This window comes from Trabulsiella guamensis ATCC 49490, from assembly GCF_000734965.1.
GTDB lineage: Bacteria > Pseudomonadota > Gammaproteobacteria > Enterobacterales > Enterobacteriaceae > Trabulsiella > Trabulsiella guamensis.
Genome location: NZ_JMTB01000058.1, coordinates 1 through 42,665, shown reverse-complemented (window position 1 = coordinate 42,665; position 42,665 = coordinate 1). Strand labels below are relative to the sequence as shown.

The following is a 42,665-nucleotide window of genomic DNA, read 5'->3' as shown; positions in this document are numbered from 1 at the left end:
GCAATGGCAGTCGCTTCCATCTCTACGGCAATCGCCTGCGGGAAGTTGTGGCGAATTTTTGCTAGGCCGACAGAGCCGTTGATAAAGGCATCGCCGCTGACGATAAGCCCGCGCACCGCGTGCAGGTTCAGCGCGCTGATGCAGCTTTCTGCGGCGGCGATCAGTTTTTCATCCGCTTTAAAACCTGCCGGGCAGCCCGGCAACTGACCGTATTCGTAACCAAAGGCGGTGACGTCGGCGTCGTGATAACGCGCTTCGTCAGAAACTACGATGTCGCCCACTTTCAGCGTCGGGGCAAGACCGCCAGCGGAACCGGTGTTAATAATCACATCGGGTTTGCAATGCTCGAGCAGCAGGGTTGCGCCCATCGCCGCCGCCACTTTACCGATCCCGGATTTGAGCAATGCGATCTCTGTGCCATTCAGCGTACCGGTGTAAATTTCGCTTCCGCCGAGTGTGAGCGTTTTGCGGTTCTCGATTTTGTCACGCAGCAGCGTAACTTCTTCTTCCATTGCACCAATAATGCCGATTTTCATAGATTTACTCGCGATAAGTCATAATTAAAGGCATAGTTTATCATGCGCTCAGAAGATGCGCATTTCCGGACCGGGAGCGGGTATGGCTAAGATCGACTTTCGCAACAAAATAAACTGGCGTCGGCGTTATCGTTCTCCGCAGGGCGAGAAGACCGAACATGAGATCCTGCGCATTTTCGAAAGCGACCGCGGGCGCATCATCAATTCGCCAGCGATTCGTCGGTTGCAGCAAAAAACCCAGGTCTTTCCGCTGGAGCGCAATGCCGCGGTGCGCACGCGTCTTACCCATTCGCTGGAGGTTCAGCAGGTCGGGCGTTATATCGCAAAAGAAGTACTGACACGCCTGAAAGAACAAAAGCTGCTGACGGTTTACGGATTGGACGAACTCACCGGGCCGTTTGAGAGCATTGTCGAGATGGCCTGCCTGATGCACGATATTGGCAATCCGCCCTTTGGCCATTTTGGCGAAGCGGCGATTAACGACTGGTTCCGTCAGCGACTGTTCCCGAGCGATGCGGCCAGCCAGCCGCTGAGCGATGATCGCTGCGTGGTGCAGGGGTTACAGCTACGGGAAGGGGAAGAGTCACTGAACGAGCAACGGCGCAAAGTGCGCCAGGATCTGTGTCAGTTTGAAGGCAACGCGCAGGGGATTCGTCTGGTGCACACGCTGATGCGTATGAATCTTACCTGGGCGCAGGTGGGGTGCATTCTGAAATATACCCGCCCGGCATGGTGGGTGGGGCCGCCGCCCCAGACTCATAGCTATTTGATGAAAAAACCGGGTTATTATCTGTCAGAAGAACCTTACATTGCGCGGCTGCGTAAAGAACTTTCACTGGCGCCTTACAGTCGTTTCCCTCTGACCTGGATAATGGAAGCTGCGGATGACATTTCTTATTGCGTGGCAGATCTTGAAGATGCGGTTGAAAAACGCATCTTTAGCGTTGAGCAGTTATATCAGCATCTGCATGACGCCTGGGGTCATCATGAAAAAGGATCGCTGTTTTCTCAGGTGGTCGAGAATGCGTGGGATAAATCGCGTTCAAATTCCCTGAGCCGTAGCACAGAAGATCAGTTCTTTATGTATTTGCGGGTCAATACGCTGAATAAGCTGGTGCCTTATGCGGCGCAACGCTTTATTGATAATATCGCGCAGATTTTTGACGGTGAATTTAACCATGCGCTACTGGAAGATGACAGCGACTTTAGCCAACTGCTTGATCTTTATAAAAAGGTGGCAATGAAGCATGTGTTCTGTCACCCGGATGTTGAACAGCTGGAATTGCAGGGATACCGTGTTATTAGTGGCCTGCTGGAGATCTACAAGCCATTGCTGGAATTATCGGAGCACGATTTTAGCGAACTGGTCACAAAAGAACGGCTGCGTCATTTACCGATTGAATCGCGGCTGTTTCAAAAACTGTCGACCCGTCATCGACTGGCCTATATCGAAGCGGTTAATAAAATTCCGCGTGATTCAACCGCGTTCGTAGTGATGGAATATTATTATCGTTGCCGCCTGATTCAGGACTATATCAGCGGCATGACTGATCTCTACGCCTGGGATGAATACCGTCGTCTGATGGCGGTGGAATAAGCGGTGAGTTTTGTAAAGATGGACAATATTTTTTTACTTTTTCCATAAACTTAATTCCGGAACTTCCCGCTATAAAGTGAATCTGATAGTGACGTACACAGCGTTTTGTCCTATTTGAAAATTGGAATTGAGATTGAGAAACATGAAAAAAACCACGTTAGCAATGAGTGCACTGGCTCTGAGTTTAAGCTTAGCGTTATCGCCACTGTCGGCGACGGCGGCGGAAACGGCCTCAGCGGCAGCTACAGCGCAGCCGATGCCGAGCCTTGCGCCGATGCTTGAAAAAGTCATGCCTTCAGTGGTTAGTATTAACGTAGAGGGTAGCACTACTGTTAATACACCGCGGATGCCGCGTAACTTCCAGCAGTTCTTTGGTGATGACTCCCCGTTCTGCCAGGATGGCTCTCCGTTCCAGAGCTCCCCGTTCTGTCAGGGTGGTCCTGGCGCAGGCGGTAACGGCGGCGGTCAGCAGCAAAAATTCATGGCGCTGGGCTCCGGTGTGATTATTGATGCCGCGAAAGGGTATGTGGTGACTAACAACCACGTGGTCGACAACGCGACGTCCATTAAAGTGCAACTGAGTGATGGTCGCAAATTAGACGCCAAAGTCGTCGGTAAAGATCCGCGCTCCGACATCGCTCTGATTCAGGTTCAGGATCCGAAAAACCTGACGGCGATTAAACTCGCTGACTCCGATGCGCTGCGTGTGGGTGATTACACGGTGGCAATTGGTAACCCGTTTGGTCTCGGCGAAACCGTCACCTCCGGGATTGTCTCCGCACTGGGCCGTAGCGGCCTGAACGTGGAAAACTACGAAAACTTTATCCAGACCGATGCGGCGATTAACCGCGGGAACTCCGGCGGCGCGCTGGTTAACCTGAATGGTGAACTGATCGGTATCAACACCGCGATCCTCGCACCAGACGGCGGCAACATCGGCATCGGCTTTGCGATTCCGAGCAATATGGTGAAAAACCTGACCGAGCAGATGGTCAAGTACGGCCAGGTGAAACGCGGCGAGCTTGGCATTATGGGTACCGAACTAAACTCTGAGCTGGCGAAAGCGATGAAAGTCGATGCCCAGCGTGGGGCCTTCGTCAGCCAGGTCATGCCGAACTCCTCCGCTGCTAAAGCCGGTGTTAAAGCGGGCGATGTCATTACTTCGCTGGACGGTAAACCGATCAGTAGCTTCGCGGCGCTGCGTGCGCAGGTGGGCTCAATGCCGGTCGGCAGCAAAGTCAGCCTGGGTCTGCTGCGTGACGGCAAACCGATGACCGTGTCGCTGGAGTTGCAACAGAGCAGCCAGACGCAGGTGGAATCCAGCTCTATCTTCAATGGCATTGAAGGCGCTGAGATGAGCAACAAAGGCCAGGACAAAGGTGTGGTGGTAAATGCCGTGAAAGCCGCTTCTCCGGCCGCGCAGATTGGTCTGAAGAAAGGCGATATTATCGTCGGCGCTAACCAGCAGCCTGTGAAAAATATCGCGGATCTGCGTAAGATCCTCGACAGCAAACCGTCGGTTCTGGCGCTGAATATTCAGCGTGGTGACAGCACCATCTACCTGCTGATGCAGTAATCCCCATGGCCTCTCCCGTCCGGGAGGGGCCGCTTTCTTTCCAATTTGTGATTATTCCCACATCTCCATAGATCTCACTGCTGGTTTGTGCATCTGCACAATGTGATAGCGTAGTATCTTCACTAATCTGTTGCTCTGCTGACAGGAGGGGATATGGCTGGCTGGCATCTTGATACCAAAATGGCGCAGGATATCGTGGCGCGAACCATGCGCATCATCGATACCAATATCAACGTAATGGATGCCCGCGGGCGAATTATCGGTAGCGGCGATCGTGAGCGCATTGGGGAATTGCACGAAGGCGCGTTACTGGTGCTGTCACAGGGCCGGGTTGTGGACATCGATCACGCCGTCGCCCGCCATCTGCATGGCGTTCGGGAAGGGATCAACCTGCCGTTGCGCCTGGAAGGGGAGATCGTCGGCGTTATTGGTCTGACGGGCGAACCGGAATCCCTGCGCAAATACGGCGAACTGGTGTGTATGACCGCCGAAATGATGCTGGAACAATCCCGTCTGATGCACTTGCTGGCGCAGGACAGCCGCCTGCGTGAAGAGCTGGTGATGAACCTGATTCAGGCAGAAGAGAATACCCCGGCGCTGACGGAGTGGGCGCAGCGGCTGGGCATCGATCTTAATCAGCCGCGTGTTGCGGCAGTGGTGGAAGTCGACAGCGGGCAGCTCGGCGTAGACAGCGCGATGGCGGAGCTGCAACAGTTGCAGACGGCGCTGACCACCCCCGAACGCAATAACCTGATCGCAATTGTGTCGCTAACCGAAATGGTGGTGCTGAAACCAGCGCTGAACGCCTTTGGTCGCTGGGACGCGGATGATCATCGCCGCCGTGTGGAACAGCTGATCTCCCGCATGAAAGAGAACGGTCAGCTACGGTTTCGCGTGGCGCTGGGCAACTACTTTACCGGGCCGGGCAGTATTGCGCGTTCCTGGCGCACGGCGCGAACAACGATGATGGTTGGCAAACAACGAATGCCCGACAGCCGCAGCTATTTTTATCAGGATTTGATGTTACCCGTGCTGCTCGACAGTCTGCGCGGCGGCTGGCAGGCGAATGAACTGGCCCGCCCACTGGTGCGGCTGAAAGCGATGGACAACAACGGGCTGTTGCGCCGCACGTTGCAGGCCTGGTTTCGCCACAACGTCCAGCCGCTGGCGACGTCAAAAGCACTCTTTATTCATCGCAATACGCTCGAGTATCGCCTGAACCGCATTTCAGAACTGACCGGGCTGGATTTGGGGAATTTTGACGACCGGCTGCTGCTCTATATTGCGCTGCAGCTGGATGAACAGCGGTGAAGTGATTGCCGGGTAAGGCGTCACCGCCACCCGGCAATAAACTACTTATTTGGTGCGGGTCAGCTTTTCAAGATCCGCTTCGATTTCATTGATCTTGTTAGTGACCACGCTTTCCAGATGACGAAGGTCGTCGAGGATCTTACGCTTCAGATCAACTTCAGTGCGATCGCGCAGGCAGATTTGATCTAATTCATCGATCACATAGCGCAGATTCGGGCTGATTTCCTGCACTTCTTTGTAGCCCTGCCCCACACCGTCCGCCACGACGGTCTTACGCTGGCGCGGATATTTGAATTTCACGCTCTTAGCGAAAAACTCGCCTTTATCCTTCTGGAAATAGATTTTCAGGATATCGTTATTGGCTTCCTGCCGGAGGCTGTAACGATCGATTTCATCAGGATTGGTAATGCCCAGACTTTTCAGATTGTCGTACATAGCGGTACCCCTAATTTCAATATAACTATTGAATAATTAATGAAAAAATCCATTTCCGCCAGCGCAACGTGTAAAAAAAGCGGGGCAAACCCGCTTTTCAATCCCGATATTAATCGATGGTGCGTAACAGCTCGTTAATACCGACTTTGCCGCGCGTTTTGGCGTCGACTTTTTTGACAATAACTGCACAGTACAGGCTGTATTTGCCGTCTTTTGACGGCAGGTTGCCGGAAACGACGACGGAGCCGGCCGGGACGCGGCCGTAATGGACTTCGCCGGTTTCGCGATCGTAAATTTTGGTGCTCTGGCCGATGTACACACCCATGGAGATCACCGCGCCTTCTTCGACGATCACCCCCTCAACGATTTCAGAACGTGCGCCGATGAAGCAGTTATCTTCAATGATAGTCGGGTTAGCCTGCAGCGGTTCCAGTACACCGCCGATGCCAACGCCGCCGGAGAGGTGAACGTTTTTACCAATCTGTGCGCAGGAGCCGACGGTTGCCCAGGTATCGACCATCGAACCTTCGTCAACATACGCGCCGATGTTGACATAAGACGGCATCAGCACGGTGTTGCGGGCGATGAATGCACCCTGACGCACCGCAGCGGGTGGCACAACGCGGAAACCTTCTTTCTGGAAACGCGCCTGATCGTAATCCGCGAATTTCATCGGCACTTTATCGAAGTAGCGGCTTTCTGCACCATCAATGACCTGATTATCGTTAATACGGAAAGAGAGCAGTACCGCTTTCTTCAGCCACTGATGGGTCACCCATTGACCCTCGATTTTTTCGGCAACACGCAAGGCACCGGAATCAAGCAGGGAAATGACCTGGTTAACCGCTTCGCGGGTAACAGTATCTACGTTTGCCGGGGTGATCTCGGCACGACGTTCAAAAGCGGACTCAATAACGTTCTGTAACTGCTGCATTGTTTCTCTTTCCATTTACTAAAAAAATAACGTTACCCTTTATCGTTTGGATTGAGGGCTGCTGTCAACCGCTGTTGCACTTCTTGTTGCAGCGCATTATTAAGGGCACGCCGGTCGGCGGTAGCGATTATAAATAAATCTTCTACTCGCTCGCCAATCGTGGTGATCCTCGCCCCGTGGAGCGAAATGCCGAGATCGGCAAATACCTGGCCGACACGCGCCAGCAAACCGGGCTGATCGAGGGCGATCAGCTCAAGGAAGGATTTTCTGTCGGTATGCGTCGGCAGGAAACTGACTTCGGTATCGACGGTAAAATGACGCAGTTTTGCCGGTTTACGGCGCGGTGTTGGCGGCTGCCACGCGCGCTGGGTAATGGCCTGCTCCAGACCATGGCGGATTACCTCATGGCGATCCGCTGAAAGCGGGCTGCCGTCGGGCTCCAGCACGATAAAGGTATCCATCGCCATGCCATCGCGGGTGGTGAAAATCTGCGCGTCATGAACGCTGAGATTACGCCTGTCGAGTTCCGCACAGACGGCGGCGAAGAGGTAAGGGCGGTCAGGGCTCCAGATGAAAATCTCCGTGCCACCGCGTGTCGCCTGTGGGCTGAGCAGAATCAACGGCTGCTTAAGATCGTGCTGCAACAGATGGCGCGCATGCCAGGCGAGTTGGTTTGGCGTGTGGCGCACAAAATAGTTAGCGCGACAGCGCGCCCAAATCTGATGCAACGCCTCTTCGTCAATGTTATCCATCCGCAGCAGCGCCAGCGCCTGCAACTGATGATGACGCACGCGTTCGCGCATATCCGGCATGCTCTGGATGCCTCGGCGGAGCTGTTTCTCCGTCGCGAAATAGAGTTCACGCAGCAGGCTCTGTTTCCAGCTGTTCCACAGCGTTTCGTTGGTGGCGCAGATATCGGCGACGGTCAGGCAGACCAGAAAGCGCAAGCGGTTTTCGGTCTGCACGGCTTCGGCAAATTGTTTAATGACTTCAGGATCCTGAATATCGCGGCGTTGCGCAGTGACCGACATCAACAGGTGATGGCGCACCAGCCAGGCGACAAGCTGGGTTTCGCGGGAGTTGAGACCGTGCAATTCGGCAAATTTCAGCACATCCTGCGCGCCGAGCACGGAATGGTCACCGCCACGCCCTTTGGCGATATCATGGAATAGCGCGGCGATGAGGATCAGTTCCGGGTGATTCAGCCGCGGCCAGAGCTCAACGCACAGTGGGTGCTGCGGACGGGTCTCTTCATGAGCAAAACTTTCCAGTTTCAGCAGGACGCGAATGGTGTGCTCATCGACCGTGTAGGCATGAAACAGATCGAACTGCATTTGTCCGACGATGTGCGACCACTGCGGCATATAGGCCCACAACACGCTGTGGCGGTGCATGGGCAGCAGACCGCGGCGAACCGCGCCGGGGTGACGCAGCATGCTGAGGAAAATCGACCGCGCCTCCGGAATATAACACAGCGGCTGCGCCAGATGACGGCGGGCATGGCGTAAATGGCGCAGTGTGGTGGAGTAGATCCCGGTGATGGTACTGTTACGCACCATGATGTAGAACATGCGTAGGATCGCCTGTGGCTCGCGCATGAACAGCGTTTCGTCACGGAGATCAATGAGCGTGCCACGTAACTGGAAATCGTCATCCAGCGGGCGCGGTTTTTCGTCTTCGGTCAGCGCCAGAATGGCTTCGTCAAACAGCTGGAGCAACATCTGGTTCAGCTCGCCGACGCGACGGGTGACGCGGTAAAAGTCCTTCATCATCTGCTCAACCGGCTCATTGCCTTCGCCATGGTAGTTGAGGCGTTGCGCGACGCTCAACTGGCGGTCAAACAGCAGACGGTTATCGTAGCGATTAAGTTCCAGATGGAGCGCAAAACGAATACGCCACAGCAGATGCAGGCACTCATTCAGTTCGTTGCGTTCGGCCTCTGTCAGAAAGCCGAAACCGACCATTTCATCGAGCGAGGTGGCGCCAAAGTGACGGCGGGCGACCCACTGCAGGGTGTGAATATCCCGTAAGCCGCCAGGGCTGCTTTTGATATCCGGCTCAAGATTATAGCTGGTGCCGTGGTAGCGCTGATGGCGATCATTTTGTTCTTCCACTTTGGCGGCAAAGAATTTCTCAGAGGGCCAGAACCCCTCGCTGAAAATGTGCTTTTGTAGTTCGAGAAACAGCGCGACGTCGCCAATAAGCAGGCGGGTTTCTATCAGATTGGTGGCGACAGTGAGATCGGAAAGCCCTTCCAGCAGGCACTCTTCCAGCGTGCGGACGCTGTGACCGACCTCCAGCTTGACGTCCCATAACAGCGTCAGCAGTTCGCCGATTTTTTGTGCCGCGTCGTCCGGCAGTTTTTTCCGGCTGAGTATCAACAGATCGATATCTGACAACGGGTGCAGTTCGCCGCGCCCGTAGCCGCCCACCGCCACCAGCGCCACATCGCTTATCTCTCCAAAGCCGTAATGCAGCCACAGGCGTTGCAGTAGCTGATCGATAAACACGGTGCGGGCGTTAATCAGTTGTTCGGCGGAAATTCCGCTGTCGAAGGCATCGCCGAGCCAGCGCTGGAAAGTTTCCAGCTGCACTTTGATTGTCGTGCAGTCGAGGAATGTTTCCGGCCACGAAACCGGGTTCGCGGGTTGATCGGGCAAAACAGGCAGTGTGGTGTCAGGTAAAGAAATGTTCATCGCGCCACCCATAAGAGAAAGCTATCACCCATAAAAAAGCCGGCTTTCGCCGGCTCTTCATCATTCGTTGTGCGAGATTATCGCCGGGATGGTGTCATCCTTGCGTAGCGTCAGAATTTCGCAGCCGTTGTCCGTCACCACAATAGTATGCTCATATTGCGCAGACAAGCTTCTGTCTTTGGTTTTCACCGTCCAGCCGTCTTTCATGGTACGGATGCGGTAGTCACCGGCGTTGACCATCGGCTCAATGGTGAAGGTCATGCCCTGTTTCAGTACCACGCCGCCGTCATCAGCGTCATAGTGCAGCACCTGCGGTTCTTCGTGGAAACCGCGGCCAATGCCGTGACCACAGTATTCGCGCACGACGGAGAAACCTTCCGCTTCAACAAATTTCTGAATCGCAGCACCAAGGGAACGCAGGCGAATGCCTGGTTTCACCATTTTCAGCGCGAGATACAGGCTTTCCTGAGTGATACGGCACAGGCGTTCGCCCAAAATCGTCGGCTTACCGACAATAAACATTTTTGAGGTATCGCCGTGGTACTCGTCTTTAATAACGGTCACGTCGATGTTGACGATATCACCATCTTTTAATAGTTTTTCGTCATCCGGAATGCCGTGGCACACCACTTCATTAATAGAAATACACACGGATTTCGGGAAGCCGTGGTAGCCGAGGCAGGCGGAGATCGCATGTTGTTCGTTAACAATATAGTCGTTGCAGATGCGATCCAGCTCGCCAGTGCTTACGCCTGGTTTGATATACGGTTCGATCATTTCCAGCACATCTGCGGCCAGTTTGCCTGCGACGCGCATTTTTTCGATTTCTTCAGGGGTCTTGATTGAGATAGCCATGAATTCTGTCCATCAGGGCCGATTTTTCGGCAATACTAGTCTAAGTGCTGCAATGGTATCAGCCTGGCGTACATCCTGCCAAATTGAGAATCCAGTACCGCACGCAGCGCCAACAATTATTGGTTTCTGACGGCGATTTGTGGTATAAAGCGCGCCGGACTTCCGATCCATTTCAGAAACACAGGCTGGACGGAAGCGATAAATCTCACTTTGTGTAACAACACACACGTATCGGCACATATTCCGGGGTGCCCTTTGGGGTCGGTAATATGGGATACGTGGAGGCATAACCCCAACTTTTATATAGAGGTTTTAAACATGGCAACTGTTTCCATGCGCGACATGCTCAAGGCTGGTGTTCACTTCGGTCACCAGACCCGTTACTGGAACCCGAAAATGAAGCCGTTCATCTTCGGTGCGCGTAACAACGTTCATATCATCAACCTTGAGAAAACTGTACCGATGTTCAATGAAGCGCTGGCTGAACTGAACAAGATCTCTTCTCGCAAAGGTAAAATCCTTTTCGTTGGTACCAAACGCGCTGCAAGCGAAGCGGTGAAAGAAGCTGCTAACAGCTGCGACCAGTTCTTCGTGAACCATCGCTGGCTGGGCGGTATGCTGACTAACTGGAAAACCGTTCGTCAGTCCATCAAACGTCTGAAAGATCTGGAAACTCAGTCTCAGGACGGTACTTTCGAAAAGCTGACCAAAAAAGAAGCGCTGATGCGCACTCGTGAGCTGGACAAGCTGGAAAACAGCCTGGGCGGTATCAAAGACATGGGCGGCCTGCCGGACGCACTGTTCGTTATCGACGCTGACCACGAGCACATCGCTATCAAAGAAGCAAACAACCTGGGTATTCCGGTATTTGCTATCGTTGATACTAACTCTGATCCGGACGGCGTTGATTTCGTTATCCCGGGTAACGACGATGCTATCCGTGCTGTCAGCCTGTACCTGGGCGCAGTTGCTGCGACCATTCGTGAAGGCCGTTCTCAGGATCTGGCTTCTCAGGCGGAAGAAAGCTTCGTAGAAGCTGAATAATAAGGTTCAAGCCCTTATTTAACCAGGTAGTACTGAGTTTGGTTAGGGGCCTTTTTACGGCCCCTTTTTCACTTTTATATCTGTTTGGCCGGGAGCCAGGCAGGTCTCAATCTCCCGAGGATTTTAGAATGGCTGAAATTACCGCTTCCCTGGTAAAAGAGCTGCGCGAACGTACTGGCGCAGGCATGATGGAATGTAAAAAAGCTCTGGTTGAAGCTAACGGCGACATCGAGCTGGCAATCGAGAACATGCGTAAATCCGGCGCTATCAAAGCGGCGAAAAAAGCAGGCAACGTGGCTGCTGACGGCGTGATCCTCACCAAAATCGAAGGCAACTACGGTGTGATTCTGGAAGTAAACTGCCAGACTGACTTCGTTGCGAAAGATGGTGGCTTCCAGGCATTTGCTAACAAAGTTCTGGACGCGGCAACTGCTGGCAAAATCACTGACGTTGAAGTTCTGAAAGCACAGTTCGAAGAAGAGCGTGTTGCCCTGGTTGCTAAAATCGGCGAGAACATCAACATCCGTCGCGTATCTTCCCTGGAAGGCAACGTGCTGGGCAGCTACCTGCACGGCGCGCGTATCGGCGTTCTGGTTGCTGCAACTGGCGCTGACGAAGAACTGGTTAAACAACTGGCAATGCACGTTGCTGCAAGCAAGCCGGAATTCGTTAAGCCGGAAGATGTGTCTGCTGACGTCGTAGAAAAAGAGTACCAGGTTCAGTTGGACATTGCCATGCAGTCTGGTAAGCCGAAAGAAATCGCAGAGAAAATGGTTGAAGGTCGCATGAAGAAATTCACCGGCGAAGTTTCTCTGACTGGTCAGCCTTTCGTTATGGATCCGAGCAAAACAGTTGGTCAGCTGCTGAAAGAGCACAATGCTGACGTGACTGGCTTCATCCGCTTTGAAGTGGGCGAAGGCATTGAGAAAGTTGAGACTGACTTCGCAGCCGAAGTTGCTGCAATGTCCAGACAGTCTTAATCGCTGTAAAAGGAGCCGCCTGAGGGCGGCTCTTCTTTGTACCCATCATGTGAAATTCAGTCAGCTCCGATTGGGTACGACTGTGAAGCAACGCATGATGTCGCCAGATTAAAACCATCCCATTCGTGACAGTCTCAGGAAAGAAACATGGCTACCAACGCAAAACCCGTCTACAAACGTATTCTGCTTAAGCTGAGTGGCGAAGCGCTGCAGGGCTCAGAAGGCTTCGGCATTGATGCAAGCATTCTCGACCGTATGGCGCAGGAAATTAAGGAACTGGTTGAACTGGGTATCCAGGTCGGAGTGGTGATTGGTGGCGGTAACTTATTCCGCGGCGCAGGGCTTGCGAAAGCGGGTATGAACCGCGTGGTGGGCGATCACATGGGTATGCTGGCGACGGTAATGAACGGTCTGGCAATGCGTGACGCACTGCATCGCGCCTATGTGAATGCTCGTCTGATGTCAGCGATTCCGCTGAATGGCGTGTGTGATAACTACAGCTGGGCGGAAGCCATCAGCCTGCTGCGCAACAACCGTGTGGTGATCCTCTCTGCAGGGACAGGCAACCCGTTCTTCACGACTGATTCCGCTGCTTGCCTGCGCGGTATCGAGATTGAAGCGGATGTAGTGCTTAAAGCCACCAAAGTGGACGGTGTCTTTTCCGCTGATCCAATGAAGGATCCGACAGCGACGCTGTACGATCAGCTCACCTATCAGGATGTGCTGGAAAAAGAATTAAAAGTCATGGATCTGGCTGCCTTTACGCTGGCTCGTGACCATAACCTGCCGATTCGCGTTTTCAACATGAACAAACCTGGCGCACTGCGTCGCGTGGTGATGGGCGAAAAAGAAGGCACTTTAATCACGGAATAATTTCCGTCGCGGCCAAATACGGGTAAGATTCCGCTTTAACATTGGCGGGTTATTTACCCGGTGGCATGATTTAAACGAGACTATACTTAGCACACTTTATTCTTCGCGGTGTGACTGTCTGGTCTGACTGAGACAAGTTTTCAAGGATTCGTAACGTGATTAGCGATATCAGAAAAGATGCTGAAGTACGCATGGAAAAATGCGTAGAAGCGTTCAAAAACCAAATCAGCAAAATTCGCACGGGCCGTGCTTCTCCCAGCCTGCTGGATGGCATTGTCGTCGAATATTACGGCACCCCAACGCCGCTGCGTCAGTTGGCCAGCGTTACCGTAGAAGATACCCGCACGCTGAAAATCAACGTGTTCGATCGTTCTATGGGGCCGGCGGTTGAGAAAGCCATCATGGCGTCCGATCTGGGTCTGAACCCAAGTTCTGCGGGTAGCGACATCCGTGTTCCACTGCCGCCGCTGACCGAAGAACGTCGTAAAGATCTGATCAAAGTCGTGCGTGGCGAAGCAGAGCAGGGCCGTGTGGCCGTGCGTAACGTGCGCCGTGATGCGAACGACAAAGTAAAAGCGCTGTTGAAAGACAAAGAGATCAGCGAAGATGATGATCGCCGTTCTCAGGATGACGTGCAGAAACTGACTGACGTGGCTATCAAGAAAATTGATACCGCGCTGGCAGAAAAAGAAGCAGAACTGATGCAGTTCTGATTTGCGCGGATAGCCGACAACGCCGTACAGGAGGCTTATAGCTTTGCTGGCGGCGTTTTGCTTTTTATACCTCTTTTAAAATTCTTCGGATCTTTCATGAAGCAATTAACCGTTCTTGGCTCCACGGGCTCAATTGGCTGTAACACACTGGATGTGGTGCGTCATAACCGTGACCGTTTCGCCGTTACCGCGCTGGTCGCCGGGAAAAACGTTGACCGGATGGTCGAGCAATGCCTGGAATTTACGCCGCGCTTTGCCGTGATGGATGATGATGAGAGTGCGAAAGCGCTGAAAATGGCATTAAGGCAGCACGGCAGCCGAACGGAAGTCATGAGCGGACAACAGGCGGCAAGCGACATCGCTGCGCTGGACGATGTCGACCAGGTGATGGCGGCGATTGTCGGCGCGGCAGGGCTGGTGCCAACGCTTGCCGCAATCCACGCCGGGAAGACGGTGCTACTGGCCAATAAAGAAGCGCTGGTCACTTGCGGGCGTTTGTTTATGGACGCCGTTAAACGCAGTGGCGCGCAGTTATTGCCGGTGGACAGTGAGCATAACGCGATTTTTCAGAGTTTGCCGGAAACAATTCAGCAGAACCTGGGATACGCTGACCTGGAGCAGAATGGCGTTTCATCGATTCTGCTTACCGGGTCTGGTGGCCCGTTTCGTGAAACTGCGCTGTCTGAACTGGCGGCAATGACGCCGGATCAGGCATGTAAACATCCGAACTGGTCGATGGGGCGAAAAATCTCCGTTGATTCGGCCACCATGATGAACAAAGGTCTGGAATATATCGAAGCCCGCTGGCTGTTTAATGCGTCAGCTGCGCAGATGGAAGTCCTGCTGCATCCGCAATCGGTGATTCACTCGATGGTGCGTTATCTGGATGGCAGCGTACTGGCACAATTGGGAGAGCCGGATATGCGTACGCCGATCGCCCACACGATGGGATGGCCCACACGCGTCGTTTCCGGTGCCAAACCGCTGGATTTCTGCTCGCTGGGAACATTAAGCTTTGCCGCGCCTGATTATGAACGCTATCCGTGCCTGAAACTGGCGATGGACGCATTTGAGAATGGTCAGGCGGCCACCACGACGCTGAACGCGGCGAATGAGGTTACCGTTGCCGCGTTTCTTGCAGGACACATTCGCTTTACCGATATCGCCGCGTTAAATTTATCGGTACTGGAGATGATGTCGATGGCAGAACCGCAAAGTATTGATGAAGTGCTTGCGGTGGATGCTGGCGCGCGTGAGATGGCGCAAAAACAAGTGATGCGTTTCGCAAGCTGATGATAATCCGCCTGTGTTGAGTCGCGGCATTTGTTAGCGCAGGGCTTCGGTGATATAGTCTGCGCCACCCTGTCGTAGCGATTTGATCGTTTGCGGGCGGGTGAGCCGTGATTTTCCACGGCTTTTTTTGCGTAAAGCTTTAGACTGTATCCCGTGTTTGACCCTGGGTCGACGCGAAGCCAGCAGCGCAGTGATGGGCTGTCAGGGGCGGGTATTCCGTAGTACCGCTAATTCCTTTTCATGGATCATTAACGCGTTATGTTGTCTGCGAATCAACCAATCAGCGAAAAATTGCCCGCGCATGGCTGTCATCATGTGGCGATAATCATGGACGGCAATGGGCGCTGGGCGAAGCGACAAGGGAAGATACGAGCCTTTGGTCATAAAGCAGGGGCGAAATCCGTTCGTCGCGCGGTCTCTTTTGCCGCAAATAATGGTATCAGCGCGTTAACGCTTTACGCATTCAGTAGCGAAAACTGGAACCGGCCAGCGCAGGAAGTCAGCGCATTGATGGAGTTGTTCGTCTGGGCGCTGGATAGCGAGGTTAAAAGTCTGAATCGCCACAATGTGCGTTTACGCATTATTGGCGATACCAGCCGCTTCAATGCGCGTTTGCAGGAGCGAATTCGTAAAGCCGAAGCATTGACGCAGAATAATACAGGGTTAACACTCAATATTGCGGCAAATTACGGCGGTCGTTGGGATATTATTCAGGGAGTTCAGCACCTGGCTGAACAGGTTCAGGAAGGCGCGTTACGCCCCGATCAAATCACTGAAGATTTGCTGAGTCAGCAAATCTGCATGCACGAGCTGGCTCCCGTAGATTTAGTTATTAGGACAGGGGGAGAACATCGCATCAGTAATTTTCTGCTCTGGCAAATTGCCTATGCGGAACTTTATTTCACCGATGTTCTTTGGCCCGATTTCGATGAACAAGACTTTGAAGGGGCGTTGCATGCCTTTGCCAATCGTGAGCGTCGTTTCGGCGGCACCGAGCCAGGTGGCGAAAATGCCTGATGGGGGTCGCTTTTGCTGAAGTATCGCCTGATTTCTGCTTTCGTTTTAATTCCCGTTGTCATCGCGGCATTGTTCCTTTTGCCGCCGTTGGGGTTCGCCATTGTCACGCTTGTCGTCTGTATGCTGGCGGCGTGGGAATGGGGTCAGTTAAGCGGTTTCACGTCTCGCACACAGCGAGTCTGGCTGGCGGTGCTTTGCGGCCTGTTGCTGGTGGTTATGCTGTTCTCGCTGCCGGAATATCATCAAAACATCCATCTGCCGTTGATTGAAGGCTCGCTCTGGGCCTCGCTCGGGTGGTGGATAGTCGCGTTGCTGCTGGTGTTGACTTACCCCGGTTCGGCGGCGGTGTGGCGCAATTCTAAAACGTTGCGTCTGATTTTTGGTTTACTGACCATCGTGCCTTTTTTCTGGGGCATGGTGGCGTTGCGCGCCTGGCACTATGAAGTGAATCACTACAGCGGCGCGCTGTGGCTCCTCTATATCATGGTGCTGGTATGGGGCGCGGATTCCGGCGCTTACATGTTCGGAAAACTGTTCGGCAAGCATAAACTGGCGCCGAAAGTCTCTCCGGGGAAAACATGGCAAGGATTTATCGGCGGGTTATTCACCGCGGCGATTATCTCCTGGGTGTATGGCATGTGGGCAAATCTGGAAGTGGCTCCGGTCACCTTGTTACTCTGTTCCGTTGTGGCGGCGTTAGCGTCCGTCCTCGGGGATCTCACCGAGAGTATGTTCAAGCGGGAAGCGGGAATCAAAGACAGCGGTCATATGATTCCAGGGCACGGCGGTATTCTGGATCGCATTGACAGCCTGACGGCGGCTGTTCCGGTCTTCGCCTGTCTGTTATTGTTAGTTTTCAGGACGATTTAACGGAAGGTTTTATGCTGAGCATTCTCTGGAATTTGGCTGCGTTTATTATTGCGCTGGGTGTGCTGATCACCGTGCATGAGTTTGGCCATTTCTGGGTTGCTCGCCGTTGCGGTATCCGTGTCGAGCGTTTTTCCATCGGTTTTGGTAAGGCGCTGTGGCGTCGTACCGATAAGCGCGGCACCGAATTTGTGGTCGCCATGATCCCGCTTGGCGGTTACGTCAAAATGCTCGATGAGCGCGTTGAACCGGTTACGCCGGAGATGCGCCATTACGCGTTCAACAATAAAACAGTGGGGCAACGCGCCGCTGTCATCGCCGCCGGACCGGTGGCAAATTTCCTCTTTGCTATTTTCGCCTACTGGCTGGTGTTCATCATTGGCGTGCCGGGTATTCGGCCTGTGGTTGGTGAAATAACGCCCAATTCGATTGCCGCAGAAGCACAAATTGCACCTGGTACGGAACTTAAAGCCGTTGACGGTATCGAAACGCCTGATTGGGATGCAGTGCGTCTGGCGCTGGTCGCAAAAATTGGTGATTCTCAGACGACAATCACGGTTGCCCCTTTCGGAAGTCCCCAGCGCCAGGATAAAATCCTTGATCTCCGGCACTGGGCTTTTGAGCCAGATAAAGAGGATCCGGTCACCGCGCTGGGTATCCATCCCCGGAGCGCGCAAATCGAGACTGTTCTGGCGGAGGTTCAGCCTGGTTCCGCGGCAAGCAAAGCAGGTTTGCAAGCGGGCGACAGGATCGTTAAAGTCGGTGGTCAGCCACTGACGCGATGGTTGACGTTTGTTACGCTGGTGCGTGACAACCCTGGTAAGCCACTGGCACTCGAGATTGAACGGCAGGGCAGTGCCTTGTCATTAACATTGATACCCGATACAAAACGCGGTAGTGATGTGGCTCAGGGGTTTGCAGGAGTGGTGCCAAAAGTCACGCCGCTGCCCGATGAGTTTAAGACAGTTCGGCAATATGGACCGTTTGACGCGATCGTTCAGGCCACGGATAAAACCTGGCAGTTGATGACGCTAACGGTTCGTATGTTAGGAAAATTGATAACCGGTGACGTAAAACTGAACAACCTCAGTGGGCCGATTTCTATCGCTCAGGGGGCTGGGATGTCAGCGGAGTTTGGGTTGATTTACTATCTGATGTTTCTTGCGCTCATCAGTGTGAATCTCGGCATTATCAACCTGTTCCCGCTGCCCGTACTCGATGGGGGTCATCTGCTCTTTTTAGCGATTGAAAAGCTAAAAGGCGGGCCGGTATCCGAGCGAGTTCAAGACTTTAGTTATCGCATTGGCTCAATTCTGCTGGTGCTGTTAATGGGGCTTGCACTTTTCAATGATTTCTCTCGGCTCTAAGAGAGATGGTTAGGAAGAACGCATAATAACGATGGCGATGAAAAAGTTGCTTATAGCGTCGCTGCTGTTTAGCAGCGCGACCGTATACGGTGCTGACGGGTTCGTAGTGAAGGACATTCATTTCGAAGGCTTGCAGCGAGTCGCCGTTGGTGCGGCCCTTCTGAGTATGCCTGTGCGACCGGGCGATACGGTGACTGATGACGACATCAGTAACACCATTCGCGCGCTGTTCGCGACCGGAAACTTTGAGGACGTACGCGTTCTGCGGGATGGTGATACGCTGCTGGTTCAGGTAAAAGAGCGTCCCACTATTGCCAGCATCACTTTCTCCGGCAACAAGTCGGTGAAAGATGACATGCTGAAGCAGAACCTGGAAGCCTCCGGTGTTCGCGTTGGCGAATCGCTGGACCGCACAACCCTTTCCGACATCGAGAAGGGGCTGGAAGACTTTTACTATAGCGTAGGTAAATACAGCGCCAGCGTTAAAGCGGTGGTCACGCCACTGCCACGCAACCGCGTTGATCTCAAGCTGGTCTTCCAGGAAGGCGTCTCCGCTACCATCCAACAGATCAACATCGTGGGTAACCACGCGTTTACCACTGACGAACTGATCTCCAGCTTCCAGCTGCGTGATGAAGTGCCGTGGTGGAACGTGGTAGGCGATCGTAAATATCAGAAACAGAAACTGGCGGGCGACCTCGAAACCCTGCGTAGTTACTATCTGGATCGCGGTTATGCGCGCTTTAACATTGATTCGACGCAGGTCAGCCTGACGCCGGACAAAAAAGGCATTTACATTACTGTCAATATCACTGAAGGCGACCAGTACAAACTGTCTGGCGTTGAAGTGAGCGGTAACCTCGCGGGGCACTCCGCCGAGATCGAAAGCCTGACCAAAGTTGAGCCGGGTGAGCTCTACAATGGGACCAAAGTGACCAAAATGGAAGATGACATCAAAAAACTTCTCGGTCGCTATGGTTACGCCTATCCGCGCGTGCAGTCTCAGCCTGAAATCAACGACGCCGACAAAACCGTTAAGCTGCATGTGAATGTCGATGCCGGCAACCGTTACTACGTGCGTAAAATCCGCTTTGAAGGGAACGACACCTCCAAAGATTCCGTTCTGCGTCGCGAAATGCGCCAGATGGAAGGCGCGTGGCTCGGCAGCGATCTCGTTGACCAGGGGAAAGAGCGTCTGAACCGTCTTGGCTACTTCGAAACTGTAGACGTGGATACCCAGCGTGTTTCAGGGAATCCGGATCAGGTCGATGTGGTTTACAAGGTGAAAGAGCGTAACACCGGTAGCTTCAACTTCGGCGTGGGTTACGGTACAGAAAGCGGTGTTAGCTTCCAGGTCGGCGTGCAGCAGGATAACTGGTTAGGTACCGGTTACTCGGTTGGTATCAACGGCACCAAGAACGATTATCAGACCTATTCCGAATTTTCTGTGACCAACCCATATTTTACGGTTGATGGTGTGAGCCTCGGTGGTCGAATCTTCTACAATGATTTTAAAGCGGATGATGCTGACCTCTCCTCATACACCAATAAGAGTTACGGTGTAGACGGAACGCTCGGCTTCCCGATTAACGAATACAACACGCTGCGCGCCGGTTTAGGCTACGTCCATAACGACCTGTCTAACATGGAACCGCAGGTGGCGATGAACCGTTATCTGACCTCTATCGGCCAGACTGCCAGCACCACGCAGGATGACAACGGTTTCTCGGCAGATGACTTCACCTTTAACTACGGTTGGACGTACAACAACCTCGACCGCGGGTTCTTCCCGACGAAAGGTAACCGCGTCAACCTGAACGGTAAAGTGACGGTCCCGGGTTCAGATAACGAGTTCTACAAAATGACGCTGGACACCGCGTCCTACTTCCCGATCGATGACGATCACAAGTGGGTGGTGTTGGGTCGTACCCGTTGGGGTTATGGTGATGGTCTGAGCGGCAAAGAGATGCCGTTCTATGAAAACTTCTATGCCGGTGGCTCCAGCACCGTTCGTGGTTTCCAGTCGAATAACATCGGCCCGAAAGCCGCGTACTATGGCGCACCAGGACTGGATGAATGTGATCAGAGCTCAGGTATTTGTAAGTCTGATGATGCAGTCGGTGGTAACGCCATGGGCGTCGCCAGTGTGGAGCTGATTGTTCCAACACCGTTTGTCAGCGATAAGTACGCGAACTCGATTCGTACTTCCTTCTTCTGGGATGCGGGCTCGGTGTGGGATACCCATTGGGAGAACACAGCGGCAACGCGTGCAGCAGGTATTCCGGATTATAGCGATCCGAGTAATATCCGTATGTCAGCCGGTATCGCATTACAATGGATGTCTCCATTGGGGCCGTTGGTCTTCTCCTACGCCCAGCCGTTCAAGAAATACGACGGAGACAAAGCAGAGCAGTTCCAGTTTAACATTGGTAAAACCTGGTAATTGTTCGGTGCAAAGGAATGCATTTGCAGTGTAGCGATGACTCAGGCGAACACTTCGGTGGTCGCCAGGCCACGCAAAAGACGGTACCTCAGGGTACATATGGGATGGTAAGGAGTTAATTGTGAAAAAGTGGTTATTAGCTGCAGGTCTCGGTTTAGCAATGGCAACTTCTGCTCAGGCAGCTGACAAAATTGCGATTGTTAACATGGGTAGTCTGTTCCAGCAGGTTGCACAGAAAACAGGCGTTTCTGCAACGCTGGAAAACGAGTTCAAAGGCCGTGCCGGCGAACTGCAGCGTCAGGAATCCGATCTGCAATCTAAAATGCAGCGTTTGCAGCGCGATGGTTCTACCATGAAGGCCAGCGACCGTAGCAAACTGGAAAAAGACATCATGTCTCAGCGTCAGACCTTCTCTCAGAAAGCGCAGGCTTTTGAGCAGGATCGTGCGCGTCGCTCTAACGAAGAGCGCGGTAAACTGGTCACCCGTATCCAGACTGCCGTGAAGAAAGTGGCTGACGATCAAAGTATCGACCTCGTTGTTGACGCGAACACCGTCGCTTACAACAGCAGCGATATCAAAGATATCACCGCTGATGTACTGAAACAGGTTAAATAAGTAATGCCTTCAATTCGACTGGCTGATTTAGCTCAGCAGTTGGATGCAGAATTACACGGTGATGGCGAGCTCGTCATCACCGGCGTTGCGTCCATGCAATCTGCTAAAGCAGGTCACATTTCGTTCATGGTGAATCCTAAATACCGTGAACACCTGGCGCTTTGCCAGGCCTCTGCGATCGTGATGACGCAGGACGATCTTCCTTTTGCCAAAAGCGCAGCGCTGGTAGTGAAGAATCCCTACCTGACCTATGCTCGTATGGCACAAATTCTTGATACCACGCCGCAACCTGCACAGAATATCGCCCCCAGTGCCGTGATCGACGCGACGGCGACGCTTGGCAACAACGTCTCAGTTGGGGCGAACGCGGTGATTGAATCCGGCGTCGTACTTGGCGATAACGTCGTCATCGGCGCGGGTTGCTTCGTGGGTAAAAACACAAAGATCGGTGCGGGTTCCCGTCTGTGGGCCAACGTTACCGTTTACCACGAGATTGAAATCGGCGAAAATTGCCTGATCCAGTCCAGCACAGTCATTGGTGCCGACGGATTCGGTTATGCCAATGATCGCGGTAACTGGGTTAAGATCCCGCAACTCGGTCGCGTCATCATCGGCGATCGCGTTGAAATTGGCGCCTGTACCACAATCGACCGTGGGGCACTGGATGACACGGTGATCGGCAACGGGGTTATCATTGATAACCAGTGCCAGATTGCACACAACGTGGTTATTGGCGACAATACCGCGGTTGCTGGTGGCGTTATCATGGCAGGCAGCCTGAAAATTGGCCGTTACTGCATGATTGGCGGCGCCAGCGTGATTAACGGGCATATGGAAATTTGCGACAAGGTTACGGTCACCGGAATGGGCATGGTGATGCGTCCGATTACCGAGCCTGGCATCTATTCCTCCGGTATTCCGTTGCAACCGAACAAAGTGTGGCGCAAAACGGCAGCCCTGGTGATGAACATTGATGATATGAATAAGCGTCTTAAGAGTATTGAGCGCAAGGTCAATCAACAAGACTAAAAATTCATCATTCAGACCTGCATTTCCCGGCCTGTCGGCATTCCTGAGATTGCGGCAGGCCGTGTTATTATTGCCATTCAGTATATTTTTGACAGGAAGAGTATTTTGACTACTGACACTCATACTCTGCACATTGAAGAGATTTTAGAGCTTCTGCCGCACCGCTACCCGTTCTTACTGGTCGATCGCGTGCTGGATTTTGAAGAAGGTCATTTTCTGCGCGCAGTGAAAAATGTTTCTGTAAACGAACCGTTTTTCCAGGGACACTTCCCTGGTAAGCCGATTTTTCCAGGCGTGCTGATCCTGGAAGCGATGGCGCAGGCCACCGGCATTCTGGCGTTCAAAAGTGTAGGCAAACTGGAACCTGGCGAGCTGTATTATTTCGCCGGTATCGATGAAGCCCGCTTTAAGCGTCCGGTTGTGCCGGGCGATCAAATGATCATGGAAGTGACCTTTGAAAAAACCCGTCGTGGCCTCACCCGCTTCAAGGGCGTTGCCCTGGTTGACGGTAAAGTGGTCTGCGAAGCGACTATGATGTGTGCGCGTAGCCGGGAGGCCTGATACGTGATTGATAAAACCGCCTTTATTCATCCAACCGCCATTGTGGAAGAGGGTGCCGTCATTGGTGCCAGTGCCCATATTGGTCCGTTTTGTATTGTTGGCCCGAATGTTGAAATCGGCGAGGGCACCGTACTGAAATCTCATGTCGTCGTTAACGGTCATACTAAGATCGGTAATGACAACGTGATCTATCAGTTCGCTTCCATCGGGGAAGTTAACCAGGATCTGAAATATGCTGGTGAACCGACGCGTGTGGAAATCGGCGACCGTAACCGCATCCGCGAAAGCGTGACCATTCATCGCGGCACAGTACAGGGCGGCGGATTGACGAAGGTGGGCAGCGATAACCTGCTGATGGTCAACGCGCATGTGGCGCATGACTGCACCGTGGGGAATCGCTGCATTCTCGCCAACAATGCCACACTGGCGGGACACGTATCGATTGATGATTTCGCGATTATCGGTGGTATGACGGCCATCCATCAGTTCTGCATCATTGGAGCGCATGTGATGGTTGGCGGCTGTTCTGGCGTTGCTCAGGATGTACCGCCGTATGTTATTGCGCAGGGCAACCACGCCACACCTTTCGGTGTCAACATCGAAGGGCTGAAGCGTCGCGGCTTTAGCCGTGAGGCGATTACGGCGATCCGTAACGCGTACAAACAGCTGTACCGTAGCGGTAAAACGCTGGAAGAAGCCAAACCAGAGATTGAAGCCCTGGCCGAACAGTATTCGGAAGTCAAAGCGTTCACTGAGTTCTTCGAACGCTCGACCCGTGGACTGATTCGTTAATGGCGGAACAGCGTCCTCTGACAATTGCCCTGGTCGCCGGAGAAACCTCCGGCGATATTCTCGGTGCAGGTCTTATCCGCGCACTGAAAGCGCGGGTTCCCAACGCACGCTTTGTCGGTGTAGCGGGTCCGTTGATGCAGGCGGAAGGTTGTGAAGCCTGGTATGAAATGGAAGAGCTGGCGGTGATGGGCGTTGTCGAGGTGCTGGGCCGTCTGCGTCGTTTGCTGCATATCCGCGCCGATCTCACTCAGCGCTTTACCGAACTCAGACCCGATGTTTTCGTAGGTATTGATGCGCCTGATTTTAACATTACCCTTGAAGGTAACCTGAAAAAGCAGGGGATCAAAACCATTCATTACGTCAGCCCGTCCGTGTGGGCCTGGCGACAAAAACGTGTTTTCAAAATCGGCAGATCCACCAACCTGGTGCTCGCTTTCCTGCCTTTCGAAAAAGCGTTTTATGACCGTTTCAATGTTCCGTGTCGGTTTATCGGCCACACCATGGCTGACGCCATGCCACTGGATCCCGATAAAAACGCGGCGCGTGATGTACTGGGTATCCCGCACGATGCCCATTGTCTCGCGTTACTGCCTGGCAGCCGCGGCGCAGAAGTGGAAATGCTCAGCGCAGATTTCCTGAAAACGGCGCAGATCTTGCGTAATCATTATCCCGATCTTGAAGTCGTGGTGCCGCTGGTTAATGCGAAGCGTCGTGAACAGTTTGAACGGATTAAAGCTGAGGTCGCCCCTGATCTCCGCGTGCATTTGCTTGACGGCAAAGGGCGCGAGGCGATGGTCGCCAGTGATGCGGCATTGCTCGCTTCCGGCACGGCGGCACTGGAATGTATGCTGGCAAAATGCCCGATGGTCGTGGGCTATCGCATGAAACCGTTTACGTTCTGGCTGGCGAAGCGTTTAGTGAAAACAGACTACGTTTCGCTGCCGAATCTGCTTGCCGGGCGTGAACTGGTGAAAGAGCTGTTGCAGGACGACTGTCAGCCGCAGGCGCTGGCCGACGCGCTGATGCCGTTGCTGGCCAACGGCAAAACCAGCCATGAAATGCATGACACTTTCCGAGAACTGCATCAGCAAATCCGCTGCAATGCGGATGAGCAGGCCGCCGATGCGGTACTGGAGTTAGCACAATGATGGAATTTATCTATCCACACACGCACCTGGTGGCGGGTGTGGATGAAGTTGGTCGTGGCCCGTTGGTGGGCGCGGTTGTGACAGCGGCGGTGATCCTTGATCCCGCGCGCCCGATCACAGGCCTCAACGACTCCAAAAAACTCTCTGAAAAGCGCCGTCTCGCGCTGTTTGACGAAATCACTGAAAAAGCTCTGTGCTGGAGTCTTGGCCGTGCAGAGCCGCATGAGATCGATGAACTGAATATTTTGCACGCCACGATGCTGGCGATGCAGCGCGCTGTCGCCGGGTTAACGATTGCACCTGAATATGTATTGATCGACGGTAACCGCTGCCCGGCGCTGTCCATGCCGTCAATGGCGGTAGTCAAAGGTGACAGCCGGGTACAGGAAATCAGCGCCGCGTCGATTCTGGCGAAAGTGACGCGTGATGCGGAAATGACGGCGCTGGATCTCAACTTTCCCCAGTATGGCTTTGCACAGCATAAAGGGTATCCTACCGCTTTCCACCTGGAGAAGCTGGCCGAACACGGTGCGACCGAGCACCATCGACGCAGTTTTGCCCCGGTAAAACGTGCGCTGGGTCTGGTGTCCTGACCGGGCGCGATTAAGCAACGCGGAATCTGAAGATGGCTGAACCACGTTTCGTACACCTGCGGGTGCACAGTGACTACTCCATGATCGATGGGCTGGCGAAGACCGGGCCGCTGGTGAAAAAGGCGGCCTCGCTCGGCATGCCTGCGCTGGCGATCACCGATTTCACCAACCTGTGCGGGCTGGTGAAGTTCTACGGAGCGGGGCACGGTGCCGGCATGAAGCCGATCGTCGGCGCTGATTTTCACGTCCAGAGTGAGCTGCTGGGCGACGAACTGACTGAACTGACGGTGCTGGCCGCCAATAACACGGGTTACCAGAACCTGACGCTACTGATTTCCCGGGCTTACCAGCGCGGTTATGGCGCGCAGGGACCGTGGATCGACCGTGACTGGCTGGTCGAGCATAACGACGGGCTGATTTTACTTTCAGGCGCGCGGATGGGCGACGTGGGTCGTAGCCTGCTGCGCGGTAATATGGTGCTGGTTGATCAGTGCGTATCGTTTTATGAAGAACACTTTCCTGATCGTTACTACCTTGAACTGATTCGCACCGGTCGTGCTGACGAAGAAAACTACCTGCACGCAGCGGTAAACCTCGCTGAAGAGCGCGGACTGCCGGTAGTGGCGACGAATGACGTACGGTTTATTGATGCCGGTGATTTTGACGCCCATGAAATTCGCGTCGCGATCCACGACGGCTTTACGCTTGACGATCCCAAACGCCCCCGCAACTACTCCGCACAACAGTACATGCGTACTGAAGAAGAGATGTGTGAGCTGTTCGCAGACATTCCTGAAGCGCTGGAAAACAGCGTTGAGATCGCTAAACGCTGCAACGTGACCGTGCGTTTAGGCGAATACTTCCTGCCGCAGTTCCCGACCGGTGAAATGACCACTGAAGATTTCCTGGTCGCCAAATCGAAAGAAGGTCTGGAAGAGCGTCTTGAATTTCTTTTCCCTGACCCGGAAGAGCGCGTAAAACGCCGTCCGGAATATGATAAGCGTCTGGATGTCGAACTCCAGGTGATCAACCAGATGGGGTTCCCCGGCTACTTCCTCATCGTGATGGAGTTTATCCAGTGGTCGAAGGATAACGGTGTGCCGGTTGGGCCAGGGCGAGGTTCTGGCGCGGGTTCGCTGGTGGCCTACGCGCTGAAAATTACCGATCTTGACCCTCTCGAGTTCGATCTGCTGTTCGAACGTTTCCTTAACCCGGAACGTGTCTCTATGCCTGACTTTGACGTCGACTTCTGCATGGAGAAACGTGACCAGGTCATCGAGCACGTGGCCGACATGTACGGCCGCGACGCGGTCTCCCAGATTATTACCTTCGGTACGATGGCGGCGAAAGCGGTTATTCGTGACGTGGGCCGTGTGCTGGGGCACCCGTATGGTTTCGTCGATCGCATCTCTAAACTGGTGCCACCCGACCCGGGCATGACGCTGGCGAAAGCGTTTGAAGCCGAGCCGCAACTGCCGGAGATCTATGAGGCAGACGAAGAGGTCAAAGCGCTGATCGACATGGCGCGTAAGCTGGAAGGTGTCACGCGTAACGCCGGTAAACACGCCGGTGGTGTGGTGATCGCGCCGACCAAAATCACCGATTTCGCCCCGTTGTACTGCGATGAAGCCGGTCAGCATCCGGTGACCCAGTTTGATAAAAATGACGTAGAGTATGCCGGGCTGGTCAAATTCGACTTCCTCGGTCTGCGTACGCTCACCATCATCAACTGGGCGCTGGAGATGATCAACGCCCGTCGTGAGAAAAACGGCGAGCCGCCGCTCGATATCGCCGCCATTCCGCTGGATGACAAGAAAAGTTTCGACATGCTGCAGCGCTCGGAAACTACAGCGGTATTCCAGCTTGAATCTCGCGGCATGAAAGACCTGATCAAGCGTCTGCAGCCTGACTGCTTCGAAGATATGATCGCGCTGGTAGCTCTGTTCCGTCCGGGACCGTTGCAGTCGGGGATGGTAGATAACTTTATCGACCGTAAGCATGGGCGCGAAGAGATATCCTACCCGGATGTTCAGTGGCAGCACGAGAGCCTGAAACCGGTGCTGGAGCCGACTTACGGCATTATCTTGTATCAGGAACAGGTAATGCAGATTGCCCAGGTGCTTTCCGGCTATACGCTGGGTGGTGCGGATATGCTGCGTCGTGCGATGGGTAAGAAGAAACCAGAAGAGATGGCTAAGCAGCGCGGCACCTTTGAAGAAGGGGCAAAGAAAAACGGCGTTGATGGCGAACTGGCGATGAAAATCTTCGACCTGGTGGAGAAATTCGCCGGTTATGGATTTAACAAATCTCACTCCGCCGCCTATGCGCTGGTCTCCTACCAGACGCTGTGGCTGAAGGCGCACTATCCGGCCGAGTTTATGGCGGCAGTTATGACCGCCGATATGGACAACACCGAGAAAGTCGTGGGGCTGGTGGATGAGTGCTGGCGGATGGGGCTTAAGATCCTGCCGCCGGATATCAACTCTGGCCTGTACCATTTCCACGTCAATGACGACGGTGAAATCGTCTATGGCATTGGGGCGATTAAAGGCGTCGGCGAAGGTCCGATCGAAGCGATCCTCGAAGCGCGTAACGAAGGCGGTTACTTCCGCGAGCTGTTTGATCTCTGCGCCCGCACCGACACCAAAAAACTCAACCGCCGTGTGCTGGAAAAACTGATCATGTCCGGGGCGTTTGACCGGCTCGGCCCGCACCGCGCGGCGTTGATGAATTCGCTCAGCGATGCGTTGAAAGCAGCTGATCAACACGCCAAAGCCGAGGCTATCGGCCAGGCGGATATGTTTGGTGTGCTGGCGGAAGAGCCTGAGCAGATTGAGCAATCCTATGCCAGTTGTCAGCCCTGGCCGGAGCAAATCGTACTGGATGGCGAGCGTGAAACGTTAGGGCTGTACCTGACAGGCCACCCGATCACCCAGTATCTGAAAGAAATTGAGCGCTATGTCGGAGGTTATCGGCTGAAAGACATGCATCCGACCGAACGTGGTAAAGTCACCACGGCGGCGGGGCTCGTGATTGCCGCGAGGGTCATGGTCACCAAACGCGGCAATCGTATCGGCATCTGTACGCTGGATGACCGTTCCGGGCGGCTTGAAGTGATGTTGTTCACGGACGCCCTGGATAAATACCAGCATTTGCTGGAAAAAGACCGCATACTTATCGTCAGCGGACAGGTCAGCTTTGATGACTTCAGCGGGGGGCTTAAAATGACCGCCCGCGAAGTGATGGACATTGACGAAGCCCGGGAAAAATATGCACGCGGGCTTGCTATCTCGCTGACGGACAGGCAAATTGATGACCAGCTTTTAAACCGTCTCCGCCAGTCTCTGGAACCCCACCGTTCGGGGACCATTCCAGTGCATCTCTACTATCAGAGAGCGGATGCACGCGCGCGGTTGCGTTTTGGCGCAACCTGGCGTGTCTCTCCGAGCGATCGTTTACTCAACGATCTGCGTGGCCTTATCGGCCCGGAGCAGGTGGAACTGGAGTTTGACTAATACAGGAATACTATGAGTCTGAATTTCCTTGATTTCGAACAGCCGATCGCCGAGCTGGAAGCGAAAATCGATTCCCTGACAGCAGTAAGCCGTCAGGATGAGAAACTGGATATTAACATCGATGAAGAAGTGCATCGTCTGCGTGAAAAAAGCGTAGAACTGACGCGCAAAATCTTCGCCGATCTTGGTGCATGGCAGGTAGCCCAGCTGGCGCGCCATCCACAACGCCCATATACCCTGGATTATGTCCGCCTAGCGTTCGACGAATTCGACGAGCTGGCCGGTGACCGCGCTTACGCCGACGACAAAGCGATTGTCGGCGGGATTGCGCGTCTGGACGGGCGTCCGGTGATGATCATTGGTCATCAGAAAGGTCGCGAAACCAAAGAGAAAATTCGTCGTAACTTTGGTATGCCGGCACCGGAAGGTTACCGTAAAGCGCTGCGCCTGATGCAAATGGCTGAACGCTTCAACATGCCGATCATCACTTTCATCGACACCCCGGGCGCTTATCCTGGTGTGGGCGCGGAAGAGCGTGGGCAGTCTGAAGCAATCGCCCGTAACCTGCGTGAAATGTCGCGCCTGAAAGTACCGACCATCTGTACCGTTATCGGTGAAGGCGGCTCCGGCGGCGCACTGGCGATTGGCGTGGGTGACAAAGTGAACATGCTGCAGTACAGCACCTACTCGGTGATCTCGCCAGAAGGCTGCGCGTCAATTCTGTGGAAAAGCGCTGACAAAGCACCGCTGGCCGCAGAAGCGATGGGCATTATCGCCCCACGTCTGAAAGAGCTGAAGCTGATCGATTCCATCATTCCGGAACCGCTGGGTGGCGCACACCGCAACCCGGAAGCGATCGCGGCGAGTCTGAAAGCGCAGCTGCTGGCTGATCTCGCTGATCTCGACGTGTTGAGCAAAGAAGACCTGCTTAACCGCCGCTATCAACGCCTGATGAGCTACGGTTACGCATAACCGACAGAGCCTTCCGAAAAGCCGCACCCCTGTGCGGCTTTTTTTATGTCTGCGATGCAGCCAGGCTATGATTAGCTAAAGGTTTTCCAGGAGGAATACGTGAATATTATTGCCATCATGGGACCTCACGGGGTCTACCACAAAGACGAGCCGATCAAAGAACTGGAAGCGGCGCTGGCGCGGCAGGGATTCAAAACCATCTGGCCGCAAAACAGCGCGGATCTGATTAAGTTTATTGAGCATAATCCACGTATTTGCGGCGTGATCTTCGACTGGGATGAATACAGCGTCGATCTGTGCAGTGAGATAAACCAACTGAATGAATATCTCCCGCTCTATGCTTTTATCGATACTCACTCGACGATGGACGTCTCGGTCCATGACATGCGCATGGCGTTGTGGTTCTTTGAGTATGCGCTGGGTCAGGCGGAAGACATCGCCACCCGCATCCGGCAGTACACTGGTGAGTATCTGGATAACATCACGCCGCCATTTACCCGCGCGCTGTTCACGTATGTGAAAGAGGGCAAATACACCTTCTGCACGCCAGGGCATATGGGCGGTACGGCCTATCAGAAAAGCCCCGTAGGCTGCCTGTTTTATGATTTTTTCGGCGGGAATACACTGAAAGCAGATGTGTCGATTTCGGTAACGGAACTGGGCTCGCTGCTTGATCACACTGGTCCGCATCTCGAAGCGGAAGAGTATATCGCCCGCACGTTCGGTGCGGAGCAGAGTTACATGGTGACCAATGGTACTTCCACCTCGAACAAGATCATCGGCATGTATGCCGCGCCGGCGGGCAGTACGCTGCTTGTCGACCGCAACTGCCACAAATCGCTGGCGCATCTGCTGATGATGAGCGATGTCGTGCCGCTGTGGTTAAAGCCCACACGCAATGCGCTGGGGATCCTGGGTGGCATTCCGCGGCGCGAATTCACCCGTGATAGCCTCGCGCAAAAAGTGGCGACCACGCCACAGGCGCAGTGGCCAGTGCATGCGGTGATCACCAATTCGACCTATGACGGCCTGTTATACAACACCACCTGGATTAAACAGACGCTGGATGTCCCTTCCATTCATTTTGATTCCGCCTGGGTGCCCTATACGCATTTTCATCCGATTTATCAGGGAAAAAGCGGGATGAGCGGTGACCGGGTGCCGGGCAAAGTGATTTATGAGACGCAATCAACGCACAAGATGCTCGCAGCGTTGTCGCAGGCTTCGCTGATTCATATCAAAGGGGATTATGACGAAGAGACGTTTAACGAAGCATTTATGATGCATACCTCAACGTCGCCGAGTTATCCCATTGTCGCCTCGATTGAAACGGCGGCGGCGATGCTGCGAGGAAACTCTGGCAAGCGGCTGATTCATCGCTCGGTCGAGCGCGCGCTGCACTTCCGTAAAGAGGTTCAGCGACTGAGAGAAGAATCAGACGGCTGGTTCTTTGATATCTGGCAGCCAGAAGCGGTCGACGAAGCGGAGTGCTGGCCGGTGGCACCTGGTGAAGACTGGCACGGTTTTGCCGATGCCGACGCTGACCATATGTTTCTCGACCCGGTAAAAGTCACCATCCTCACGCCGGGCATGGATGAGCAGGGCAAGATGAGCGATGAGGGGATCCCGGCGGCGCTGGTGGCGAAATTCCTCGACGAACGCGGCGTGGTGGTGGAAAAAACCGGACCCTACAACCTGCTGTTCTTGTTCAGCATCGGCATTGATAAAACCCGGGCAATGGGGCTGTTGCGAGGGCTGACGGAATTTAAACGCGCTTACGATCTCAATTTGCGCGTCAAAAATATGCTACCTGATCTCTATGCTGAAGATCCTGACTTCTACCGCAACATGCGTATTCAGGATCTGGCTCAGGGGATCCACTCGTTGATCCGCCAGCATCAGCTTTCGCACCTGATGCTGCGCGCATTTGATGTGCTCCCGCAGATGGTCATGACGCCCCATCAGGCGTGGCAACGGCAGATCAAAGGCGAAGTGGAAACCATCGAACTCGAACATCTGGTGGGCCGCGTTTCGGCGAATATGATCCTGCCTTATCCGCCGGGCGTGCCGTTGCTGATGCCGGGTGAGATGATTACCGAAGAGAGTCGGTCGGTGCTCGACTTCCTGCTGATGCTGTGTTCCATCGGGCATCACTATCCCGGGTTTGAAACCGACATCCATGGCGCGCGTCGTGGTGAGGACGGTATCTATCGGGTACGAGTCTTAAAAAATGACTGAAGGGTTGCGCGTCCTGGTCACGGGCGAGTAACGTGCAGGGATACTTTAAGGAGGATTTCCATGCTGGGTTTAAAACAGGTTCACCATATTGCCATCATTGCGTCGGATTACGCGAAGAGCAAAGCGTTCTACTGCGACATTCTCGGTTTTACTCTGCAGAGTGAAGCGTATCGCGAAGCGCGCGACTCATGGAAAGGCGATCTGGCGCTGAACGGGCAATATGTGATTGAACTGTTCTCCTTTCCGTTTCCGCCAGCGCGCCCGAGTCGCCCGGAAGCCTGCGGATTGCGCCATCTGGCGTTTAGCGTGGAGGATATCGATCAGGCTGTCGCTCACCTCGAGGGTAAAGGCGTGCGCTGCGAAGCGATTCGCGTCGATCCTTTTACCGATAAGCGCTTTACCTTTTTCAATGACCCGGACGGTCTGCCGCTGGAACTCTATCAGCAATAACGCTTGTCATCACAGACTTAGCCCGGTAACGTGCCGGGTTAGGCTTCTTTAATGCAATACCATCATGACAACCCCGGCAATCGCTCAATTTCTCTCTCCCTGGCGCCGTTTCCTGGTCGCGTTTAGCGGTGGGCTTGACTCTACCGTGCTGCTGCATCAGCTGATGTGCTGGCGGCAGGAGAACCCGGATATCCAGTTGCGCGCGATTCATATTCATCACGGCCTTAGCGCGAATGCTGATGACTGGGTGACACATTGCCAGCAGCTTTGTGCGCAGTGGGCGATCCCGCTGGAGGTAGTCCGCGTCACACTGGTGGATGAAGGAAAGGGAACGGAGGCGCATGCGCGACTGGCGCGTTACACCGCTTTTCGTGAGGCGCTGGCGCCTGGTGAAGTACTGGTCACGGCACAGCATCTGAACGATCAGTGTGAAACTTTTTTGCTGGCGTTAAAGCGCGGCAGCGGGCCGGCGGGATTATCGGCGATGCCTGCCGCAGCGGACTTTGCCGGAACGAAACTACTGCGCCCGTTACTGAATACCTCCCGCGCAACGCTGTTGCAATGGGCACAGGATCATGCGCTGAGCTGGATTGAAGACGAATCGAATCAGGATGATAGCTACGACCGTAATTTTCTGCGTCTGCGTGTGGTGCCTGCGCTTACTGAGCGCTGGCCGCATTTTGCCGATGCGGTGGCGCGTAGTGCGCAACTGTGTGGCGAGCAGGAAAAATTGCTGGATGAGTTGCTGACCGATGAACTGGCGACGCTGACGGACAGCGAAGGCGCGCTTGCCATCGCGCCACTGGAGCGCGTCAGTGAGGTACGCCGCGCGGCGCTGTTGCGGCGCTGGCTGGCGCAACAGCAGGCGCCGATGCCATCCAGAGAGCAACTGCAACGGCTCTGGGGTGAAGTGGCGCAAGCCCGCGAGGACGCGAACCCCAGCCTGCGGTTTGGCGAGTTTGAAATACGTCGTTTCCGGCAGCGCCTGTGGTGGCTGAAGTCTCATGTCAGTCAGACGGACTGCGTGCTTGCCTGGCCGTCGCCGTCATCAGTACTCACGCTACCGGATAATCTCGGTCAGTTGCGACTGACGCCGGGGGGGGCGATTCGCGCGCCAGCGGACGATGAAATCGTCAGCGTGCGGTTTAAAGCACCAGGCATGCTGCGCATCGCGGGGCGCAACGGGCGTCGTAAGTTGAAAAAAATCTGGCAGGAGCTGGGCGTTGCGCCCTGGCTGCGGGACACAACGCCGCTGCTGTTTTATGGTGAGGAATTGATTGCAGCGGCGGGGCAGTTTGTGACACAGGACGGTCTGACAGACGAGGGAAATGGCGTACAACTGGAATGGATAAAAAACGGGCAGTTGCCTGCCCGTTCATAAATTACGACTCGCTGACTACAACGGTGCCGATTTCCGGATGACTGAAGCTGGCGATTTTATCAAGACGTAGCTCCCGGGTTTCACCGGAGACGTCGACGACCAGATACTCCACGTTTTTGCGTGATAGCAGGTCACTGGCCTTCGCTTTCAGGACTTCACCATCTTTCAGCTCCAGCGTCAGGATAAGATGATGCTGGCAGGCGAGTTCGAGATTGTCATAGTCATCACAATTGATGGGTTGATAAGTATCATTCATTGACATAATCGCTCACCAGTAAGTTCGCAGCGGCATAGGCTGCTTTTTCCCTGACCGACTCTGAAATGGCATGATCAGATGCAACATCGTTCAATGCCTTCAGCACACAACCCAGCGCATCCGGGATATACCCTAAATCTCCGCTGGCAATTTCCGCATATCTCGCGCGTATTAACTCACAATACTTTTCCACATGCCCTCCTGTCAGCGTTCTGACTTAACCGTGGGATGCAAGTTTAAGCCTACGAAGATAAACTCTGTTTAGCAAGGTGACTATACCATACCCATCAAAGCAATATCAGCAGGATGAGCGTTAACTCCGCGAATTCGTGACAGCCTTTTGTCACGGATTTCGTTACAATAACCGCCAATTTTGCAGGAGTGACCTCATGGCGCTGAAAGCGACAATTTATAAGGCGACAGTGAACGTTGCCGACCTCGACCGTAATCAGTTTCTGGATGCTAACCTGACGCTGGCGCGTCACCCTTCGGAAACCGAAGAGCGAATGATGCTGCGCCTGCTGGCGTGGCTCAAATATGCTGATGAGCGGTTGCAGTTCACACGCGGGTTAAGTGCAGATGATGAACCGGAGCTCTGGCTGTTAAACGATCACTTAGCGATTGATTTATGGATTGAACTGGGGCTGCCGGACGAACGCCGTATCAAAAAAGCCTGCTCCCGTTCGCAGTCGGTGGCGCTGTTCACCTATAACAGCCGCGCGGCGGAAGTCTGGTGGCAGCAGAATCAGGCAAAGATGGCCTCGTTCGATAATCTGTCGATCTGGTATCTCGATGACGCCCAGTTAGCGCAACTGAGTGCCTTTGCCGCACGTACCATGACGTTGCAGGCGACGCTGCAGGATGGCGCCATCTGGTTGTCGGATGATCAGAATAATCTGGAAATTCATTTAACCCCCTGGCAACAGCAGGCATGATCACCCTCTCGCGGAATGTCTCCCTGGCTGACGATGAAGTGGTAATTACGGCGATCCGTGCGCAGGGCGCGGGCGGACAGCATGTTAACAAAGCCTCAACGGCCATACATTTGCGCTTTGACATTCGGGCCTCAAGCCTGCCAGAGTACTACAAGGAGCGCCTGCTGACCGCCAGCCATCATTTAATTTCTGAAGATGGCGTGATCGTGATAAAGGCGCAGGAATACCGCAGCCAGGAGATGAATCGGGAAGCCGCACTGGCTCGCCTGGTGAGCGTCATAAAAGAATTAACCGCCGTGCAGAAGCATCGTAAATCAACCCGGCCTACAAAAGCGTCGAAAGAACGCAGACTGGCCTCAAAGGCTCAGAAATCCTCGGTGAAAGCGCTGCGCGGAAAGGTTCGTCACACCTCGTCGTGACGAAGAAAATCATTGAGAATAAGGAATTCAAGGTGAAGAAAGCGATATTAACAGTGGCGGCAGCGTGCACGCTCTTTGCACTCATTGGTTGTAATAACCGTGCTGAAGTGGATACAGTGCTGGCGCCGCAGTCGGAAGAGTTAACCCCGATGCACCAAAGCTGGCGTGGCGTATTACCTTGTGCGGATTGCGAAGGTATTGAAACGTCGCTGTTCCTGGAAAAAGACGGCACCTGGGTGATGAACGAACGTTATCAGGGGGTGCAGCACGAACCGTCTTCGTTTGCATCATATGGTACCTGGGCGCGCACGGCGGATAAGCTGGTGCTGACCAACAGCGAAGGGGAGAAGTCCTACTATCGTGCAAAGGGCAATAAACTGGAAATGCTCGATCGCGACGGCAACCCGATCGAATCGACGCTGAATTATACGCTTGAACCCGTAAAGGCAAGCCTGCCGACGACGCCGATGGCGATGCGTGGAATGTATTTTTATATGGCTGACGCCGCCATCTTTACTGATTGTGTAACGGGTCAGCGCGTCGCGGTAGCCAATAACGCCCAACTGGAACGAGATTATGCTGTTGCACGGGGTACCGAAACAAAACCTATTTTGCTGGTGGTCGAAGGGCATTTCACCCTTGAGCCAAATCCGGATACCGGTGAAATGACCAAAACGCTGATGGCGGATAAAGGGTCAAAATTTATTCCCGGCAAAGACTGTAACGAGTAATAAAAAAGCCTCGCGATTGTGAGGCTTTTTTTATGGGCTTAGCCCTTAATGGCAGTAACCAGGTAATTGAGAATATCGCCGGTTTTAATCAGCTGTTTCTCACCTGAACGACGGTATTTATATTCGATATCGTCGTTGTCGAGGTTACGGTCACCAATCACAATAGTGTGAGGAATGCCAATCAGTTCCATATCAGCGAACATTACGCCCGGACGCTCTTTACGATCATCCATCAGCACTTCAATACCCTGCGCGCGCAGCTCGTTATACAGTTTTTCCGCCAGCTCCTGGACGCGGTAGGATTTATGCATGTTCATCGGCAGGATCGCGACCTGGAACGGCGCAATGGCGTCCGGCCAGACGATACCGCGTTCATCGTTGTTCTGTTCGATCGCCGCGGCAACCACACGCGTCACACCGATGCCATAGCAACCCATCGTCAGGATCTGGTTGCGTCCATCTTCACCCTGCACGGCAGCATTCAGCGCCTGAGAGTATTTGGTGCCAAGCTGGAAGATGTGACCCACTTCGATACCACGTTTGATGAGCAGCGTGCCCTGACCGTCCGGGCTCGGATCGCCTGCAACAACGTTACGGATGTCGGCCACTTCTGGCGTCGCGACGTCGCGATCCCAGTTGATGCCGAAGTAGTGTTTGCCATCAATGTTAGCACCAGCGCCAAAATCACTCATTGCCGCCACGGTGCGATCGATCACCACCGGAACCGGCATATTCACCGGGCCAAGGGAGCCAGGACCCGCATTCACCACCGCGCGGATTTCCGCTTCGGTAGCGAAGGTCAGCGGGCTTGCCACCTGCGGCAGCTTCTCTGCTTTGACTTCGTTCAGTTCGTGATCGCCGCGCACCAGCAGCGCAATCAGCGGATATTCGCTGCCTTCGACGGTTTTCACCAACAGGGTTTTAACGGTTTTCTCAATCGGCAGATTGAACTGCTCAACCAGCTCGGCGATGGTTTTCGCGTTCGGCGTATCAACCAGCGTCATTTCCTGTGTTGCCGCGGCACGCGGGGTTTTCGGCGCGAGCGCTTCTGCGAATTCGATGTTAGCAGCATAATCAGAGCTGTCGGAGAAGATCACATCATCTTCACCGCTCTGCGCCAGGACCTGGAATTCATGAGAGGCGCTACCACCGATGGAGCCGGTATCAGCCTGTACTGCGCGGAAATCCAGTCCCATGCGGGAGAAGATTTTGCTGTAGGCGGCATACATCGCATCGTAGGTTTCCTGCAGTGATTCCTGTGATGTATGGAAAGAGTAGGCATCTTTCATCAGGAATTCGCGGGAACGCATTACGCCAAAACGCGGGCGCACTTCGTCACGGAACTTGGTCTGGATCTGGAAGAAGTTCAGCGGCAGCTGTTTGTAAGAGTTCAGCTCGTTACGGATCAGATCGGTGATCACCTCTTCATGGGTCGGGCCGAGGACGAACGGACGATCACCACGATCAACAAAGCGCAGCAGCTCCGGGCCATACTGCTCCCAACGACCGCTCTCCTGCCACAGGTCAGCGGGCTGAACCACTGGCATAGACACCTCAATCGCACCGGCGTTGTTCATCTCTTCACGCACGATGTTTTCGACTTTTTTCAGGACGCGCAAGCCGGTTGGCAGCCAGGTATATAACCCGGAGGCCAGCTTGCGGATCATCCCGGCGCGCAGCATCAGCTGATGACTGATGACTTCGGCGTCGGCAGGTGTCTCCTTCAGAGTGGAGAGCAGATATTGGCTAGTACGCATGTTGTTACGATTCCATTTGGACGATTGGAACAGACTCAGGGCGAGCCTGATTCAAAAAAGTGGTTTAGTTTACCAGTGTGGCAAAGATGCCAAAAGAGAGGAAAAATAAAATTAGCGCGGTTCCAGCGCAAAGACTTCGAATCCGTCACCGTTTACGCGCCAGCGGACGTTGAAATCCAGCAGCCAGACGGCATAGGTTTTCCCGCTTTCTTCCTCTTTTCGATACGCCGGACGCGGATCCTGGGCCAGAACGTCGCAAATGAATGTTTTCAACTGCGGATACCGCTTTTCCAGCTGCAATAATTGTGCTTCAACGTCGTCGGTAAAGCTGACCGACATGCTGGCCTGCGGCGCCTGTTGCGCGTAGCTGGCGGTAGCGTCCGGCAGCGCTTCAGCAAAAGGCAGGTACGGTTTAATGTCAACGACCGGTGTGCCGTCCACCAGATCCAGACTGCCCAGTTGCAGGATCACCTGATCTTGCTGACAGCGAATGCCTTTCAGTTCAACCAGCGACATGCCGATCGGATTCGGGCGGAAGGTGGAACGCGTGGCAAAAACCCCCATGCGGGCATTGCCGCCAAGACGCGGCGGCCTGACGGTAGGACGCCAGCCGCCGTCCATCGTCTGATGAAAAACAAACAACACCCACAAATGGCTGAAGCCTTCAAGACCTCGAACGGCTTCGGCCTGGTTGTAGGGAGGAAGCAAATGAAGTTCGCCACCCTGGCTTTTTACCAGCCCCGGCTGGCGGGGAACGGCAAACTTCTCTTTATAGGGAGAGCGAATGACGCCTATTTGCGCAAACTGAAACGCACTCATTTCGCCGAAACGTTGAGGGCCGAACCGATGCATACCGCCTGACGATAGCAACCCGGTGTCCCGCTGGTGACTTCACAGCTGTGCAGCAGAACGGCATTCGCTTTCATTTTTGAAGCGTTAATCTGCATACGTTTCCGTGCTGTCGGAATGTTTGGCGGAGAGTCCTGATTGGATGCCTGGCAGGAGTCACCAGAGACTTCACCCAGCTCGCGGAAAGGTTTACCGAGCAGATCTTCTGCTTTGGTATAGATTTTTACCGGAACAGGACGTGGCGCTTTGGGTTTGACGGTTTCCGTTTTAGGCGGCGTTGCGGTGCTTTGTACGGGTTCGACAGGAGATCTGCTTAGCATGGAACAGCCGCTTAACATGAGTGCCAGTAAACAGATCGGTAAAGCACGCATAATATTTCCTCAATGAATGGTAAACCAGACAGTTATTGAATCAGGTGCTGGTCAAAATGACAAGACGGGCATAAGCCCGTCCTGAATGATATTAACTGGGGAAGGAGATTACCAGCCTTTCACTGCACCGCCATTAAAGATTTTATCGGCTGCAGTGGCCACTTCGTCAGACTGATACGCTTCAACGAATTTCTTCACGTTTTCGGCGTCTTTGTTATCTTCGCGGGAAACGATCAGGTTAACGTACGGAGACTCTTTATCTTCAACAAAGATGCCGTCTTTTGCCGGGGTCAGGTTGATTTGGCTGGCGTAAGTGGTGTTGATAACGGCCAGCGCGATCTGCGCGTCGTCCAGAGAACGCGGCAGTTGCGGCGCTTCCAGCTCAACAATCTTCAGGTTTTTCGGGTTCTGCTCGATATCCAGTACGGTCGGCAGCAGGCCAACACCATCTTTCAGTTTGATCAGACCGACTTTCTGCAGCAGCAACAGGGAACGGCCAAGGTTGGTCGGATCGTTCGGAACAGCAACCTGGGAGCCCGGCTGCAGCTCGTCCAGCGTTTTGATTTTCTTGGAGTAGCCGGCGATCGGGTACACGAAAGTATTTCCGACCGGTACCAGTTTGTAGCCGCGATCTTTGATCTGCTGATCGAGATACGGTTTGTGCTGGAAGGCGTTCGCATCGATATCGCCTTTGCTCAGCGCTTCGTTTGGCAGAACGTAATCGTTAAAGGTTACCAGTTCAACATCCAGACCGTATTTCTCTTTCGCCACTTTCTGCGCGACTTCAGCAACCTGCTGCTCAGCGCCAACAATGATACCTACTTTAATGTGGTTCGGATCTTTTTCATCCTGACCGCAACCCACGAGAGCCAGAGAACCAAGCAGGGCACCCACGGCCGCAAAAGTCTTCAAATTGAACGCCATGTTATTTCCTTTGTATGTTGTGTATTACGTTATTTGTGAGTCACAGTCCGGACGATACGATCGCCGCAGAATTGAATTAAATAAACCAGAACGACTAATAATACCAGTACCGTATTCATCACCGTTGCGTTATAGCCGATATACCCGTACTGATAGCCAATCTGACCGAGACCGCCTGCGCCGACGGCTCCGCCCATCGCTGAATAACCCACCAGTGTGATAAGGGTAATCGTAGCCGCATTCACCAGGCCTGGCAGCGCTTCCGGCAGAAGCACTTTACGTACGATCTGCATCGGCGTGGCGCCCATAGCGCGGGACGCTTCAATCAGCCCGGTAGGAATTTCCAGTAACGCGTTTTCCACCATACGGGCGATAAACGGCGCGGCTCCGACAGTCAGTGGAACAATCGCCGCCTGCAGACCGATGGAAGTGCCGACGATCACCCGGGTAAACGGGATCATCCAGACCAGCAGAATAATAAAAGGAATCGAACGGAAGATATTCACCAGCGCCGAAACGGTACGGTAGATCTTCGCATTTTCCACAATCTGACCCGGACGGGTGACATACAGCAGAACACCAACAGGCAGGCCGAGGACAAATCCGAACAGGCCGGAGACGAAGGTCATCGCCAGCGTTTCCCACACGCCGCGCGCCAGTAACCACATCATTGGCTCAGACATAACCCAGCACCTCTACTTTTACATGGTGTTCCTGCAGCCAGGCAATGGCGGCTTGCGTATCTTGTTGTGTTCCGTGCATTTCAGTCAGCATGATGCCGAACTTCACACCACCTGCGTAATCCATCTGCGCGCTGATGATATTGTTATTCACGTTAAAGCGACGCGCGGTTTCGGAGAGTAGCGGGGCGTCAACAGACTGACCGGTAAATTCCATACGCAACATCGGTACGCTGTCCGACAACGGGAAGTCTTTCAGCCGCGCCAGGTAATCTTCCGGGATGTCCAGATGCAGCGTTGACTGAATGAACTGCTGCGCCAGCGGGGTTTTCGGATGGGAGAATACTTCGCTCACCGTATCCTGCTCAATCAACTGACCATTGCTAATGACCGCAACACAATCGCAGATACGTTTCACCACATCCATTTCATGCGTAATCAACAGGATAGTCAGGCCCAGACGACGGTTGATGTCTTTCAGTAACTCCAGAATAGAACGTGTAGTCGCCGGATCAAGCGCGCTGGTGGCTTCATCGCACAGCAGCACTTTGGGGTTGCTGGCCAGTGCACGCGCAATGGCGACGCGTTGCTTCTGACCGCCCGACAGATTTGCCGGATAGCTATCGTGTTTATCGCTCAGGCCGACCAGATCCAGCAACTCAGTGACGCGACGCTTTATTTCATCTTTTGGGGTGTTATCGAGTTCCAGCGGCAGCGAGACGTTACCAAAAACGGTACGGGACGCGAGCAGGTTAAAGTGCTGGAAAATCATGCCGATCTGGCGACGTGCTTTGGTCAGTGCGGATTCTGAGAGCGTCGTCAACTCCTGGCCGTCAACCAGTACGCTGCCCTGAGTCGGGCGCTCCAGCAGATTCACACAGCGAATCAACGTACTTTTACCCGCACCGGAGGCGCCAATGACGCCATAGATTTGCCCGGCAGGTACATGCAGGCTGACATCATTGAGAGCCTGAATTGTACGGTTTCCCTGCTGGAACACTTTGGTGATATTCGAAAGTTTAATCATTAGGTATTTATTATCATTTAAATGTTAGCCGTGGCATTTTTTACTGCCGGACGTGCACGATGGCCGTCAATGAAATGGATGTTAAGGCATCCAGACGTCTAAATCAATCCGGCTTTCAATAATGAGCACTTTCTTGCGTGACGAAACATGCGATACTAGCGGCACAGGCTATATTCAGGAGCTCATCGTGGCAAAGTCAGTACCCGCAGTTTTTCTCGATCGTGATGGCACGATAAATGTTGATCATGGTTATGTGCATGAAATCGATGATTTTGAATTTATTGATGGCGTTATTGATGCCATGCGTGAACTCAAAGAGATGGGTTTTGCTCTGGTGCTGGTGACCAACCAGTCCGGGATTGCGCGCGGCAAATTTACCGAAGCGCAGTTTGAAACACTTACCGAGTGGATGGACTGGTCGTTGGCCGACCGCGGTGTCGATCTGGATGGTATTTACTATTGTCCGCATCATCCGCAAGGAAGCATTGAGGAGTTCCGCCAGGTGTGTGATTGCCGCAAACCGCATCCTGGCATGCTGATCTCTGCGCGTGATTATCTGCACATTGATATGGCGGCCTCTTACATGGTTGGCGACAAGCTGGAAGATATGCAAGCCGCAACCGCAGCAGAGGTCGGCACTAAAGTGCTCGTGCGAACCGGTAAGCCAGTGACCGAAGAGGCTGAAAAAGCAGCCGATTGGGTGATTAATAGTCTCGCCGATCTGCCTGCCGCGATCAAAAAGCAGAAATAATCAGCGTTATGACGAAAAGATGAGCGGTTGAAATAAAAATGAATTTTTCCGCTTGTCATTCCTCGCAAGCCCCCTATAATGCGCCTCCATCGACACGGCGCTGATGACAAACATCACACAGCGATGGTGAGTC

General features: G+C 53.8%; 40 protein-coding genes. 27 read left to right on the top strand and 13 right to left on the bottom strand.

The genetic code is table 11. The annotated features are described in order from the left end of the window. A partial coding sequence (gene mtnN, locus GTGU_RS07775; RefSeq protein WP_038155558.1) for a 5'-methylthioadenosine/S-adenosylhomocysteine nucleosidase occupies window positions 1-536 on the bottom strand: 536 nt, incomplete at its 3' end. Window positions 537-618: 82 nt separating this feature from the next. On the opposite strand from mtnN, the gene dgt reads away from it, so the two are divergent. The 3 genes from dgt to GTGU_RS07760 all read left to right on the top strand — a co-directional run bounded on the left by dgt (window position 619) and on the right by GTGU_RS07760 (window position 5,020). Further along, a complete protein-coding gene (dgt, locus tag GTGU_RS07770; protein ID WP_038155556.1) occupies window positions 619-2,133 on the top strand; it encodes a dGTPase in 1,515 nt (504 codons plus the stop codon). 142 nt (window positions 2,134-2,275) lie between these two features. Continuing rightward, a complete protein-coding gene (gene degP, locus GTGU_RS07765; protein WP_038155554.1) occupies window positions 2,276-3,709 on the top strand; it encodes a serine endoprotease DegP in 1,434 nt (477 codons plus the stop codon). Between the two features lie 153 nt (window positions 3,710-3,862). Further along, complete coding sequence (locus GTGU_RS07760) at window positions 3,863-5,020, top strand: CdaR family transcriptional regulator (RefSeq protein WP_038155552.1); 1,158 nt, start codon at window positions 3,863-3,865, stop codon at window positions 5,018-5,020. A 45-nt stretch (window positions 5,021-5,065) separates the two neighbouring features. On the opposite strand, the gene GTGU_RS07755 is transcribed toward GTGU_RS07760, so the two are convergent. From GTGU_RS07755 to map, 4 genes are all read right to left on the bottom strand, one after another. Further along, window positions 5,066-5,455 carry a DUF3461 family protein gene (locus tag GTGU_RS07755; RefSeq protein ID WP_038155550.1) on the bottom strand — a complete coding sequence of 130 codons (390 nt, stop codon included), beginning with the start codon at window positions 5,453-5,455 and terminating at the stop codon, window positions 5,066-5,068. Window positions 5,456-5,564: 109 nt separating this feature from the next. Then, a complete protein-coding gene (gene dapD, locus GTGU_RS07750) occupies window positions 5,565-6,389 on the bottom strand; it encodes a 2,3,4,5-tetrahydropyridine-2,6-dicarboxylate N-succinyltransferase (protein ID WP_038155548.1) in 825 nt (274 codons plus the stop codon). 32 nt (window positions 6,390-6,421) lie between these two features. Further along, window positions 6,422-9,085 (bottom strand): bifunctional uridylyltransferase/uridylyl-removing protein GlnD, encoded by a 2,664-nt coding sequence (gene glnD, locus GTGU_RS07745; protein ID WP_038155546.1) that lies wholly within the window; start codon window positions 9,083-9,085, stop codon window positions 6,422-6,424. Between the two features lie 60 nt (window positions 9,086-9,145). Beyond that, window positions 9,146-9,940: a type I methionyl aminopeptidase gene (map, locus tag GTGU_RS07740; protein ID WP_038155544.1), complete on the bottom strand. Its 795-nt coding sequence runs from the start codon at window positions 9,938-9,940 to the stop codon at window positions 9,146-9,148. Between the two features lie 318 nt (window positions 9,941-10,258). Here map and rpsB point away from each other — a divergent pair, with 318 nt between their 5' ends. The 20 genes from rpsB to tilS all read left to right on the top strand — a co-directional run bounded on the left by rpsB (window position 10,259) and on the right by tilS (window position 33,832). Next, window positions 10,259-10,984, top strand: a complete 726-nt coding sequence (gene rpsB / locus GTGU_RS07735; protein WP_038155542.1) for a 30S ribosomal protein S2 — start codon at window positions 10,259-10,261, stop codon at window positions 10,982-10,984. Window positions 10,985-11,112: 128 nt separating this feature from the next. Then, on the top strand, window positions 11,113-11,964 hold the full coding sequence (gene tsf, locus GTGU_RS07730; protein ID WP_038155540.1) for a translation elongation factor Ts: 852 nt from the start codon (window positions 11,113-11,115) through the stop codon (window positions 11,962-11,964). A gap of 147 nt (window positions 11,965-12,111) precedes the next feature. Beyond that, window positions 12,112-12,837, top strand: coding sequence for a UMP kinase (gene pyrH, locus GTGU_RS07725; protein WP_038155539.1), 726 nt, complete (start codon window positions 12,112-12,114; stop codon window positions 12,835-12,837). Window positions 12,838-12,992: 155 nt separating this feature from the next. Beyond that, the gene (gene frr / locus GTGU_RS07720; RefSeq protein ID WP_038155538.1) at window positions 12,993-13,550 is read left to right on the top strand and encodes a ribosome recycling factor; all 558 of its coding nucleotides are present in this window, start codon (window positions 12,993-12,995) and stop codon (window positions 13,548-13,550) included. Window positions 13,551-13,646: 96 nt separating this feature from the next. Beyond that, entirely contained in the window at window positions 13,647-14,843 is a 1,197-nt protein-coding gene (gene ispC, locus GTGU_RS07715) for a 1-deoxy-D-xylulose-5-phosphate reductoisomerase (RefSeq protein ID WP_038155532.1), read from the top strand. 258 nt (window positions 14,844-15,101) lie between these two features. After that, the gene (ispU, locus tag GTGU_RS07710; protein ID WP_038155531.1) at window positions 15,102-15,860 is read left to right on the top strand and encodes a (2E,6E)-farnesyl-diphosphate-specific ditrans,polycis-undecaprenyl-diphosphate synthase; all 759 of its coding nucleotides are present in this window, start codon (window positions 15,102-15,104) and stop codon (window positions 15,858-15,860) included. 12 nt (window positions 15,861-15,872) lie between these two features. Further along, window positions 15,873-16,730: a phosphatidate cytidylyltransferase gene (gene cdsA, locus GTGU_RS07705; protein WP_038155530.1), complete on the top strand. Its 858-nt coding sequence runs from the start codon at window positions 15,873-15,875 to the stop codon at window positions 16,728-16,730. 11 nt (window positions 16,731-16,741) lie between these two features. After that, window positions 16,742-18,094, top strand: coding sequence for a sigma E protease regulator RseP (rseP, locus tag GTGU_RS07700; protein WP_038155529.1), 1,353 nt, complete (start codon window positions 16,742-16,744; stop codon window positions 18,092-18,094). Window positions 18,095-18,125: 31 nt separating this feature from the next. Next, complete coding sequence (bamA, locus tag GTGU_RS07695) at window positions 18,126-20,537, top strand: outer membrane protein assembly factor BamA (RefSeq protein ID WP_038155528.1); 2,412 nt, start codon at window positions 18,126-18,128, stop codon at window positions 20,535-20,537. 121 nt (window positions 20,538-20,658) lie between these two features. Further along, window positions 20,659-21,153, top strand: a complete 495-nt coding sequence (skp, locus tag GTGU_RS07690; RefSeq protein ID WP_038155526.1) for a molecular chaperone Skp — start codon at window positions 20,659-20,661, stop codon at window positions 21,151-21,153. Between the two features lie 3 nt (window positions 21,154-21,156). Continuing rightward, on the top strand, window positions 21,157-22,182 hold the full coding sequence (gene lpxD / locus GTGU_RS07685; protein ID WP_038155524.1) for a UDP-3-O-(3-hydroxymyristoyl)glucosamine N-acyltransferase: 1,026 nt from the start codon (window positions 21,157-21,159) through the stop codon (window positions 22,180-22,182). 105 nt (window positions 22,183-22,287) lie between these two features. After that, window positions 22,288-22,743, top strand: coding sequence for a 3-hydroxyacyl-ACP dehydratase FabZ (gene fabZ, locus GTGU_RS07680; RefSeq protein ID WP_038155523.1), 456 nt, complete (start codon window positions 22,288-22,290; stop codon window positions 22,741-22,743). 3 nt (window positions 22,744-22,746) lie between these two features. Next, entirely contained in the window at window positions 22,747-23,535 is a 789-nt protein-coding gene (gene lpxA, locus GTGU_RS07675) for an acyl-ACP--UDP-N-acetylglucosamine O-acyltransferase (protein WP_038155521.1), read from the top strand. Continuing rightward, entirely contained in the window at window positions 23,535-24,683 is a 1,149-nt protein-coding gene (gene lpxB / locus GTGU_RS07670; protein ID WP_038155519.1) for a lipid-A-disaccharide synthase, read from the top strand. The genes lpxA and lpxB overlap by 1 nt, the downstream gene beginning before the upstream one ends. After that, window positions 24,680-25,276: a ribonuclease HII gene (rnhB, locus tag GTGU_RS07665; protein ID WP_038155517.1), complete on the top strand. Its 597-nt coding sequence runs from the start codon at window positions 24,680-24,682 to the stop codon at window positions 25,274-25,276. Before lpxB ends, rnhB begins: the two co-directional genes overlap by 4 nt. Before the next feature lie 32 nt (window positions 25,277-25,308). Next, window positions 25,309-28,791, top strand: coding sequence for a DNA polymerase III subunit alpha (dnaE, locus tag GTGU_RS07660; protein ID WP_038155515.1), 3,483 nt, complete (start codon window positions 25,309-25,311; stop codon window positions 28,789-28,791). Window positions 28,792-28,803: 12 nt separating this feature from the next. Continuing rightward, window positions 28,804-29,763 (top strand): acetyl-CoA carboxylase carboxyl transferase subunit alpha, encoded by a 960-nt coding sequence (gene accA / locus GTGU_RS07655; protein WP_038155513.1) that lies wholly within the window; start codon window positions 28,804-28,806, stop codon window positions 29,761-29,763. Between the two features lie 99 nt (window positions 29,764-29,862). Further along, entirely contained in the window at window positions 29,863-32,001 is a 2,139-nt protein-coding gene (gene ldcC / locus GTGU_RS07650) for a lysine decarboxylase LdcC (RefSeq protein WP_038155510.1), read from the top strand. Window positions 32,002-32,061: 60 nt separating this feature from the next. After that, window positions 32,062-32,451, top strand: coding sequence for a VOC family protein (locus GTGU_RS07645; protein ID WP_038155509.1), 390 nt, complete (start codon window positions 32,062-32,064; stop codon window positions 32,449-32,451). 64 nt (window positions 32,452-32,515) lie between these two features. After that, entirely contained in the window at window positions 32,516-33,832 is a 1,317-nt protein-coding gene (gene tilS / locus GTGU_RS07640; RefSeq protein ID WP_038155507.1) for a tRNA lysidine(34) synthetase TilS, read from the top strand. 1 nt (window position 33,833) lies between these two features. On the opposite strand, the gene rof is transcribed toward tilS, so the two are convergent. Together rof and GTGU_RS07630 are read right to left on the bottom strand one after the other, a co-directional pair. Then, the gene (rof, locus tag GTGU_RS07635) at window positions 33,834-34,094 is read right to left on the bottom strand and encodes a Rho-binding antiterminator (RefSeq protein ID WP_038155505.1); all 261 of its coding nucleotides are present in this window, start codon (window positions 34,092-34,094) and stop codon (window positions 33,834-33,836) included. Further along, on the bottom strand, window positions 34,081-34,281 hold the full coding sequence (locus GTGU_RS07630) for a YaeP family protein (protein ID WP_038155504.1): 201 nt from the start codon (window positions 34,279-34,281) through the stop codon (window positions 34,081-34,083). The genes rof and GTGU_RS07630 overlap by 14 nt, the downstream gene beginning before the upstream one ends. Window positions 34,282-34,477: 196 nt before the next feature. Between GTGU_RS07630 and GTGU_RS07625 the strand changes: the two genes are divergently transcribed. Genes GTGU_RS07625 through nlpE form a run of 3 tightly spaced genes read left to right on the top strand, consistent with a single transcriptional unit; the run spans window position 34,478 to window position 36,173 of the window. Next, complete coding sequence (locus GTGU_RS07625) at window positions 34,478-35,023, top strand: YaeQ family protein (protein ID WP_038155503.1); 546 nt, start codon at window positions 34,478-34,480, stop codon at window positions 35,021-35,023. Beyond that, window positions 35,020-35,442: an alternative ribosome rescue aminoacyl-tRNA hydrolase ArfB gene (gene arfB / locus GTGU_RS07620; protein WP_038155501.1), complete on the top strand. Its 423-nt coding sequence runs from the start codon at window positions 35,020-35,022 to the stop codon at window positions 35,440-35,442. The genes GTGU_RS07625 and arfB overlap by 4 nt, the downstream gene beginning before the upstream one ends. 32 nt (window positions 35,443-35,474) lie before the next feature. Beyond that, a complete protein-coding gene (gene nlpE, locus GTGU_RS07615) occupies window positions 35,475-36,173 on the top strand; it encodes an envelope stress response activation lipoprotein NlpE (protein WP_038155499.1) in 699 nt (232 codons plus the stop codon). 38 nt (window positions 36,174-36,211) lie between these two features. Here nlpE and proS read toward each other — a convergent pair whose 3' ends face one another. The 6 genes from proS to metN all read right to left on the bottom strand — a co-directional run bounded on the left by proS (window position 36,212) and on the right by metN (window position 41,781). After that, window positions 36,212-37,930 (bottom strand): proline--tRNA ligase, encoded by a 1,719-nt coding sequence (gene proS / locus GTGU_RS07610; RefSeq protein WP_038155496.1) that lies wholly within the window; start codon window positions 37,928-37,930, stop codon window positions 36,212-36,214. A 111-nt stretch (window positions 37,931-38,041) separates the two neighbouring features. Continuing rightward, a complete protein-coding gene (gene tsaA, locus GTGU_RS07605) occupies window positions 38,042-38,749 on the bottom strand; it encodes a tRNA (N6-threonylcarbamoyladenosine(37)-N6)-methyltransferase TrmO (RefSeq protein WP_038155494.1) in 708 nt (235 codons plus the stop codon). Further along, window positions 38,746-39,150, bottom strand: coding sequence for an Rcs stress response system protein RcsF (gene rcsF / locus GTGU_RS07600; protein ID WP_038155493.1), 405 nt, complete (start codon window positions 39,148-39,150; stop codon window positions 38,746-38,748). Before rcsF ends, tsaA begins: the two co-directional genes overlap by 4 nt. A 108-nt stretch (window positions 39,151-39,258) precedes the next feature. After that, complete coding sequence (locus tag GTGU_RS07595) at window positions 39,259-40,074, bottom strand: MetQ/NlpA family lipoprotein (RefSeq protein WP_038155490.1); 816 nt, start codon at window positions 40,072-40,074, stop codon at window positions 39,259-39,261. A 29-nt stretch (window positions 40,075-40,103) separates the two neighbouring features. Further along, window positions 40,104-40,757 (bottom strand): methionine ABC transporter permease MetI, encoded by a 654-nt coding sequence (locus GTGU_RS07590; RefSeq protein WP_038155488.1) that lies wholly within the window; start codon window positions 40,755-40,757, stop codon window positions 40,104-40,106. Further along, window positions 40,750-41,781 carry a methionine ABC transporter ATP-binding protein MetN gene (gene metN / locus GTGU_RS07585; protein WP_038155487.1) on the bottom strand — a complete coding sequence of 344 codons (1,032 nt, stop codon included), beginning with the start codon at window positions 41,779-41,781 and terminating at the stop codon, window positions 40,750-40,752. The genes GTGU_RS07590 and metN overlap by 8 nt, the downstream gene beginning before the upstream one ends. 187 nt (window positions 41,782-41,968) lie before the next feature. Between metN and gmhB the strand changes: the two genes are divergently transcribed. Beyond that, complete coding sequence (gene gmhB / locus GTGU_RS07580) at window positions 41,969-42,532, top strand: D-glycero-beta-D-manno-heptose 1,7-bisphosphate 7-phosphatase (RefSeq protein ID WP_038155560.1); 564 nt, start codon at window positions 41,969-41,971, stop codon at window positions 42,530-42,532. The last annotated feature ends 133 nt before the right edge of the window (window positions 42,533-42,665 follow it).

Bases quoted from the DNA above. Each gene is read 5' to 3' on its own strand.
- dgt (WP_038155556.1), top strand. From the start codon at position 619: ATGGCTAAGATCGACTTTCGCAACAAAATAAACTGGCGTCGGCGTTAT.
- degP (WP_038155554.1), top strand. From the start codon at position 2,276: ATGAAAAAAACCACGTTAGCAATGAGTGCACTGGCTCTGAGTTTAAGC.
- GTGU_RS07760 (WP_038155552.1), top strand. From the start codon at position 3,863: ATGGCTGGCTGGCATCTTGATACCAAAATGGCGCAGGATATCGTGGCG.
- GTGU_RS07755 (WP_038155550.1), bottom strand. From the start codon at position 5,455: ATGTACGACAATCTGAAAAGTCTGGGCATTACCAATCCTGATGAAATC.
- dapD (WP_038155548.1), bottom strand. From the start codon at position 6,389: ATGCAGCAGTTACAGAACGTTATTGAGTCCGCTTTTGAACGTCGTGCC.
- glnD (WP_038155546.1), bottom strand. From the start codon at position 9,085: ATGAACATTTCTTTACCTGACACCACACTGCCTGTTTTGCCCGATCAA.
- map (WP_038155544.1), bottom strand. From the start codon at position 9,940: ATGGCTATCTCAATCAAGACCCCTGAAGAAATCGAAAAAATGCGCGTC.
- rpsB (WP_038155542.1), top strand. From the start codon at position 10,259: ATGGCAACTGTTTCCATGCGCGACATGCTCAAGGCTGGTGTTCACTTC.
- tsf (WP_038155540.1), top strand. From the start codon at position 11,113: ATGGCTGAAATTACCGCTTCCCTGGTAAAAGAGCTGCGCGAACGTACT.
- pyrH (WP_038155539.1), top strand. From the start codon at position 12,112: ATGGCTACCAACGCAAAACCCGTCTACAAACGTATTCTGCTTAAGCTG.
- ispC (WP_038155532.1), top strand. From the start codon at position 13,647: ATGAAGCAATTAACCGTTCTTGGCTCCACGGGCTCAATTGGCTGTAAC.
- ispU (WP_038155531.1), top strand. From the start codon at position 15,102: ATGTTGTCTGCGAATCAACCAATCAGCGAAAAATTGCCCGCGCATGGC.
- rseP (WP_038155529.1), top strand. From the start codon at position 16,742: ATGCTGAGCATTCTCTGGAATTTGGCTGCGTTTATTATTGCGCTGGGT.
- bamA (WP_038155528.1), top strand. From the start codon at position 18,126: ATGGCGATGAAAAAGTTGCTTATAGCGTCGCTGCTGTTTAGCAGCGCG.
- lpxD (WP_038155524.1), top strand. From the start codon at position 21,157: ATGCCTTCAATTCGACTGGCTGATTTAGCTCAGCAGTTGGATGCAGAA.
- lpxB (WP_038155519.1), top strand. From the start codon at position 23,535: ATGGCGGAACAGCGTCCTCTGACAATTGCCCTGGTCGCCGGAGAAACC.
- rnhB (WP_038155517.1), top strand. From the start codon at position 24,680: ATGATGGAATTTATCTATCCACACACGCACCTGGTGGCGGGTGTGGAT.
- dnaE (WP_038155515.1), top strand. From the start codon at position 25,309: ATGGCTGAACCACGTTTCGTACACCTGCGGGTGCACAGTGACTACTCC.
- accA (WP_038155513.1), top strand. From the start codon at position 28,804: ATGAGTCTGAATTTCCTTGATTTCGAACAGCCGATCGCCGAGCTGGAA.
- GTGU_RS07645 (WP_038155509.1), top strand. From the start codon at position 32,062: ATGCTGGGTTTAAAACAGGTTCACCATATTGCCATCATTGCGTCGGAT.
- tilS (WP_038155507.1), top strand. From the start codon at position 32,516: ATGACAACCCCGGCAATCGCTCAATTTCTCTCTCCCTGGCGCCGTTTC.
- rof (WP_038155505.1), bottom strand. From the start codon at position 34,094: ATGTCAATGAATGATACTTATCAACCCATCAATTGTGATGACTATGAC.
- GTGU_RS07625 (WP_038155503.1), top strand. From the start codon at position 34,478: ATGGCGCTGAAAGCGACAATTTATAAGGCGACAGTGAACGTTGCCGAC.
- arfB (WP_038155501.1), top strand. From the start codon at position 35,020: ATGATCACCCTCTCGCGGAATGTCTCCCTGGCTGACGATGAAGTGGTA.
- proS (WP_038155496.1), bottom strand. From the start codon at position 37,930: ATGCGTACTAGCCAATATCTGCTCTCCACTCTGAAGGAGACACCTGCC.
- tsaA (WP_038155494.1), bottom strand. From the start codon at position 38,749: ATGAGTGCGTTTCAGTTTGCGCAAATAGGCGTCATTCGCTCTCCCTAT.
- rcsF (WP_038155493.1), bottom strand. From the start codon at position 39,150: ATGCGTGCTTTACCGATCTGTTTACTGGCACTCATGTTAAGCGGCTGT.
- GTGU_RS07595 (WP_038155490.1), bottom strand. From the start codon at position 40,074: ATGGCGTTCAATTTGAAGACTTTTGCGGCCGTGGGTGCCCTGCTTGGT.
- GTGU_RS07590 (WP_038155488.1), bottom strand. From the start codon at position 40,757: ATGTCTGAGCCAATGATGTGGTTACTGGCGCGCGGCGTGTGGGAAACG.
- metN (WP_038155487.1), bottom strand. From the start codon at position 41,781: ATGATTAAACTTTCGAATATCACCAAAGTGTTCCAGCAGGGAAACCGT.